32 protein-coding genes and 1 pseudogene are annotated in these 43,264 nt (G+C 70.4%); 26 read left to right on the top strand and 7 right to left on the bottom strand.

Annotated elements, in window-relative coordinates:
• The 4 genes and pseudogenes from A1QA_RS16705 to A1QA_RS0109520 all read left to right on the top strand — a co-directional run.
• A pseudogene (locus A1QA_RS16705) lies at positions 1 to 806 on the top strand (hypothetical protein); the annotation flags it as partial.
• Between the two features lie 53 nt (positions 807 to 859).
• Positions 860 to 1,618 carry a hypothetical protein gene (locus A1QA_RS0109530; RefSeq protein WP_017178682.1) on the top strand — a complete coding sequence of 253 codons (759 nt, stop codon included), beginning with the start codon at positions 860 to 862 and terminating at the stop codon, positions 1,616 to 1,618.
• Positions 1,619 to 1,721: 103 nt separating this feature from the next.
• The gene (aspS, locus tag A1QA_RS0109525) at positions 1,722 to 3,497 is read left to right on the top strand and encodes an aspartate--tRNA ligase (protein ID WP_017178681.1); all 1,776 of its coding nucleotides are present in this window, start codon (positions 1,722 to 1,724) and stop codon (positions 3,495 to 3,497) included.
• Positions 3,498 to 3,728: 231 nt separating this feature from the next.
• Entirely contained in the window at positions 3,729 to 5,969 is a 2,241-nt protein-coding gene (locus A1QA_RS0109520) for an FAD-dependent oxidoreductase (RefSeq protein ID WP_017178680.1), read from the top strand.
• Positions 5,970 to 6,082: 113 nt separating this feature from the next.
• On the opposite strand, the gene A1QA_RS0109515 is transcribed toward A1QA_RS0109520, so the two are convergent.
• Both A1QA_RS0109515 and A1QA_RS0109510 read right to left on the bottom strand, forming a co-directional pair.
• Positions 6,083 to 6,406 (bottom strand): hypothetical protein, encoded by a 324-nt coding sequence (locus A1QA_RS0109515; protein WP_017178679.1) that lies wholly within the window; start codon positions 6,404 to 6,406, stop codon positions 6,083 to 6,085.
• Entirely contained in the window at positions 6,390 to 6,704 is a 315-nt protein-coding gene (locus tag A1QA_RS0109510; protein ID WP_026048835.1) for an ArsR/SmtB family transcription factor, read from the bottom strand. The genes A1QA_RS0109515 and A1QA_RS0109510 overlap by 17 nt, the downstream gene beginning before the upstream one ends.
• Positions 6,705 to 6,820: 116 nt before the next feature.
• On the opposite strand from A1QA_RS0109510, the gene A1QA_RS0109505 reads away from it, so the two are divergent.
• On the top strand, positions 6,821 to 7,438 hold the full coding sequence (locus A1QA_RS0109505; RefSeq protein WP_026048834.1) for an L-threonylcarbamoyladenylate synthase: 618 nt from the start codon (positions 6,821 to 6,823) through the stop codon (positions 7,436 to 7,438).
• Here the strand turns inward: A1QA_RS0109505 and A1QA_RS14235 are convergent.
• Entirely contained in the window at positions 7,415 to 10,072 is a 2,658-nt protein-coding gene (locus A1QA_RS14235) for an MMPL family transporter (protein WP_017178676.1), read from the bottom strand. The genes A1QA_RS0109505 and A1QA_RS14235 overlap by 24 nt on opposite strands.
• A gap of 74 nt (positions 10,073 to 10,146) precedes the next feature.
• On the opposite strand from A1QA_RS14235, the gene A1QA_RS0109495 reads away from it, so the two are divergent.
• From A1QA_RS0109495 to nusB, 13 genes are all read left to right on the top strand, one after another.
• Entirely contained in the window at positions 10,147 to 11,532 is a 1,386-nt protein-coding gene (locus tag A1QA_RS0109495; protein ID WP_017178675.1) for a replication-associated recombination protein A, read from the top strand.
• Positions 11,532 to 12,317 (top strand): sulfite exporter TauE/SafE family protein, encoded by a 786-nt coding sequence (locus tag A1QA_RS0109490; RefSeq protein WP_017178674.1) that lies wholly within the window; start codon positions 11,532 to 11,534, stop codon positions 12,315 to 12,317. Before A1QA_RS0109495 ends, A1QA_RS0109490 begins: the two co-directional genes overlap by 1 nt.
• A 212-nt stretch (positions 12,318 to 12,529) precedes the next feature.
• Positions 12,530 to 13,153 carry a 30S ribosomal protein S4 gene (rpsD, locus tag A1QA_RS0109485; protein WP_017178673.1) on the top strand — a complete coding sequence of 208 codons (624 nt, stop codon included), beginning with the start codon at positions 12,530 to 12,532 and terminating at the stop codon, positions 13,151 to 13,153.
• A 239-nt stretch (positions 13,154 to 13,392) separates the two neighbouring features.
• Positions 13,393 to 16,107 (top strand): alanine--tRNA ligase, encoded by a 2,715-nt coding sequence (gene alaS / locus A1QA_RS0109480; protein ID WP_017178672.1) that lies wholly within the window; start codon positions 13,393 to 13,395, stop codon positions 16,105 to 16,107.
• Positions 16,108 to 16,120: 13 nt separating this feature from the next.
• Positions 16,121 to 16,597, top strand: coding sequence for a Holliday junction resolvase RuvX (gene ruvX / locus A1QA_RS0109475; protein ID WP_017178671.1), 477 nt, complete (start codon positions 16,121 to 16,123; stop codon positions 16,595 to 16,597).
• The gene (gene mltG / locus A1QA_RS0109470) at positions 16,594 to 17,820 is read left to right on the top strand and encodes an endolytic transglycosylase MltG (protein ID WP_017178670.1); all 1,227 of its coding nucleotides are present in this window, start codon (positions 16,594 to 16,596) and stop codon (positions 17,818 to 17,820) included. Before ruvX ends, mltG begins: the two co-directional genes overlap by 4 nt.
• 24 nt (positions 17,821 to 17,844) lie before the next feature.
• Positions 17,845 to 18,843, top strand: a complete 999-nt coding sequence (locus tag A1QA_RS0109465) for a shikimate dehydrogenase (protein ID WP_017178669.1) — start codon at positions 17,845 to 17,847, stop codon at positions 18,841 to 18,843.
• Between the two features lie 42 nt (positions 18,844 to 18,885).
• The gene (gene aroC / locus A1QA_RS0109460) at positions 18,886 to 20,112 is read left to right on the top strand and encodes a chorismate synthase (RefSeq protein ID WP_017178668.1); all 1,227 of its coding nucleotides are present in this window, start codon (positions 18,886 to 18,888) and stop codon (positions 20,110 to 20,112) included.
• Between the two features lie 66 nt (positions 20,113 to 20,178).
• Positions 20,179 to 22,041 (top strand): 3-dehydroquinate synthase, encoded by a 1,863-nt coding sequence (gene aroB / locus A1QA_RS0109455; protein WP_017178667.1) that lies wholly within the window; start codon positions 20,179 to 20,181, stop codon positions 22,039 to 22,041.
• Positions 22,038 to 22,586: a shikimate kinase gene (locus A1QA_RS0109450; RefSeq protein ID WP_017178666.1), complete on the top strand. Its 549-nt coding sequence runs from the start codon at positions 22,038 to 22,040 to the stop codon at positions 22,584 to 22,586. The genes aroB and A1QA_RS0109450 overlap by 4 nt, the downstream gene beginning before the upstream one ends.
• 10 nt (positions 22,587 to 22,596) lie before the next feature.
• Positions 22,597 to 23,277: an FMN-binding negative transcriptional regulator gene (locus A1QA_RS0109445; protein ID WP_017178665.1), complete on the top strand. Its 681-nt coding sequence runs from the start codon at positions 22,597 to 22,599 to the stop codon at positions 23,275 to 23,277.
• Positions 23,278 to 23,362: 85 nt separating this feature from the next.
• Positions 23,363 to 23,926 carry an elongation factor P gene (gene efp / locus A1QA_RS0109440; protein WP_017178664.1) on the top strand — a complete coding sequence of 188 codons (564 nt, stop codon included), beginning with the start codon at positions 23,363 to 23,365 and terminating at the stop codon, positions 23,924 to 23,926.
• 8 nt (positions 23,927 to 23,934) lie between these two features.
• On the top strand, positions 23,935 to 24,501 hold the full coding sequence (nusB, locus tag A1QA_RS0109435; RefSeq protein ID WP_017178663.1) for a transcription antitermination factor NusB: 567 nt from the start codon (positions 23,935 to 23,937) through the stop codon (positions 24,499 to 24,501).
• A gap of 192 nt (positions 24,502 to 24,693) precedes the next feature.
• Here nusB and A1QA_RS0109430 read toward each other — a convergent pair whose 3' ends face one another.
• From A1QA_RS0109430 to A1QA_RS0109415, 4 genes are all read right to left on the bottom strand, one after another.
• Positions 24,694 to 25,629: a sensor histidine kinase gene (locus tag A1QA_RS0109430; protein WP_017178662.1), complete on the bottom strand. Its 936-nt coding sequence runs from the start codon at positions 25,627 to 25,629 to the stop codon at positions 24,694 to 24,696.
• 118 nt (positions 25,630 to 25,747) lie between these two features.
• Positions 25,748 to 26,533: an ABC transporter gene (locus tag A1QA_RS0109425; protein WP_425265733.1), complete on the bottom strand. Its 786-nt coding sequence runs from the start codon at positions 26,531 to 26,533 to the stop codon at positions 25,748 to 25,750.
• Complete coding sequence (locus A1QA_RS14230; RefSeq protein ID WP_017178660.1) at positions 26,520 to 27,521, bottom strand: ABC transporter ATP-binding protein; 1,002 nt, start codon at positions 27,519 to 27,521, stop codon at positions 26,520 to 26,522. The genes A1QA_RS0109425 and A1QA_RS14230 overlap by 14 nt, the downstream gene beginning before the upstream one ends.
• 155 nt (positions 27,522 to 27,676) lie before the next feature.
• Entirely contained in the window at positions 27,677 to 28,348 is a 672-nt protein-coding gene (locus A1QA_RS0109415) for a response regulator transcription factor (RefSeq protein WP_017178659.1), read from the bottom strand.
• Positions 28,349 to 29,453: 1,105 nt separating this feature from the next.
• On the opposite strand from A1QA_RS0109415, the gene A1QA_RS0109410 reads away from it, so the two are divergent.
• From A1QA_RS0109410 to A1QA_RS16200, 8 genes are all read left to right on the top strand, one after another.
• Positions 29,454 to 30,395, top strand: a complete 942-nt coding sequence (locus A1QA_RS0109410) for an acyltransferase domain-containing protein (RefSeq protein ID WP_017178658.1) — start codon at positions 29,454 to 29,456, stop codon at positions 30,393 to 30,395.
• On the top strand, positions 30,358 to 31,590 hold the full coding sequence (locus tag A1QA_RS14225) for a beta-ketoacyl synthase N-terminal-like domain-containing protein (protein ID WP_017178657.1): 1,233 nt from the start codon (positions 30,358 to 30,360) through the stop codon (positions 31,588 to 31,590). The genes A1QA_RS0109410 and A1QA_RS14225 overlap by 38 nt, the downstream gene beginning before the upstream one ends.
• Positions 31,591 to 31,627: 37 nt before the next feature.
• On the top strand, positions 31,628 to 33,820 hold the full coding sequence (gene fabD, locus A1QA_RS0109400) for an ACP S-malonyltransferase (RefSeq protein ID WP_017178656.1): 2,193 nt from the start codon (positions 31,628 to 31,630) through the stop codon (positions 33,818 to 33,820).
• The gene (locus tag A1QA_RS14220) at positions 33,817 to 34,665 is read left to right on the top strand and encodes an enoyl-CoA hydratase/isomerase (protein ID WP_082181193.1); all 849 of its coding nucleotides are present in this window, start codon (positions 33,817 to 33,819) and stop codon (positions 34,663 to 34,665) included. The genes fabD and A1QA_RS14220 overlap by 4 nt, the downstream gene beginning before the upstream one ends.
• Positions 34,662 to 37,550, top strand: coding sequence for a beta-ketoacyl [acyl carrier protein] synthase domain-containing protein (locus A1QA_RS0109390; RefSeq protein WP_082181192.1), 2,889 nt, complete (start codon positions 34,662 to 34,664; stop codon positions 37,548 to 37,550). Before A1QA_RS14220 ends, A1QA_RS0109390 begins: the two co-directional genes overlap by 4 nt.
• Complete coding sequence (locus tag A1QA_RS0109385) at positions 37,550 to 38,425, top strand: ABC transporter ATP-binding protein (protein ID WP_017178653.1); 876 nt, start codon at positions 37,550 to 37,552, stop codon at positions 38,423 to 38,425. The genes A1QA_RS0109390 and A1QA_RS0109385 overlap by 1 nt, the downstream gene beginning before the upstream one ends.
• Positions 38,422 to 39,069: an ABC-2 transporter permease gene (locus A1QA_RS0109380; protein WP_017178652.1), complete on the top strand. Its 648-nt coding sequence runs from the start codon at positions 38,422 to 38,424 to the stop codon at positions 39,067 to 39,069. Before A1QA_RS0109385 ends, A1QA_RS0109380 begins: the two co-directional genes overlap by 4 nt.
• A gap of 152 nt (positions 39,070 to 39,221) precedes the next feature.
• Positions 39,222 to 43,264 (top strand): AMP-binding protein (locus tag A1QA_RS16200; RefSeq protein ID WP_167320653.1); only part of this gene is annotated, 4,043 nt, incomplete at its 3' end.

Here is a 43,264-nt window from a genome sequence, read left to right as displayed (position 1 = left end):
CCCCGGCTCCGAGCGCCGACCCCAACCCGGCGCCAACCACCCAGCCGGCTCCCCAGCCCGCGCCCCCGGCCCCGGACGCGCCGGCTCCTTCCCCGGAGGTGCCCGCGCCCGAGGTCCCCGCCCCGCAGGCCCCGGCTCCTGAGGCTCCTCCGGCCGACGCCGGGGCGCCCGCCGCCCCCGGCTCCTCTCCGGAGGCCCCGGCGGCCGAGCCCGTGGCTCCGCCCACGATCATCGCCACCCTGCCGGCGACCCCTGAGGAAGAGCCCGCCCCGGCGCAGCCCGAGGCCTCGCCGAGCGCGAGCCCGTCGGCGAAGTCCACGGAGCCCAAGCCCACGGATCCGCCCCGCAGCCCTGTGACCGACGGGAGCCAGCTCACCGCGGACAACGCCGGTTCCCTCTCCGGCGGCCGCCAGGGCGACCGCGTCAGCCTTGTCCTGCCGAAGGACAAGGCGAAGGAGGGCGACTGGGTCGCGGTCTTCCTCTACCCGAGCGGCGAGAGCGCCGGATGGGTCCAGGTCGACCACTCGAACTCCGTCCAGGTCGACATCTCCAACATCGACGCCGGATCCCACAAGCTCGCGATCGCCAGCCGCGACTCCGAGCTCCTGGGCTGGGTCCAGCTGGAGATCGCGCGCACCGACACGGTCAACACCGACCTCATGGACAAGGCGAACTCCACGCCCGTCAAGGAGGCCGTCCTCGGCGGCGATGATTGGATGCTCATCAGCGCCGCCGGAATTCTCACCGCGGGCGCGGCCGCCTACATGTTCCTGGCCCGTCCGCGCGCGAGGCGCCCGATCCAGTGAGGGCTGGGCGAATGCGGCGGCTTCGCCGGGGGAGCGCCGTCGCGATGGCGGCAATGCTCTCTCTCGGCGCGGCCACGGGTGTCGGTGTCACCACCACCCCGCCTGCGGCGGCCGCTGACGCTGCCGACGGGGAATCCACGACCGGGACTGCCTCGACCGTCAGCCCCTCGACGATCGCCTCGGGTGGCTCGCTGAGCTACACGCTCTCAGGCTTCCCGCCCGGGGCCACCGTCCAGGTGCTCATCGACGACGGCGCAGTCGGGCCCGAGCAGAGCCCGGCGGCGAGGACCGCCTCGCCGTCGGGCGGCGCGGTCGCCCAGTTCACCGTGCAGGCCGACGGCACCTACTCCGGCGCCTTCGAGCTCCCCGGATACGTCCCGTCGGGCACGCACTGGCTGCGATTCCGCGCTACCGGGGGGCCGGATGTGCCGACCTCCACGGTGCGCACCGCCGACTACACGAACAAGAGCCCGTTCTTCACCGTCGGCGCCGTCACTGTCATCGGCGGCGAGGCGCCCACAGCACCTGCCGCGACCGCCTCCCCTGGCGCGACCGACGGCCCGCAGGCGACGAGCAGCGCCACAGCGGCCCCGGAGACGACCGGGCCGGCCATCGCCGAGGCGGGCAGTGATCCTGGCGACTCCGGCGACACCTCCCCGGTGGAGGTCAAGGACGATTCCTTCCCCGTCGTGGGGGCCTGCGTCCTCGGCCTGTCCGTCCTCCTGGTCATCCTGGCCGCCACCGTGGGCACCAACCGCTGGATCCTGGCCAAGCAGCGCCGCCGCGGCGACTCGGCCACCCCTGAGTACTGAGGCCCCGCGCTCTGGGTAGGCTTGCGCCCGGCGCCCGCCCGTCTCGCGGTGCGCTCCGCCGGGCACCGGTCTCAGTGCCCCGAATGGGAAGGAACCCAGCTCCATGCTGCGAACCCACACCGCGGGCTCACTGCGCGCCTCCGACATCGGCACCACCGTCACCCTCACCGGATGGGTGGATCGCCGCCGGGACCACGGGGGCGTCGCCTTCATCGACCTGCGAGACGCCTCGGGCATCTCCCAGGTCGTCATCCGCGAGGAGATCGCCCACGACCTGCGCGCCGAGTACGTCCTCGCCGTCACCGGCGAGGTGAGCGCCCGCCCCGAGGGCAACGCCAACCCCAACCTGCCCACCGGCGAGATCGAGGTCGTCGTGACCGACGTCGAGGTCCTCAACGCCGCGGCGCCCCTGCCCTTCCAGGTCTCCGACCACGCGGAGGACGCGGGCCAGGTCGGCGAGGAGGCGCGCCTGAAGCACCGCTACCTCGACCTGCGGCGCACGCCCATGCAGCACGCCATCCGCCTGCGCGCCAAGGTCTCGGCCGCGGCGCGCCGCGTCCTGGACTCCCACGACTTCGTCGAGATCGAGACCCCCACCCTCACCCGCTCGACGCCCGAGGGCGCGCGCGACTTCCTCGTCCCCGCGCGCCTGGCCCCCGGCTCCTGGTACGCCCTGCCGCAGTCACCCCAGCTGTTCAAGCAGCTCCTCATGGTGGCCGGCATGGAGCGCTACTACCAGATCGCCCGCTGCTACCGCGATGAGGACTTCCGGGCGGACCGCCAGCCCGAGTTCACCCAGCTCGACGTCGAGATGAGCTTCGTGACGCAGGAGGACGTCATCGCCGTCGCCGAGGACGTCCTGCGGGAGGTCTGGGCCCTCATCGGCCACGACCTGGCCACCCCGATCCCGCACATGACCTATGCCGACGCCATGGAGAAGTACGGCACCGACAAGCCCGACCTGCGCTTCGGCTGCGAGCTCGTCGACCTGACCGAGTTTTTCAAGGACACCACCTTCCGCGTCTTCCAGAGCCCCTACGTGGGCGCCGTCGTCATGCCCGGGGGCGCCTCGCAGTCCCGCCGCACCTTCGACGCCTGGCAGGAGTGGGCCAAGCAGCGCGGCGCCAAGGGCCTCGCCTACGTCACCGTGGGCGAGGACGGCGAGCTCGGCGGCCCGGTCGCCAAGAACATCACCGACGCCGAGCGCGCGGGCCTCGCCCGGGCCGTGGGCGCCGCCCCCGGCGACTGCGTCTTCTTCGCCGCCGGCCCCATCGACTCCTCGCGCGCGCTCCTGGGCGCCGCCCGCCTCGAGATCGGCAAGCGCTGCGGGCTCATCGACGAGGACGCCTGGTCCTTCGTGTGGGTCGTCGACGCCCCGCTGTTCAAGCCGAGCGCGGAGGCCCGCGCCGAGGGCGACGTCGCGCTGGGGGCCTCGGCCTGGACGGCCGTCCACCACGCCTTCACCTCGCCCAAGCCCGAGTGCCTCGACACCTTCGACACCGACCCGGGCAGCGCCCTGGCCTACGCCTACGACATCGTGTGCAACGGCAACGAGATCGGTGGCGGCTCCATCCGTATCCACCGCCCCGACGTCCAGGAGCGCGTCTTCAAGGTCATGGGCATCGGTGAGGCCGAGGCCCACGAGAAGTTCGGCTTCCTCCTCGACGCCTTCAAGTTCGGCGCCCCGCCGCACGGCGGCATCGCCTTCGGCTGGGACCGCATTGTCTCCCTGCTGACCAAGGCGGAGTCGATCCGCGACGTCATCGCCTTCCCGAAGTCCGGCGGCGGCTACGACCCCCTGACCGAGGCCCCCGCCCCGATCACGGCCGAGCAGCGCAAGGAGGCCGGCGTCGACGCCGTCCCCGAGGACAAGGCCTGACGCGGATCCTCACGCGGGCATGAGTCTGGCGGGCAGCGCGAGAAGCGCTGCCCGCCAGACTCGTCTTGTCGCGCAGGGCTGTGCCTGCCACCGCTCAGGCGCCGTCGCCCCGATGGGTCCTGCCAGCATCACCTGCTGCGTCGCGAATGAGCGATCACTCGCCACGGCTACCCAGCCGCCCGATAGGGTGGTGAGTGACACGGGCAAACCCGGGAGGGGCGGCGAGCAGCCATGTACGACGTCATCGTCATCGGATCGGGAATCGGGGGACTGACCGCCGCCGGGATGCTCGCGCGCGTGGCGGGCAAGCGCGTGCTGGTCCTGGAGAAGCACACCGAGCCGGGCGGGCAGACCCATGGCTTCCGGCGCGACGGCGCCTCCTGGGATGTCGGCCTCCACTACGTCGGCGAGATGGGCCCAGGCGGGTCACTACGCCTCTACCTGGACTACCTCTCCGGCGGGAAGCTGGAATGGAACCCGCTCCCCGATCACTACGACCGCTTCGTCTATCCCGGCCTCGATTTCTCCGTCCCGTCAGGGGAGCGTCGCTACGAGAGCGCCCTCATCCGGGCCTTCTCCGATGAGGCCCGCGCCATCCACCGCTACTTCCGCGACATCCGGCGCGTGGGCCGATGGGTGGAACTTGGATTCGCCCGAGGGATGGTGCCCCGGCCCGCGGCCCCGCTGCTGCGAGCCGCCCAGAGGCTCACCGGGCGCCTGGCCACGCGCACCACCGGGGACTACCTCCGGCGGCGCTTCACCGACCCGCGCCTGCGCGCCCTCCTCGCCAGCCAGTGGGGCGACTACGGCCTGCCGCCATCGCGCAGCGCCTTCGCCATCCATGCCCTCATCGTCGGCCACTACCTCGAGGGCGCGTGGTTCCCGCGGGGAGGCAGCCCGCGCGTCGCCCGCACGATCGAGGAGGGTATCGAGCGGGCCGGCGGCGCGATCCGCGTCGCCCAGGAGGTCGTCGAGATCCTCGCCGAGGAGGGCTCCGCCGTCGGCGTGAGGGTCCGCGACCACAGGCGCCCCGGGGCGCCGGAGATCATCCACCGCGCGCCCGTCATCATCTCCGACGCCGGCGCGGAAGCGACGTTCAACCGCCTCCTGCCCACCGATGGCCCGATCGGCGAGGCCACGGCGCCCGCGCGCGAGCGCATCGGACGGATCGGGGAGGGGTGCTCCGCCGTCGCCACCTACCTGCGACTGCGCGAGGACCCCCGGGCCCTGGGCATCGACGGCGGGAACGTATGGGTCTTCCAGGACTTCGACCACGAGGCGATGGTGGACGAGGACGGCCTGCCGCGCTCCGCCTATCTCTCCTTCCCCTCGATCAAATCAGGCGAGGGGGCGCCGACCGCCGAGATCATCTCCTTCCTGCCGCCGTCGTTGTTCGCCGACTGGCGGGGCAGTGAGAAGGGCTCGCGCGGGCCGCGGTACGCCGGCCTCAAGCGGCGCATCGCCGAGCGCCAGCTCCTTCTGGCCGAATCCGCCGTCCCCGGTCTGAGCGGGCTCGTCGAGTCCTCGGAGTCCGGCACCCCGCTGACCTTCGAGCACTACACCGCGCACGCCGACGGCGTCTTCTACGGGCTTCCCGCCACGCCGGGGCGCTATCGATCCGCGCCACTGGGCCCGACCACCCCGATCCAAGGGCTCTACCTCAGCGGCCAGGACGCAGGGAGCCTCGGCATCGTCGGCGCGATGATGGGCGGGGTGGCGGCGGCCAGCCAGGTCCTGGGCCCCCGGGGATACCCCGCGATCCGCCAGGCCGTGGGAAGGGGCCCTGAGCCCGCCGACGGCGACTTCCCCCTGCCGCCCGGCAAGCATCATGCCGTGCTGGCCTCCAAGCGGCGGCTGGGCGAGAGCACCTGGGACGTGGTCCTGCGGATCGACGGCGATGCGGGGCCATGGGTCCCGGGACAGCACGCCCGCCTCCTCGTGGGCGATCACACCTGGCGGGACTATTCGATCGTCGGGATCGAAGACGGCCTCCTCCGGCTGCTCATCAGCACCCGCACGGGCGGGAGAGGATCCCGCTTCGTCGAGGAGGCGCCCCTCGGGGCGCGCACCCAGGTCGAGCTGCCCCTGGGCGGGTTCCGCCTGGCAGCGGGGGAGCGGCGCCGGGTCTTCGTCGCCACGGGGACCGGGCTTGCGCCGCTCGTGCCGATGATCCACCAGGCCGCGGGCGAGGGCTGCGAGTCCACCCTGCTCTTCGGCTGCCGCACCCGGGCGGAGGACCTCACCTCGTTGCTCGACGAGCCACTGCCAGCGCGCGTGACCCTCTGCCTCAGCCGGGAGGCGGCTGAGTTGGTCGAGGGGGCCGTGCATGGGCGGGTCACCGATGCGCTGGAGGCGATGCCTCGGGAGCCTGACGCCGGCTACTACCTCTGCGGCTCGGCGGCAATGGTGGGGCAGGCCCGGAGCCTGTTGGAGTCACAGGGGATCAGCCGCATCCACGTCGAGGAGTACTGAGCGCGCGGGAGGGGCAGCCGCAGGGAAAGCGTCTGGAATGAGTCGGGAATGAGCTGGCGGGCAGCGCGAGAAGCGCTGCCCGCCAGATCCATATGTGGTGCGGAGCCGGTCCCTCAGGCCGCGTGGGCGCAGGTGGGGCAGGAGCAGTCCTCGCAGGAGCACGAGGAGCAGGAGTCCGAGCAGTGCTCGCACTGGCAGGTGTTGTGGTTGCAGGTGGGGCAGGAGCAGTCCTCGCACTCGCACACGGCGCAGGCCTCCGAGCAGTGCTCGCACTGGCAGGTGGCGCACTCGTCGTAGTGGCCGCCGTCCTCGCGGTGGGCGTGGCCGTCATGGATGTAGTCGACGTGGTCCCCGTGGATGACGGCGAGGTGGCCGCAGTCGGGGCCGTGGGTGTGGTTGTGGGCCTCGGCCGGGCGGTGCTCAGTGGTGGCAGTCATGGTCATGCTCCTTGGTGTGCTTGATGGCGTCGAGAACGATGTGGGCGACATGCTCATCGATGATCGAGTAGCTCTGCCGCCGGCCGTCGCGCCGCGCCTCGACAAGATGCGCCTCGCGAAGGACTCGCAGGTGGTGGGAGACAAGGGGCTGGGACACCCCGGTGAGCTCGACGAGCTCGGTGACATCCGCGCTCCCCTGGGTGAGGCGGTGGATGATCGTTGCCCGGACGGGGTTGGCCAGTGCCTTGAACAGGCGGATGACCGGTGAGTCCTCTCCGAGCGCCACTACCTGCTGCATGAGTATGACTTTATATCAGTGGGCACGCATATGCAAGCCCACTTATGTGACGGCTGTTCAACTCCGTCTTCCCAGATCGGCCCCGGAGCGAGCGGGGGAGGAGCACAATGGTCCCCATGTCGCGCTACATCGAGTTGCACCCGGTCAACCCCCAGGCCCGTCTCGTCACCAAGGTCGTCGAGCGGCTCCGCTCCGGCGCCCTCGTCGCCTATCCGACCGACTCCGGCTACGCCCTTGCCTGCGCGCCCGGCAACAAGGAGGGCCTGGACCGGATCCGCGCCATCCGCCAGCTCGACGACAAGCACAACTTCACCTTCGTGTGCGCCGGCTTCGCCCAGGTCGGCCCTCTGGCGATCGTCGGGAACAATGCCTTCCGCCTCATCAAGCGCCTCACCCCGGGCCCCTGGACCTTCATCCTCAAGGGCACCAAGGAGGTGCCCCGGATGACCCTCAACGCCAAGAAGCACACCCTGGGCGTGCGCATCCCCGAGCACCCCGTGGCCCAGGCTCTCGTCGCGGAGTTCGGGGCCCCGATCCTCTCCTCCACCCTCATCCGCCCGGGAAGGACCGCCCCCGAGGCGCATGGCTGGGAGATCGAGGAGGACCTCGGGCACCTCATCGACGTCGTCATCGAGGGAGAGGTCGCCTCCATCGAGCCGACGACGGTCGTCGACCTCACCTCGGACGTCCCCGAGGTGGTGCGCCAGGGGTCAGGCGACCCCGACCTCATCTGACCCGGGCTCGGACTTCTCGTCCGGGCCCCGCCCGGCGGCGGCCTCGGCGGGAGTCCCCTGGGAGGGGGCCACGTCGGCGCTCGTTGCCCCGATCGTGGACTCGTCGGCGCTGCTGGGCCCGTCAGAACCGGTGGGCTCTCCGGCTCCAGCGGCGCCGCTGATGCCGTCGGCGGCGGGTTCCTCGGCCTCCGCCGCGCCGTCGACCTCCTCAGCCTCTTCGGAGCTGGCGGCATCCTCGACGTCGGCAGTCTGATCGGGCTTCTCGGTGCCCTCGGCCTCAGCAGGCTTATCGGCCTCTCCGGCCTCGCCAGCGCTGTCAGCCACGTCGGCATCCTCCGCCTGCTCGGCCTGCCCGACCGCGCTGACTCCAGCCCACCGCCGCAGGAATGACGGCGCCCACCAGCCGCGCGCTCCGAGCAGGCTCATCGCCGCGGGGAACAGGAGCAGGCGCACGATCGCCGCGTCGATGACGACCATGACCGCCAGGATGATGCTCACCTCCTTGATGACGATGAGCCTGCTGGTGGAGAAGCTCGCGAGGACCACCAGGAGGACCACTCCCGCCACGGTGAGGATCCTCCCCGTGCCCTGGAGACCCGCGGCGATGGCGGCGTCCCCGGCCTCGCCCCGCGCCCTGCGATCCCGTATCTGGGCCAGGACGATGCACTCACGGCTCATGGCCAGGCCGGCGCCCAGGGCGAGCGCCGTCGCGATCGCGTAGCCCTCCAGGCCGCCGATGGGCGTGACCCCGAGGGCTCCGGCCAGGTAGCCGTCCTGGAGGACGAGAGTCGCCGCCCCCAGGGAGGCCGCGAGTGAGAGGGCGGTCGTGATCAGCGTAAGCAGCGGGATCATGAGTGATCCAGTCATGATGAGCACGAGGGCCAGGGCGGTGCCCATGCCGATGACGATCATGCCGGGCAGCGCGCCGACGAGGGCCGAGCGGAAGTCCAGTTGCGTCGCCGCCTGTCCCGTCACCCAGGTGTCCGCCGGCGGGTTGAGCGCGCGGACCGCCGCGACGGCCCTCTCGGCGGAGGCTGACGACGCCGAGCCCTCCAGGCTGAGGTAGGCCACCGTGTATTGGCCCGCCTTGGTCTGCGTCACGCTGGACACACCGGGCGCGTGCGCCACCTGGTTGTCGATGAACGACGTCGCGGAGTCGCCGGTCGCCTGCATGATGAGGATGGCATCGGTCGCCGCGAGGTTCGGGTACTGCTCCTCCAGGACGCGCTGGTACACGCGCTGGTCCGCGTCCGGTGGGAGGAGGTCGCGATCGGAGACCAGCAGGCGCAGATGCGCGAGCGGCCACGCGAGCAGGGCCAGGAGGAGCAGGCAGGCCGCCAGCACCGGCCAGGGGCGCGCCTGGGCGCCGCGCGCGATCGCCGCGAAGGCCCCCTGGTCGCGGGTGGAGGCATCGGCGGGGTGGACGAGGGCGCGCAGCACCGGGACCCTGCCGAGCAGCGGCGGCCTGACCATGAAGCCGTTGAGCAGGACGAGCGTGGCGGGGATGAGGGTCATCGCGGACAGCGCGGCGAGCGCCACGACGACCGTCCCCGCGATCGCCGTCACCTTCAGGGAGGAGGTGCCCACCGCGGCCAGCGCCGCCAGCGGCAGCGCCACCGCGACGGTGGACAGGATCACCGTGCGCCCGGCGGTCAGCATCGTGCGCGCCATCGCATCGGCGATGATGGGATCGCGGCGACCGGTGCGGCGCCTCCGGCCGCGGACGGCGGGGGCGGCCGCGCGGGGATCAGCGCGCCCCAGGCCCAGTTCCTCGCGGAACCTGATGGTCATGAGCAGGGCGTCGTTGATCGACAGGCCCAGCCCGATCATCGCGACGATGGTGACCTCGAGCCCCTGCAGATCCGTCATGAGGCTCGCCACCCAGAGCACGCCCAGGCTCGAGACGATCGAGGCCAGGCCCCCGAGCAGCGGCATCCCGGCGACGAGGAACCCCCCGAAGACCACGACCATGGCGATGAGCGCCGCGAGCAGGGCCAGTGCCTCCCCGCGCGCGAGATCGGCCCCGGCCTGGTCATTGACCGCCGTCGAGACGAGGTCATCCGTGATGACGATGCCGCTGGCCCCCGGGGCGATCTGGCGCAGGTCGTTGGGCACGCGCTCCAGGCGGTCCGTGACCCGCTGGACGTCGCGCTGGAGCTGGCGGGCATAGGCGGTGTCGTCGGGCGAGGCGACCTCGCGACCGTTGGGGTTGACGGTGACGAACATGAGGAAGCCGCTGTGGTCCCGGGCGATGAACGCCTGGACCCCCTTGTTCGCCAGCGGGTCCGGGACGACGAAGGGATCTGCCACATTGACCTCGCCGACAAGGTCGTTGAGATCGGCGTGCGCGGGCGCCAGCGCCGAGGCGATCTCGCTGGCCTGGGTGTCGAGGTCGACGCCCGTCACCTGCAGGGTGACCGCCACGCCATCGCCCTGGAGCGCCGAGTAGACGGCCTGGCCGCGAGCGCTCTGCGAATCGCCGATGGAGGTCTTGGCGGAGCCGAGGCGGTCGAAGAGCCCGTTGATGCCGACACCGCCGAGCGCGGGAGTCAGAAAGACGAAGGCGATGACGACCCAGGTTCCGACGACGAACCAGGCGTCCTTGACGATGCGGCGGGCGAGCCAGGTGAGCATGGCGGTATTGTTCCATTGATAGAACCCCCTCGCGGGCCCGGCAGCGGGCGGTGGGATGAGGATAGGGTCACCCCGTGGACCTGTTCGACGTTGCCGGCACCGATGAGTCGGGGCTTCCCGACGACGCGCGCGCGCCCCTCGCCGTGCGCATGAGGCCGCGGGATCTGGGGGAGGTCCTGGGCCAGGGGCATCTGCTCGGTTCCGGCTCGCCGCTGCGCCGGCTCGTCGAGCCCGCGGGCCGCGCGGGCGGCGCGGGAGTGTCCAGCGTCATTCTCTGGGGGCCTCCCGGGACCGGGAAGACCACGCTGGCCTACCTCGTGGCGCGCGGCTCGGGCCGCCGCTTCGTCGAGCTCTCCGCCGTCACTGCGGGCGTCAAGGACGTGCGCGCCGTTGTCGCCGACGCCAGGAGGCGCCTGACGGCCTCGGGCGAGGAGACGGTCCTGTTCATCGACGAGGTCCACCGCTTCTCCAAGTCCCAGCAGGACGCCCTCCTGCCCAGCGTGGAGAACCGGTGGGTGACCCTTGTGGCCGCCACCACCGAGAACCCCTCATTCTCCGTGGTCTCGCCGCTGCTGTCCCGCTCCTTGCTGCTGACCCTCCACCCGCTGGGAGCCGACGACATCCGCGCCCTGGTGTCCAGGGCGGTCGCCGACGATCGGGGATTGGCGGGGGCGGTCGCGCTCGACGACGACGCCCGGGAGCAGATCGTGCGCATGGCGGGCTCGGACGCGCGCAAGTCCCTCACCGTCCTCGAGGCCGCGGCCGGGGCCGTCCTCGCCGCGGCGCCCACTGGCGCCAGCGCGCCCGCGGAGGGCGGGCCGCCCGTGGTGGGCCTGGCCGACGTCGAGCGCGCCGCCGATGTGGCCGCCGTGCGCTACGACCGCGCCGGGGACCAGCACTACGACGTCACCAGCGCGTTCATCAAGTCCATGCGCGGGTCGGACCCCGATGCCACCCTCCACTACCTGGCCCGCATGATCGCGGCGGGGGAGGACCCGCGCTTCATCGCCCGGCGCATCGCCATCCACGCCGCGGAGGACGTCGGCCTGGCCGACCCCGGGGTCCTGGCCACCGCCGCGGCCGCGCAGCAGGCGGTCGCCATGATCGGGATGCCCGAGGCGCGCATCATCCTGGCCGAGGCGGCGCTGGCCGTGGCCACGGCCCCGAAGTCCAACGCGGTCATCACCGCCATCGACGCCGCCATCGCGGACGTGCGCGCGGGCAAGGGCGGCGCAGTGCCCGCCCACCTGCGCGACGCGCACTACGCGGGGGCCAGCGGGCTCGGGCACGGCGAGGGCTACCGCTACCCCCACGACTTCCCGCACGGCGTCGTCGCCCAGGACTACCTGCCCGCCGACCTCGCCGGCGCCTCCTACTACCGCCCCACGCCCCACGGCTTCGAGGCCGAGATCGCCCGGCGCCTGGAGTCGATCCGATCCCTGACGCGCGGGAGCCGGTGATGGCCGCGCGCGCGGCCAGGAGCCGCCTCGTGCTCGCGGCCTCGGTGGGGCTCGGGGCCGGGGTGCTCTCGGGACTGTTCGGCGTCGGCGGGGGGATCATCCTCGTTCCCGCGTTGGTGGCGATCCTCGGCATGGATCAGCGCCACGCCGCGGCGACATCCCTCATGGCGATCATCCCGACCTCCATCGCGGGCGCCGCCACCTACTCGCTGCGGGGCGACGTGTCGGTCGCCGGGGCGGCGATCATCGTGATCGGCTCGCTCGTGGGGACGCAGATCGGCAGCAGGGTCCTCGCGGTCCTCCCGGCGCGGGCGCTGCCATGGGTGTTCGTGGCCTTCGCCGCCTGCGTGCTGGCGATGGAGCGCCTTCATGAGCCCATGAGGGACGCCGCACTGAGCATCGACCCCGCCCGCGATCCCGCCGCGGTGGCGTCCCTGGCGGGCATCGGGCTCGTCGCGGGGCTCCTCGCGGGCCTGGTCGGCGTCGGCGGGGGAGTGGTGGTCGTCCCGGGCCTCGAGATCGTCGCCGGCGCCGGGGACCTGCTCGCCCGCGGGACCTCCCTGCTCACCATGGTGCCCACCGCGCTGTCCGGCACCGCCGCCAACCGGCGCCGTGGGCTGGGCGATCCCCGGACGGGGGCGGTGGTGGGGCTCGCCTCCGTCGTCGGATCGCCGGTGGGGGCGGTGATCGCCCGCGCGCTCAGCCCGGAGACGGCATCGTGGCTCTTCTCGGCCTTCATCGTGGTCGCGGTCGTCTCCGTGCTGCGCAAAGCGGCGAGGCGCTGAGGATCTCATCACACGCGGGCAGCCTGGGCGGTGATCGCGCCCGGGCCTGCGCTAGAGTACCCGGGCTGCCCCGCGCGAGCCCGTGGATCATCCGATCCCCGAGCCGTGGCGAGCACCTGGGGTCCTGGCCCGATCACCTCGATCAGAGGCTGACCCCGCGCCGCGAGCACCCGCCCGCGGCGTGCGATCACTCCGACAGGAAGAACCTACAGATGAGCTCTTCGCGCTCCCGCCGCCAGGTGCGCCTCTCTCGCGCCCTCGGCATCCCGCTGACCCCCAAGGCCGTCCGCTACTTCGAGAAGCGCCCCTACGGCCCCGGCGAGCACGGCCGCGCCCGCCGCCGCACCGAGTCCGACTACGCCGTCCGCCTCAAGGAGAAGCAGCGCCTGCGCGCCCAGTACGGCATCCGCGAGGCCCAGCTCCAGCGCGTCTTCGAGGAGGCCCGCCGCGAGAAGGGCCTGACCGGTGAGTCGCTCGTCGAGCTGCTCGAGATGCGCCTGGACGCCCTCGTCCTGCGCTCCGGCATCGCCCGCACGATCGCCCAGGCCCGCCAGGCCGTCGTGCACCGCCACATCGTCGTCGACGGCAAGGTCGTCGACCGCCCCTCCTTCCGCGTGCGCCCCGGCCAGACCATCCAGGTCCGCAGCCGCTCCCAGGTTATGGTCCCCTTCCAGGCCGCCGCCGCCGGCATCCACCGCGATGTCCTCCCGGCCGTCCCGGACTACCTCAAGGTGGACCTCGAGAAGCTCTCCGCCACCCTGGTGCGCCGCCCCAAGCGCGACGAGGTCCCGGTGACCTGCGACGTGCAGATGGTCGTCGAGTACTACTCCCGCTGAGCCGATCGGGCCCCAGGGCCCGCCCAGTTCGGGATGCCCCGCGCCGGACTGCCGGTGCGGGGCATCCCGCGTTCCAGGGGTAGGCTCCCCCTGGGCCGAGCCCGGTCCTCCGAGCGTCCCATGGACATGGGGCCCAGGCCCTGGTCAGGCCGGGGCCACCGGAATCACCAGACCCACCCTTGTCCCCGCGGCCACCCGGCCGCGGGCGCCACCGATCACCACCGAGCACGAGGACACCCATGCGCACCTCCGAGATCCGCTCCCGCTGGCTCGACTTCTTCGCCTCCAAGGACCACGAGATCCGGCCGTCGGTGCCCCTCATCTCGCCCGACCCGTCCATCCTGTTCACCGTGGCGGGCATGGTCCCCTTCATCCCCTACATCCTGGGCACCGAGCCGGCGCCGTGGCCCCGGGCCGCCAGCGTGCAGAAGTGCATCCGCACCAACGACATCGACAACGTCGGCCGCACCACCCGTCACGGCACGTTCTTCCAGATGAACGGCAACTTCTCCTTCGGCGACTACTTCAAGGAGGGGGCGATCCAGTACGCCTGGGAGCTGCTGACCACGCCCACGAGCGCCGGCGGCTACGGGCTGGACGGCGACCGCCTGTGGATGACCATCTGGGAGAAGGACGAGGTCTCCTGGGACTACCTCACCAAGACCATCGGGGTCGACCCCGTCCACGTGCAGAAGCTGCCCTTCGCCGAGATCTCCTGGTCCACCGGCCAGCCCGGCCCCGCCGGCGCCTGCTGCGAGATCCACTACGACCGCGGCCCCGCCTACGGCCCCGACGGCGGCCCCGAGGCGGACACCGCCGGCGACCGCTTCCTGGAGATCTGGAACCTCGTCTTCGACGAGTTCGTGCGCGGCGAGGGCGAGGGCCACGACTTCGAGCTCATCGGCAAGCTCGACTCCACCGCCATCGACACCGGCGCCGGCCTGGAGCGCATCGCCTTCCTCCTCCAGGACAAGCCGAACATGTACGAGATCGACGAGGTCTACCCCGTCATCGCCGCCGCCGAGGCCATGAGCGGGCGCACCTACGGCCTGGGCGCCGCCGGGCCCCAGGCCGGCGCCGCCTACATGGACGACGTGCGCATGCGCGTCGTCGCCGACCACGTCCGCAGCGCCCTCATGCTCATCGGCGACGGCGTGCGCCCCGGCAATGACGGCCGCGGCTACGTCCTGCGCCGCCTCATCCGCCGCGCCGTGCGCTCCATGCGCCTGCTCGGCGTCGACGAGGCCTCCCTGCCCACCCTCCTGACGGCCTCCAAGGACGTCATGAAGCTGTCCTACCCCGAGCTCGAGGAGCGCTGGGGCACGATCGCCGACGTCGCCTACGGCGAGGAGGAGGCCTTCCGCCGCACCCTCAGCGCCGGCACCACCATTCTCGACACCGCCGTCGGGCGGGCCCGCGAGCAGGCCTCCACCGCCGGCGCGCGCCCCCTGGTGAGCGGGCAGGACGCCTTCGAGCTGCACGACACCTACGGCTTCCCCATCGACCTCACCCTGGAGATGGCCGCCGAGCAGGGCGTCGACGTCGACGAGGCCGCCTTCCGCTCCCTCATGGACGAGCAGAAGGAGCGCGCCCGCGCCGACGCCCGCGCCAAGAAGACCGGGCACATCGACGTCCGCCTCTTCCAGGACATCGAGCGCTCCATGGGCGGGGGATCGGAGTTCCTCGGCTACACCGAGGCCGCCGCCGAGGCCACCGTCACCGGGCTCCTCCTCGACGGGAGGCCCGAGCCCGTGGCCACCGCGCCCGCCCAGGTCGAGGTCGTCCTCGACCGCACCCCCTTCTACGCCGAGATGGGCGGTCAGCTCGCCGACCACGGCGTCATCCGCCTGGCCGGCGGCGGCATCGTCGAGGTCGGCGATGTCCAGGCCCCCATCCGCGGCCTGTCCGTCCACCGGGGCACCCTGACCGAGGGCACCATCGCCGTGGGGGAGCGGGCCTACGCCGAGATCGACACCGAGCGCCGCCTGGCCATCGCCCGCGCCCACACCTCCACCCACATGGTCTACGCCGGGCTGCGCCACACCGTGGCCCCGGACTCCGAGCAGGCCGGCTCGGAGAACTCGCCCTCGCGCCTGCGCTTCGACTTCTCCCACAACACGGCGCTGAGCACCGGCCAGGTCAACGACATCGAGGCCCTCGTCAACGAGAAGCTCGCCGAGGACCTGCCTGTGCGCACCGAGACCATGAGCCTTGAAGACGCCAAGGCCTCCGGCGCCATCGCCCTGTTCGGCGAGAAGTACGGCTCCGAGGTCCGGGTGGTCACCATCGGCGACAACTTCGACCGCGAGCTCTGCGGCGGCACCCACGTGCCCTCCACCGGGCACATCGGGCGCATCGCCATCGTGGGGGAGTCCTCCATCGGCTCGGGCGTGCGGCGCATCGACGCCCTCGTGGGGGACGGCGCATACGGCTTCCAGGCCAAGGAGCACGCCCTCGTCTCCCAGCTGTCCACCATGATCGGCGGGCGCCCCGAGGAGCTGCCCGAGCGCGTCGAGGCCCTCATGGGCCGCCTCAAGGACGCCGAGAAGCGCCTGGCCGCCGCCGAGCAGGCCGCCATGTCCGCCCGGGCCGCCGAGGTCATCTCCGCGGCGCGGCGCGTGGGCGCCTACCGCCTGGCCGCCGCCGACCTCGGCGCCGTGTCGAACGCGGACCTCCTGCGCTCCCTCGTCCTCGACGCGCGCGAGCGCCTCGGCGAGGCCGAGCCCACGGTGGTCGTGGCCGCAGGGGTGTCGGGCGAGCGCCCCGTCATCGTTGTGGCCACTAACGCCGCCGCCCGCGAGGCTGGCGCCCGGGCGGGCGACCTCGTCAAGGCGGCCGCCAAGGCTCTCGGCGGCGGAGGCGGCGGCAAGCCGGACCTCGCCCAGGGCGGTGGCCAGAACCCCGGGGCGATCCCCGAGGCGTTGACCGCCATCACCCAGGCCCTGGGCGCCTGAGCCCGGGGGAGCCATGCGCAGCGGTGTCCGCCTGGCGTTCGACGTCGGCAAGGCCAGGGTCGGGGTCGCCAGATGCGACGCCGAGGCGATCCTCGCTGTGCCGGTCGTCACGCTCACCCGGGATCGTTACGGAGGTGACATCGATGAGGCGGCCGATCTGGTCGCCGAGTATGGGGCTATTGAGGCTATTGTGGGACTGCCCGTCTCCCTGGGGGGCAAGCGGACCCCGTCCACGCGTGACGCGCGGGACTGGGCACGTGCTCTCGCGCGGGCCATCACCCCTGTGATGGTCCGGCTCGTCGACGAGCGGCTCTCCACGGTGTCGGCGCACCAGGCGCTCCACGCCAGTGGCCGCCATGAGAAGGATTTCCGGGGCGTCGTCGACCAGGCGGCCGCGGTGGTCATCCTCAACCAGGCCCTCGAGGCCGAGCGTTCCACGGGCTCGCCGATCGGTGAGCCCGTCACCCCGACCAGGAGAGACTCCAGATGAGCCAGGACGACCTCTTCGAGCAGATCGGCATCACCTCCGATGATCCGCTGCCTGCCGAGCCGCCGTCCCGCCGCAGCAAGGCCCGGCGCGAGAGGGCGCGCAAGAAGCGCCGCTTCCGCCGCCATGTGCTCACCGTTGTCATCCTCAGCCTCGTCGTCGCGGGCGCATTCGCGGGAGTGTACTGGGGCTACGGGGTGCTCCACGGTGTCCAGGAGCAGCAGGCCGCCGCGAGTGACTACTCGGGCGAGGGCGAGGGGTCAGTGACCGTCGAGATCCCCCAGGGCGCCACCGGCCAGATCATCGCCGACCTCTTGTACAAGAACGACGTCGTCGCCTCGCCGAAGGCCTTCATCGACGCCTTCAAGGCCAATGCCGAGTCCGGCAATATCCAGCCCGGCACCTACACGCTCAAGCAGAAGATGTCCGGCGCCTCCGCCGTCGCCGCCCTGCTCGACCCCGCCTCCCGCGCCGACCACTCCCTGACCATCCCCGAGGGATTCACCAAGGACCAGGTCAAGGACAAGATCGTGAGCGTCATGGGCGTCTCGGCCGCCGATGTCGAGGCCGCCTACAACGACCTGGCCGGAATCGGCCTGCCCGAGGCCGCGAACAAGAACGTCGAGGGCTGGCTCGCCCCGGGCACCTACGACCTCAAGGACGGCGAGACCGTCACCCAGGTGGTGGCCAGGATGGTCAGCGCCACGACGACCCGCCTGCAGAAGCTGAACTTCGCCCCCGCGGACTACGAGGCGGCGCTCATCAAGGCCTCGATCGTCGAGAGGGAGGCCGGCAGCCAGAAGAACTTCGGGAAGGTCGCCCGCGTTGTCGAGAACCGCCTGACCAAGGAGGACGCCGAGACCGGCGGCCGCCTCGAGATGGACTCCACCGTCCTCTATGGCCTCGGGCGCACCGGGGGCATCCCCTCCAAGGAGGAGCTCGCCGACGCCTCCAACGCGTACAACACCTACCAGAACAAGGGGCTGCCCCCCTCGCCGATCGGCAGCCCCGGCGAGGCCGCCCTCAAGGCCGTCGCGAACCCGGAGGCCGGTGACTGGCTCTACTTCGTCACAGTCGACCTCAACACGGGGGAGACGCTCTTCGCGACGACGAAGGCCGAGCAGGACGAGAACACGAAGAAGCTCACCGCCTTCTGCCAGGCCAACCCCAGCGTGTGCAACGGCAGCTCTGCAACCGCCGCCCCGACGCCGTCCTCGGCCGGCTGAGCGACCACGCGGGGAGAAGAACCGATGGCACGCGCCAGCACCGCCGCAGAGGGGCGGCCCGCGCCCGCTCACCGGGCGGCGGTCATCGGCGATCCCATCGCCCACTCGCTGTCCCCCCTGCTCCACCGCGCCGCCTATGAGGGCCTCGGCCTGGCCGACTGGTCCTACGAGGCGCTCCAGGTGGCGCCCGGGGAGCTCGCCGCCCTCGTCGGCTCCCTGCGCGCCGGCGCGCAGGAGGGGCCCGTCTGGGCGGGGCTGTCGGTCACCATGCCGCATAAGCAGGCGATCATGCCGATGCTCGACGTCATCGACCCGCTCGCCCAGGCCGTCGGCGTGGTCAACACCGTCGTCGCCCAGCGCTCCGGCACGGGGCCCGCGCTCCTGGCGGGCTTCAACACCGACGTCGCCGGGATCTCCGCCGCGCTGAGCGAGGCTCGCGGCTCCTCGGCCTCCAGCGCCCCCGGTGGCCCCGCTGCGGCACTGGCGGCCGACGGCGAGGCCCCCGCGCCCAGCGCGCTCGTCCTCGGCTCCGGAGCCACGGCCTGCTCGGCCCTCGCCGCCCTCCCCGAGCTCGGCGCCCGCAGCATCACGGTGGCTGCCCGCCGCCACGCGGGCCCCGGCCGCGCGCTCGTCGCCGCGCACCGCATGGGCCTGGAGATCCAGGCGCTCACCTGGAGGCCCGGCGATCCCGCCTCCGACTCCGCCGTCGCCGAGGCCGCCGCCAGCGCCGACCTCGTCGTGTCCACCCTTCCCGCCGGCGCGGCCGACACCCTCGCCGCCCCGATCACCCAGGCCCTCGCCCACCGTGGGGGCGCGCGGGACGGGGCCGTCCTCCTCGACGTCGTCTACGTGCCCTGGCCCACGGCCCTCGCCAGCGCCTGGAGCGCGGCGGGGGGCGCGATCGCGCCGGGCTGGCTCATGCTCCTGCACCAGGCCGTCGCCCAGGTCCGCCTCATGACCGGCCGCTCGCCGGAGGCCGGCGCCATGCGCGAGGCGCTCATCGGAGCGCTCGCCACTCGGTGAGAGGGCACTGGGCGCGGGCCCGGCCTGTGCGATGATCCCCCCATGCTGCGATGGATGACAGCCGGGGAGTCCCACGGCGAGGCGCTGACCGCGCTCATGGAAGGCGCGCCCGCGGGCGTCGCCATCACGAGTGAGCGGATCGGCTCCGCCCTGGCCCGGCGCCGGCTCGGCCACGGCCGCGGCGCCCGCCAGCGCTTCGAGCGCGACGAGCTCGCCATCATCGGCGGCATTCGCCACGGCCTGACCATCGGCAGCCCCATCGCCCTGCGGATCGGAAACTCCGAGTGGCCCAAATGGCGCACCGTCATGAGCGCCGACCCCGTCCCCGCCGAGGACCTGCTCGTCGACGCCGGCACGGGCGACGAGCGCGAGATCGCCCGCAACCGCCCCCTGACACGCCCGCGCCCCGGCCACGCCGACCTCCCCGGCGCCCTCAAGTACGACCTGCCCGACGCCCGCCCCGTCCTTGAGCGCGCCTCCGCGCGGGAGACCGCCGCCAGGGTGGCGCTGGGCGCCGTCGCCGAGGCCATCCTCGAGCAGGTCGCCAGCATCCGGCTCGTCAGCCACGTCGTGCGCATCGGCGAGGTCTCCCTGCCCGACGGCGCGCCGGCCCCCACGCCCGAGGACACCGAGCGCCTCGACGCCGATCCCGTGCGCTGCCTCGATGCCGCCACGAGCGCCGCTATGGTCGAGCGCATCGACGCCGCCCACAAGGACGGCGACACCCTCGGGGGAGTGGTCGAGGTGATCGCCACCGGCGTCCCGATCGGCCTGGGCACGCACACCGTTGCCCGCTCCCGCCTCGACGCCCGGCTCGCCGGGGAGCTCATGGGTATCCAGGCCGTCAAGGGCGTGGAGATCGGCGACGGCTTCGAGGTCGCGGGCCTGCGCGGCAGCCAGGCCCATGACGAGATCCTGGCCCTGGCCGACGGCGCCGTCACCCGCGCCTCCAACCGCGCCGGCGGCATCGAGGGCGGCATGAGCAACGGATCCCCGATCCGCGTGCGCGCCGCCTATAAGCCGATCTCCACCGTCCCTCGGGGGCTGCGCAGCGTGGACCTGGCCACCGGGGAGCCCGCCACCGGGCTCCACCAGCGCTCGGACACCACAGCTGTCGTCCCCGGCGCCGTTATCGCCCAGGCCGCCACCGCCCTCGTCCTCGCCCAGGCGCTCCTGGAGAAGACCGGCGGGGACTCCGTGGCCGAGTGCGCCCGGAACCTGCGCGCCTACACCGAGCGCGTCGCCGAGCGGACCCACTGGACCGCCTGAGTCCCGACCGAGCCACTGCGGGGCGCCTGGCGGCGCCACCGGACGACCACCCATGAGGAGACGCGCATGAGCCACCACGGCACGGAACAGGGCGCCACAAGGATCATCAGCACCGAGCACCTGCCGCTCGTCCTCGTCGGCCTGCCAGGAGCGGGCAAGACGACGGTGGCCCGCCTGCTCGCCGCCGCGCTGGGCATCCAGGTGACGGACACCGACGCCGAGATCCGGCGCCGGGCGCGCATGACGATCCCGGAGATCTTCGCCGCCGAGGGGGAGGAGCGCTTCCGCGATCGCGAGACCCGCACCCTCCAGGCGGTTCTCGACAGCGTCGGCGCGGCCCACGGGATCGTCGCCCTCGGGGGTGGCGCCGTCGTGCGGCCGAAGAACCGGGAGATCCTGAGCCGCCACACGGTCGTCTACCTGTCCGCCACTCCCGAGACCGCCGCCGCCCACGTGGGCAACGGCGCGGGCCGCCCCCTCTTCCACCCCGATGCCGACCCCAATTCGCCCCCCGGCGACGTCGATGAGGCCGTCCACGCGGAGGTCCTGGCCCGGGTCGAGGCCCTGGACGCGGCGCGCCGCTCCCTCTACGAGGAGGTCGCCACCATCACCGTGCCGACCGACGGCCTCAACCCCGCCCAGGTGACGGCCCTCGTCCTGGTCTCCCTCGGCGCCGACCCCGCCGACACGGCCCGCAGCCTGTCCCGCGTGGGCATCCGCTCGGCCCCGGGCGCCGGCCGCCCCTCCCAGGCGGGGGAGGACGGCGCCGAGCACGCCCATCGGGCGCCGAGCGTCGTCGAGGAGTCCGACGGAACGACGCGCGTCCACGTCGCGAGCGGCGACGGGTACGACGTCGTCATCGGCCGGGGGCTGCCCTCCCGCGTCACCCAGGCGGTCCTCACCGCCCCGGGGCGCGGCGCGGGCGGCGTCGGGATCATCCACCCCCGCGTCCTCTCCCAGGCGGCCGAGGACATCGCCGCCGGCCTCACCGCCGCGGGACTGCGCGTGGTCCCCATCGAGGTGCCCGACGGCGAGGCCTCCAAGCGCGCCGAGGTGCTCTCGCGCGTCTGGGAGGCCCTCGGCGAGGCGCGCATCGGCCGCGACGGCTGCCTCATCGGCGTCGGCGGGGGAGCGACCACCGATCTCGCGGGCTTCGCCGCGGCCACCTGGCTGCGCGGCATCCCCGTCGTCCAGATGCCGACCACGCTGCTGGCCATGGTCGACGCTGCCGTGGGCGGCAAGACCGGCATCGACACCGCCGCCGGGAAGAATCTCGTGGGCGCCTTCCACGCGCCCAGCGCCGTCATCGCCGACCTCGACACCCTGGCCAGCCTGCCGCTGGACGAGCTGCGGGCCGGGCTCGGCGAGGTCGTCAAATGCGGGTTCATCGCCGATGAGCAGATCCTCAGGCTCGTCGAGGCCGACCCCGCCGCCTGCCTGCGCGCGGACTCCCCGGTCCTGGCCGAGCTCGTTCGCCGGGCGGTCGTCGTCAAGGCCGCCGTTGTCGCCGAGGACCTCACCGAGGCCGGGCTGCGCGAGATCCTCAATTACGGGCACACCTACGCCCACGCCATCGAGAGGACCACCGACTACACATGGCGGCACGGCGAGGCCGTGGCCGCGGGATGCGTCTTCGCCGCGGAGATCGCCCACCAGCGTGGGCTGCTGAGCGCCAAGGGGCTGGCCCGCCACCGCGAGGCCCTGGCGGCGGTCGGCCTGCCGACCTCCTTCCCCGACGGCGCCGGGCGATGGGAGGACCTGCGCGCCGCGATGCGCTCGGACAAGAAGAACCGCGCCGGGAGGCTGCGCATGGTGCTCGTCGAGGACCGCTTCGGCCGCTCCCGGCCCGTCAGGGGCGTCGAGCCCACACCCGCAGAGCTCGACGCCGCCCACCGCGCGCTCACCGGAGCCCCGGAGGGAGTCGCATGAGCGGCGCCCCGGCCATTGTCCTCATCGGCCCGCCCGGCGCCGGCTGCACAAGTGTCGCCCAGGCGCTGGCAGGCAAGCGGGGCGCGCCCTGCGCCGACCTCGCCGCCGAGATCGCCGCCCGGCTCGGCACGCCGGAGGAGCTCGCCCTCGTGGCCACCCCGGAGGCGGACTACCGCCGTGCCGAGGAGGCCACCGCCCTCGAGCTCATCGAGGCCTCCCGCGCCAGCAGCAGCGTCCTCGCCCTGGGCTCGGGCTGCCTCGGATCGAAGCGGGTCCGCCACGCCCTCGCCTCGCTGCGCGAGCAGGGGGGCGCCGTCGTCGCCCTGACCGCCTCGGTGCGCCGACTGGCCACCCGCAACGGCCTCGACGCCCCGCGCTCGGTGGCCCTGGGCACCATCCACCACGAGTTCACCCAGATGCTGCGTGCGCGCGAGGCGCAGTGCCGTGGGGCGGCCAGCATCGTTGTCGACACCTCAGAGGCGGAGCCCGCCGGCGCCGCGGACGAGATCCTGACACTCCTCGACACGCCCACGGCGCGTCCCTAGCCTGAGCCGCATGTACGTCGCCCAGCACTTCGAGCTGCCCGAGGACTACACCCGCCGGCTCCTCGCCTCGCCGCGCAGGGGCAACCTCGTCACCGTCCACGACCACGGCCCCGAGGCCAGCCTCGTCCCCTTCTACTACGACGAGGCCGCCGGAGCCCTCATCACCCACCTGGTGAGGAACAACCCACAGGCCCGGCAGCCCCTGGCCCATCCCACAGGGCTCGTCATCCTCGACGAGGCGGACGCCTATGTCTCCCCGGGCATGTACGCCACCAACGACGTCTTGCCGAACGTCCCCACCTGGGACTACATCACACTCCACGTCAGCGGCCGGGTCCGGATCGACCCCAGCCCGGCCGCCGCCCTGGAGGCCTCCATCCGCCTCACCGAGGCCATGGGCGACGGCACCACGCTCGACGCCGTCGGCCAGGAGAAGCTCGAGCGGATGTCGAGGGCGATCGTCGCCGTGAGCGTTGAGGCGACGACGGTGCGCGGCAAGGCGAAGATGAGCCAGAACCGCCACCCCGACGACGTGAGCGGCCTCATCGCCGCCATGGAGGAGGCGGGGGAGGAGGTCCTCGCCCGCTACCTGCGGGAGGTCTCCCTGCCCTACGCCGAGGAGCGCTTCGCGACGATCTCACGCCTGCGCGGCGCGCGCCGGGCTGTCGCAGCCCGTGGCCTGGCACGGTAGACTCGCCGCGTCCTAGACGTGCCGGACCCCGCGGGCGAGCGGCCCAGAGAGCCCGGTCCCCGACTTGAAGTAGAGGAAACCACTCGTGGCAACGACGAACGACCTGAAGAACGGCCTGGTGCTCAACCTGGAGGGCCAGCTGTGGCAGGTGGTGGAGTTCCAGCACGTCAAGCCCGGCAAGGGCCCGGCCTTCGTGCGCACCAAGATCAAGAACGTCCTGTCCGGCAAGACCGTGGACAAGACCTTCAACGCCGGCCTCAAGATCGAGACCGCCACCGTCGACCGCCGTGACATGCAGTACCTGTACAAGGACGGCGACGACTACGTCTTCATGGACGTCAAGTCCTACGAGCAGACCAACGTGCCCTCCGACATCGTCGGCGACGCCGCCACCTTCCTCCTGGAGAACCAGGAGGTCATCGTCGCCTTCCACGACTCCGCCGTCCTCTTCGTCGAGATGCCGCCGTCCGTGGTGCTCACCATCTCCCACACCGAGCCGGGCCTCCAGGGCGACCGCTCCAACGCCGGCACCAAGCCCGCCACCGTGGAGACAGGCGCCGAGATCCAGGTCCCGCTGTTCCTCAACACCGGTGACAAGGTGAAGGTGGACACGCGCTCGGGCTCCTACATCTCCCGCGTCAACGACTGAGTCCGGCCGTGCCCGCTGACGACGCCGCCCAGGCGGCCGACCCGCTCCAGGAGGCGCCCGAGCCGAGCGCCGAGGCCCCCCAGGCCCCCCGCTCGTCGGGCGCCGCCTCGAAGCACGCCGTCACCGCCCGCACGAAGGCGCGGCGGCGCGCGATCGAGATCCTCTTCGAGGCCGACCAGAAGGGTCTCCTGCGGCCCTCGCGCGACGGGGACCACTTCCGCGCGGCCGACCGCCTGCGCGACCTCGCGCTCGAGCGGGCCGTCCACTCCGCCAACCACACCGAGGCGCCCGCCTACGCCCGCGAGATCCTCGCGGGCCTGGCGGAGCACCTCGCCGAGGTGGACGACGCCATCGAGGACTACGCCCAGGAGTGGACCCTCTCCCGCATGCCCGCCGTGGACCGCGCCATCGCGCGCGTCGCTGTGTGGGAGATCGTCTACAACGACGACGTCGACGCCCCCGTCGCCGTCGACGAGGCCATGACCCTGGCCCGCATCCTGTCCACCGACGACTCCCCGCGCTACCTCGGCGGCCTGCTCGGCCGCGTCGCCGACCTCGCCGACACCCTGCGCTGAGGCGTCAGACCGGATTAGGCGGTGTGGGGAGGCGAGCCGCAGGGCTGGCACCGGGTCTGGCGGGAGCACCGGAGGGCGCCCAGCGCCCGATGGTGCGAGGGACTGGCCTGCGGCTCGCCTCCCCACACCGCCCTGCTTCTCTTGCCACGCTGTTTCAGGCAGACGGCATGAGCGCCCGCACGGTCTTCCGCCTCACTCGCCAACCTTCTCCAGCGACCGCGGCGTACTGGGCAGGGCGAGGACCACCTCGAACATGTCCTCGACCAGGTCCGCGCTGACGCTACCGCCCATGCGCTCAGCCAGGGCTCTCACGATACCCATCCCGAGCCCGGTCCCAGCCGGGTCGCTTGACCAGCGCCGCTCGAAGACCTGTGTGACATCCAGATCCTCAGGGCGCAGCACCTCGTTACGCATCCGCAGCCACACCTGGCCGGCCATTGCCTGCTGTCCTGTGCCACCCTGCCCAGCCTCGACAAGCAGCTCGTGGCGCCCGTGCTGGATGACATTGCGCACCAGGTTGGTAAGGATCCGTCGCAGGGCCTCCGGATCGGTGTGGACGATCAGGGTGCCTGGCACACGGACCTCCACCGCGATCCCCGCGGCCTGCAGGCCGGCGACCGCACCCACAAGGCACTCTCCGACTTCCTCGGCGAGGTCCACGGGGACGCGGTGGACTGACGAGGCAGGCTGCTCGCCACTCAGCCAGGCGTAGTCGAAGAACTCGTCAACCAGCACCGCCAGCCTGTCCGCGTGGCGGCGCGCGGTGAGTAGCTGACCGCGCTGGACGTCATCGAGCTGGGTGCTTGCCAACAGCTGTTGGTAGCCCCGCACCGCCGTCAGGGGCGTGCGCAGGTCGTGGGAGAGGTCGGCGACGAAATCACGGTAGCGCTGCTCGTGACGCTCCACGGTTGCCATAGCCCGCTCGTTCTGCGCTATAACGTCGTTGACGTGGGCAACCAGCGTCTCCAGGGCCCGGTCCACCAGCTCCAGGTGGATCGGGGTGTGCGTGTCACCCTCACGACGCTGACGCAACTGCCTCGCGACAGCGCGTAACTGCCGATGAAGTAGCAGGCACCGCAGCACCGCGACTGCGGTGACGAGACTCAGCCCCACGGTGACTATGTCCACGCGCGCCTCCCGGAGTCCGCGTCCAAACCCGTTCTGAGCAAACCGCCGCGCGCCCTCCCCGGCTGCGCCCGCTCACACTAGCAGAGACGCACTCGAGAAGGGCGCGCGGCTCAGAGGGTCAGTTGATGTCCGCCTTCCGGAAGATCAGCCAGCTGACGACGACCCACAGCGCGATAAAGGCGAGGGCAATGCCTGTGGCCGCCATGATCTCTCCACTAGAGCTGTCCAGGGTCAGCGGCAGATCCGGGGACCAGGGCGTCGCCTTGAGCACCGACGTGCCGAAGTCGTTCTGCGTCGCCAGCCTCGCCAGCGAGTCCATGAGAAACCCACCCACAAATCCTGCGGCGGTTGTCACCAGGGGACGTCTGGTGGCGAAGGCGACAGGGAGGCAGAACCCCAGACGGGCGAATGACACGACTGTCGACACCACTAACAGGCCGATACTCGAAGTCACGTCGCCCACTGACCCCCCGTTGGAGGCCGCCACCTCCAGGGGAGTCGTGGCGATGAAGACGCTCACATCCCACCCCGCAACCAGACACATGAGTGATCCGACAACATAGGGGAGCAGGACTGCGCAGACGGCAATCAGCGCCATTACGGCCTTGACGCTGACCAGCACGGAACGGGACGCCGCCAGCAGCCGGTCGTGGACCGTGCGGTTCTCCAGGTCGGAGGCCACCACGACACCGACAAGCAGGCTTCCCAGCAGCGATAGCGCCATAGGGTCGGCGAAGCCGCTGACCGACCCTGAGACCGACGTATCGTAGGTGCCGTTGGCAATAAGATGCGCGGAGAGGTAGAAACCGGCGGCCATAGCGGCCGAGACCGCCAAGCATATCCACAGTACGCGCGACCGCAACAGAACGTAGATATCGGCACGCAGCAGGTTAGACACGGTCATTCTCCTTCTTCTCACTCACGTCCGCGGGCTGTGCCGTGTGGTCGACGACCGACAGGAAGTACTCCTCAAGGCTCTGTCCCTCCTCGACCACGGTGGTCGGAACAAGGTCCTGGGCGACGAGACCGCGCACCAGCTCCTCCCGGTTGTCGGGCGGGTCAAGAAGGCGGACGCTGCCGTCCGACATGACACGCATCCGCTCGACACCCATGGTCTCCAGGGCGCGAACCATCCCGGGCACGTTCGAGCCGCGCAGTGTCAGATACCGGGAGCAATGCTCCTCGAGCTCAGCGTGGCTGAGCGACTCACACAGACGCCCGTTGTCGACGATGAGGTAGTCGGTGGCGGTCTGGTACATCTCGGGCAAGTTGTGGCTGGAGACAAGGATAGTCGTCCCCCGCTCACGGCAGAGGTTGACCAGGAGGTTTCTCACCTCCACCACGCCAACCGGGTCAAGTCCATTCACCGGCTCGTCAAGAATAAGCAACTCGGGACTAGCGACCAGGGCCACAGCGATACCCAGTCGCTGGCGCATCCCCAGGGAGAACTCGCCGACCTGCTTCGTCCCCACGTCGGCCAGCCCGACAAGCTCCAGCAACTGACCTTCCACATCCGCGGACGGAACACCTCGTATAATACGGTGCAGCCGCAGGTTGGCCCGGGCGCTCATACCGTACTGGAGGCCAGGGGCCTCAATGAGGCAGCCCAAACGCCGCAGTTGCTCCTGGCGCACTCCCTGGCCGCGTCGTGGGGAGCGGCCGAAGAGCTCAATATCACCAGATGTCGGAGTGACAAGCCCACAGATCATGCGCATCACGGTGGTCTTTCCCGCCCCGTTGCGACCGATGAGCCCGTAGATGCGGCCGCGCTCCAGGGAAAGGTCGAGAGCGTCAACAGCCACCTTGTCACCATACCTCTTGGTCAACGACCGGGAGCGTACGACAAAATCACCCTTTCTCCGCGGCGCCACCGCTGGGGACGAGAGCCTCATAATCCTCCTTCACCGCAAGCTTCTGTTCAGCAGCATCCCGGGGTGCGGAATGCGGCGCCAGCATATGAGGGAAAAGTTGAGAAACGGTCGAGGCGGACCAGGCCAACGGTTGAGATATGGTCGAGGCTGACATCCCTGGCCCACGCGCGGGCCCGTCAGGCGGCGCTCATGCGGTACCCCAGCCCCCACACGGTCTCGATGTAGTCGGTCCCAGGGTCAAGCGCGCGGATCTTGGCCCGCAACCGGCTCACATGGGTCTTCAGAGAGCTCGAGGCCGCGCCGGCGCCCTCGAGCAGGCGGACAAGGGACACCGTGGACACCACCCGGCGCTCGGCTGACATCAGCGCCTCAAGGACGGTGAACTCCGCAGGCGTCAGAGCCAGCTCCTGATCACCGACCAGGACACGATGGGCGGGCACGTCAAGGACCAGGGCACCGCTGCGCAGCGCGGGGACCTCTTGCGCCGGGCGGGCCCGGCGCAGTAGCGCGGTCACCCGCGCGGTCAGCTCATCGAGATCGAACGGCTTGGTGAGGTAGTCATCGGCGCCCAGGCGCAACAAATCGACCTTGGCCCACACCGCGTCCTTGGCCGAGACCACGATGACGGGGATGTCACGGGTGTCGGGACGCTCGCGCAGACGCGCCAGCAGACCGTCGCCCGAGAGGCGCGGCAGCATCAGGTCAAGGAGCACGACGTCTACTCCACCAGCACCGATCCGCTCCAGCGCGGAGGCCGCCTCGCCAGTCCGCTCGACAGCGAACCCCTGCGAGGAGAGGTGGTCGGACATCAGCCGGGCCAGGTCGACGTCGTCCTCGACGACAAGCACGCGCGCCCCGCCAAACCTGCCCCAGGAAGACGCCCCCACATAAATGACCGTAGCACACCGGCGAGGTGCATGAGGCCATGACATTGGTGACGCGGGCGTGGACTCCGGCGGCGGGTGGTTGGTCATAACAGGCGGTGTGGATGTGAGTGCGGTCCACGCGCCTGCCGGCGCCGCGCTTGGAGTCCTTCGCCTGGGCGGCGACGTGGGCGATGGGGCGGCCGGCCTCGATGCGCATCACGAGCCTGTGGCTGCCCTCGGGGTCAGCGGCGCGTGACGGTGTGTCATGGGCGGCGGGTCCTCTCCTGGACGGACTGGGCGACTTGAGCATCACCGATCCTGACGGCCAGGCCCCGCCCCCTCTACGCCCTCTTGGCGTCGGCGCATCACGACCCACAACCATTAGCCGGAACCAGATAAACAAGCCTCCACAAACCCGGGGATTGACAGACTTCTGCGAAAAGCGCCGATCTGGCCGATTCCCAGGCATCGCGGGACCGCCCTATCGATGAATCTTGGTCGATAAGCTCACGTTTCCGCGATAGCCGTCCTCATTCCCTGACCGCAACTGCCTCCGCGAGCGCGAACCCCGCGGGAATTGCCGCCAAACTACGGATCCCACCCCCCTTGACGTGCGATGTTGGGGCTGTTAACGTTGCTCGGGTCTTGCACTAGGGCGATCGAGCATGGTCGCCTCGGTGCTGGCGCGTTCCCTGTACACCTCTCAAGGAGTAAGGGCTATGACGTCCACCCGTGAGGTTTGTTCCTCCCTGTCTGCTGTCCATTTGCTCAAGATTCAAGAAGGCTTAAATATAAGCGTCTGCCACGTGGCTGCCACCCAGGCGGCAGACTGCCTTGATTCTGCTAGCGCTCATCCTGTTCGGGGTCAGGGGCCGAATGCTCGGGCTGTCACGGACGCCGCCTTCCAAAGCGGTGCTTCCCTCCTTGCCCGTTGTCGTGCCGACCACGTTGACCTTCCTGACCGCATGGCATGTGACTATGGCTGCGCCGTTGGTGGAGGGGGGACGGGTATCCGGAGCCTGGTGCCACGCGTCGCATCTGCGCTGGTGCGCTCAGACTGGCCTGCTCGACTCCCGGTGGGCGCGCCATGTCGGTGACCTTCCTTGTAGGCGGACAGGGCGGTCAGTACTTCGGGATGGGGACTCGGCTGTATGACAGCTCCCCGGACTTCGCTGCCAGGTGCGACCTGGCTGACTCGGTGACCCGCTCTCAGTACGGCTTGAGTGTGCTCGACTACATCTACGACCCATCCAGGCGCGTCGAGGACCCGTGCGACGATCTCCTGCTCTCCTCTGCGGCCCTGCTGGCGACGCAGACGGGGCTTGCCGCGGCGCTGGGGCGGCATGGCGTCGTTCCGTCCGCTGTTGTGGGCAGCTCGTTGGGGGAGTTCATCGCCCTCGTGGTCGCGGGAAGACTGACGTTCGACTCGGCGCTGGCCTATGTGCTCGAGTTCGCTGCTGACGCGACTCGTCGGATGCCTCTGGGCTGGATGGCCGCGCTCCTGGGCGACGGGCAGAAGTCTCTGCCCGCCTTCGCGCGCAGCCTTCGGGTCGATCTGGTGTCGTTCACCTGCGATCGCCACGTGGTCATTGCCGGACGCAACGGGCAGTGGCGCGAAGTGCGAGACCGCGCGGTGGAGGAGGAGCTGACCCTTACGGTGCTGCCGGTGCCGCACGCCTTCCACACTCCAGATGTCGCGTGCCTGGCGCCTCGTCTCCAGCCGGTGAGGCTGGAGCCTCCTGGTGACGTCAGCGTGCTGCGCTGCGCTACCGCCCAGAAGGTCGAGGCCCACCTGCCGGATCCTTATGCGACGCTGCGCCTGCCGATGCGTCTCGTCGACACGGTCATGTCGCTACCGAGCCGGGAGCGCCGTCTCGTGATCGACCTCTCTCCGGGCGGTGGGTTGGCCGCAGCGCTGCGCCTGGCGGACCGCAGTCTGACGACGCGCGCGGTCATGACCCCGTTTCACCAAGAGATCGAGGAGGTGGAACGTGTCGCGCAGCTGGCGGCCCGGGCGCACCATGCCTGAACGGCTCGTGCCCGTTGTGGTGACGGGGGTGGGCGTGCAGGCCGCGCAGGCCTGTGGCGCTGCCGAGTTCGAGGCACTGCTGTGGCGTGGACAGGCCATTCCCGTTCCGGGGGACGGCTCCTCATGCGTCGCGCGGATCGAGCAGGAACCGGCTGACCGGCTCGCAGTGCTGCAGGCGCGTGGCGCGGTGCCTGAAGGTACCGTCCTGCCCCGTCGGGCCGGAGCGGCGCTGCACTGGGCGGTCCTTGCGGCCTGGGAGGCGCTGGCGGCTGCTGGTGGTCGCCAGGTGCGCCCTGACCGCCTCGGAGTGTTCCTGGCGGGGGAAAGGACCACGGCCGAGGTCGTCGAGGAGATGCGCAGCGCCTTCGCGCGGAGGCCGGAGGCGGTGCGCCCCAGCGTGGTGCAGAGGCTGTGGGCCACGGATGTCATGGCCGGAGTGGCCGAGGCGTGCGATGCCCGGGGGGAGTGCCTTGTTGTCGGAGGAGCATCGGCTGCGGGCAACTGCGCTCTTGTCGCGGCGGCGCGTGCGATCACTGCCGGCGCGTGCGACATGGCTGTGGTCGTGGGGACGCTCGACGGCCTCCTCCCGGCCCTTGTCCAAGGTTTCGCCAATGTCGGGGTGCTGAGTGGCCCGGACCGACCGGGCCTGCCGCTGGATCGTTCACGTCACGGATTCGTGCTGGCAGAGGCCAGCGCGGCCGTGGTCCTGGAGTCCGCGGACCACGCGACTCGACGTGGCCAGCCCGTCCACGCACGGCTGGCTGGTCTCGGGATCCGTAACGATGCGCGGAGAGGCACCCTCCCAGCCCTCGATGGGGAGGTCGGCGCGATGCGGAGCGCTCTGGCCGCAGCGGGTGTGGCGCCGCAAGAGGTCGACGTCGTCAACATGCACGCGACGGGTACTTCTCAGGGCGACGAGGTCGAGTGGGCGGCGGTGCAGCAGGTCTTCGGCGAGGGGCCGTGGTTGCAGGCCACCAAGGCCCTTGTCGGACACTCGCTCGGCACCGCGTCCCTGGTGGAGGCTGTCGCCTCGGTGCTGCAGATCTCCGCTCAGCGGGTGCACGCCTCTCCCGTTGAGGATCCCCTGGGGCCGCGCGTCGCGACGCTGCCGCAGCCCGGACCAGTGCGTCACATCGTCTCCAACGCCTTCGCCTTCGGGGGACTCAGCACCTCGTTGGTCTTCAGTCGTGTCTAGCCGTTCTGATAGCTCTGATAATGAGGAGTCTTCTTCTATGATCGCCTACTTGTTCCCGGGTCAGGGTTCCCAGCATGTCGGGATGGGGGCTGACCTGTTCCGTCGGTACCCGGAGCAGGTCGCTGCTGCTGACGACATCCTGGGATACTCCTTGGAGAGGCTGTGCGTCGAGGATCCTGAAGGGCAGCTCTCCAGCACCGAGTTCACCCAGCCCGCCCTTTACACGGTCGACGCGCTGTCGTGGCTGCGGTGTCGCGATGAGGGCAAGACCGTCCCTGACTTCGTCGCCGGTCATAGCCTCGGCGAGTTCGCGGCGCTTTTCGCCGCTGAGGTGTTCGACTTCGAGACTGGTCTGCGCATGGTGCAGCGACGTGGAGCGCTTATGGCCCAGGCTCGTGGCGGTGGTATGGCCGCAGTGCTTGGCCTTGACGAGACCGCTGTGCGGGAGGTGATGAAGGAGGAGGCTCTTGACACTATCGACCTGGCGAACATCAACTCGCCCAGGCAGTGCGTGGTGGCGGGCATGGCGGACGATGTCGAGCGCGCCCGCGAGGTGTTTGAGCGGCACGGTGCCCGCTACGTTCCGCTCAATGTGAGTGGCGCCTTCCACTCCCGATACATGGAGGCCGCCCGGGCGGATTTCGCTGATTACATCTCAGGAATGACGTTCAACCCGCCGAGGTTTTCCGTGGTGGCCAATGTGACAGCCCGTCCGCACGTGCCCGGTGAAATCGCGGAAACGCTTGCGCGCCAGATCTCCAGCCCCGTGCGGTGGAGCGAGTCGATGCGCTACCTGATGGGCCGCGGTGTGACGACATTCACTGAGGTGGGGCCAGGATCTGTTCTGACCGGACTGCAGCGCTCCATCGAGCGTGACGCGGTGCCGCTGGTGGAGAAGGGTGACTCGGCTCCGGGCTCGCAGCCTGGGGAACCGGGGCAGGATGGAGCGGCGTCGTCGGAGCCATCCGAGTCCCTGCCAATGGTGTGCGGCAGTATGCACCGCGGAGTCAGCGGTCCGGAGCTTGTCGCCGCGGCTGCGGCCGAGGGTGTCCTGGCCGTGCTCGGGACAGAGGGTCTCAGCCTCCAGGAGGTTGAGGAGCGTGTTGTGAGGACGGCCGCTCTGGCGGGGCAGCGGGACTGGGCGCTCGCTGTCTCCCATTCCTGGCGTGACCCGGACCGCGAAGCCGCGCTGGTCGACGTCGCGCTCCGTCACCGAGTGCCCTGGCTGGAGGCCTCGGGCTACGTGAGCGTGTCCCCCTCCCTCGTCCGTTTCCGCCTGAGCGGCGCGACCCGGGGCAAGGATGGGGTGGTGCTACCGCACCAGATCCTGTGCAAGACCTCGCGTCCGGAAGTGGCCAGGAGCTTCTGCGCGCCTGCTCCTGCTGACATGGTCTCCCGGCTGGTGGGCAGTGGTCGGCTGACTGAGACGGAGGGCCGGCTCGCGGCCGACGTCGCGACAGCGAGCTGGCTGTGCGCGGAGTCGCAGGGCGGCTGGGTGACTGACCACGCTCCCGCGATGGCGGTCCTCCCCACTTTCATCAGGCTTCGTGACGAGGCCCTTGCCCGGGGGCTGGCGCACCCTTTGCCGGTGGGGCTGTCAGGAGGGCTGGGCGCCCCCGAGGCAGTGGCGGCGGCGCTGGTCATGGGCGCGGAGTTCGTCATGACTGGCTCTATCAACCAGTGCACGGTTGAGGCTGCCACCAGTGACCATGTCAAGGACATGCTTGCCGCCTGTGAGATCCAGGACACCACTGACGCGCCGTCGGCTGTTGCCTTCGAACTGGGCACGCGGATGCAGGTGATGCGTCGAGGTGTGCTGTTCGCGGCACGTGCCCAGCGCCTGCGCGACATCTACGAGCGCTTCACGTCCTGGGACGAGGTGGACGAGCGGACGCGCGACCAGGTCGAGCGACGTGTTCTGGGTGAGAGCTTCGCCGACGCCCGGGCCCGCGCCGAGTCCGCCGGAGCGCTCGAGGCTGGTGAGAAGGACGGACGGATGGTGATGGCCGCAGTCTTCCGGGCGCACCTCGACCGTTGCGCTGTCCTGGCGATTGAGGGTGACCCCGATCGTCAGGTGGACTACCTCGTCCCATCCGGGCCGGCCATGGGCGCCTTCAACTCGTGGGTCAAGGGCACCGATCTCGAAGACTGGCGCCGGCGCCAGGTGGGGCGGATCAACCGGGATCTGTACGAAGCGGCCGCAGCGCTGGTCGCGGAGCGTCGCGCATGACGTCGGCAACCAGTCTTGAGGATCGTGACGGAGTGACCTGGCTCACTCTTCACCGGCCTGAGCGCGACAACACGCTGGATGGCGTGATGCTCGACGGCATCGAGGAGGGCCTCGCTCAAGCGAGGAGGGAGACCGGTGTCCTGGTGCTGCGCGGTCTTCCGGAGGTCTTCTGCACCGGTGCCGACCTCTCGCTGGTCGCTGGCCCGAACAGCGAGTATGACCATGCCCCTGAGAGGGTGTATCAGCTCTGGACCGAAATGATCGAGAGTGACGTGATCATTGTCTGTCACGTCCGCGGTCGTGCGAGCGCGGGAGGCGTTGGCCTCGCTGCGGCAGCGGACATCGTCGTGGCCGACATGACTGCGGCATTCGCGCTCCCGGAGATGCTCTTCGGCCTCATGCCAGCAATGGTGCTGCCGTTTCTCGCCCGCCGGGTGGGGTGGCACCGTGCCCACTTCATGACTCTCTCGACGCGTGCTATCGATGTGGAAACAGCTGCCGCCTGGGGCCTGGTGGACGTGTATGACGCGCGCAGTGAGGTTGCCCTGGGACGGCTTCTCGCGAGGCTTCGTCGCGTCCCGCGTGACGCGGTGACCGCCTATAAGACCTATGCCGCCCAGGCCGCCGAGGTGGAGTCCTACCGGGAGCTGGCTGTCGCTGCGAACAGGTCCCGGTTCGCCGACTCTCGGGTACGGGCGCGTATCAGCGCGTTCACCTCCCGCGGCCTCATGCCGTGGGAGGTGGAGGATGCGGGAGCAGGTCCTTGCTCGCGCACGGAGAGGGAGCGTGACCTGGCGGACAGGCCGGGTTCCGGCGCGATGGGGACGATCGGGGGCCAGGCATGACCCATAACCCCAAAACGGCGGGGGCTGTGCGCGCCGCGCTCGGGGAGGTGCTGAGGCCGTGGCTGCACGGGCGCGAGCAGATCGGCTCCCTCGGCGAGCTCGCGCTCAGCTCCGTCGACTACATCCAGGTCGCGCGCAGTATCAGTGATCGTCTCGGTCTCGAGGTCTCCGCGGGAAAGCTTTTCATGCACCCGGTGCTTGACGATCTCTCAGAAGTCCTTGCCGGGCTGCTGGGGGAGCCTCCTGCCGAGCGCGCCGACGCCGCCGGCGGCGTAGACGAGCAGCGCGGGGCAGACGACGCTCGTGAGGTCGCGGTGATGGGCATGGCCTGCCAGCTACCGCCAGACATGCAGAGCCCTGAGGAGTTCTGGCAGGCTCTGGTGGAGCAGCGCGACTGCGTCTCGACAATCGAGGCTGTCAGGCCCTGGCTCGTCGAGCAGCATCTTCGTGACCACGACGACGTCGCCGACCTGCCAATGAGAGCCGGGATCACCCAGCGCATGGATGAGTTCGATGCGGCCTTCTTCGGTATAGCCCCGTTTGAAGCCCAGTCGATGGATCCGCAGCAGCGCCGCCTGATCGAGGTGGTCTGGCACGCTCTGGAGGACGCCGGGCTGCGGCCGTCGTCATTGCGCGGCAGCAGTGTCGGCGTCTATGTCGGGGCGCACCTCGTCGACTACAACGATGTCTCCTCCCATGTTCCGGGCTCGGCCGACACCTACGCTGGCCATCTTGACTCGGGCCTGCACCCGGCAATGCTGGCTAACCGTATCTCGCGCCTCTACGACTTCCACGGACCTAGCATGGTTGTCAACACAGCCTGCTCGGGATCGAGCGTCGCCCTGCACCTCGCTGTCCGCGCGCTGCGCGCGAGGGAGGTGGACACCGCCGTCGTGGCGGGAGTCAACTACATAGGCTCGGCCAAGGAGCTCATGTGCAACAACCTGGCGGGCATGCAGTCCAAGGGCGGTCAGTGCAGGACCTTCGATGCTGCCGCCGACGGCTACGTTCGCTCGGAGGGCGTGACAGCCCTGGTGCTGCGACGCCTGTCTGACACCAACGGCTCGCGTGTGCGCGCCGTCATCCTGGGGACTTCATCGAACCACGACGGCAGGACCGGATCGCTGCGGGCGCCGGACCCGAGGGCGCAGGCAGCCCTTGTGCGTCGTGCCCTTGCTGATGCTGGCGTCACCCCCGACGAGGTGGGGATGGTCGAGTGCCACGGCACTGGCACACCCCTGGGCGACCCGATCGAGGTTGAGGCGCTGGTGGACGCCTTGCGTCACTCTGGGCGCAGGGACGAGCCCGTCCTGCTGACCTCGGCCAAGACGGTGGTGGGCCACCTGGAGTCAGCAGCTGGCCTGGTGGGAGTGATGAAAGCGGTGATGTGCCTGGAGCATGAGACGGTCACTGGGCTGGGGCACTTTCGGGCCATCAACCCCCAGCTGGACCTGGGCGGGGGAGTCGTAGGCCTCGCGGAGAGGAACTCGCCTTGGCCGCAGGCTCCAGGCCGCCGGCGCGTCGCCTGCGTCAGCTCCTTCGGTTTCGGCGGCACCAACGCCCATACCGTTGTCACCACGGCGCCCAGGCCTGATCAACCGCGTACCACGATCGTCGGGGAGGTGCCGCTTCTCCTGTCAGCGCGCTCCAGGAGGGCGCTTGAGGAGCGGGCCAGGCAGCTGTACGGGCTGCTTGAGGGCATGGACCGCTCCGAGCTGGAGCGCCAGGCCTTGGCCCTCATGGCCGCCGAGCCGATGGAGCACCGCCTGGCACTCGGCGCGGGTGGCGCGGCGGGCGCCCGAGAGCGCATCGGCGCCTTTCTGCGGGGAGCCAGTGACGGCATCTTCGTCGGAAGGGCCCCTCGCTCAGATTCCGTCATCCGCCCCTCCGAGGAAGAGGAGGCGCATACGGCGCTGGCCCGTCTTCCCGGCGCGACGGACGACCTTCTGCGGGACTGGGTCGAGGGCCGGACCACGCCGTGGTCAGCGGTGGACTCTGCCAGTTCGCCGTTGCCCGCCTACCCGTTCGAGCGCCAGCGTCACCGGCTTGAGGCATCAGCCGTGAGAGCGACGGCTCCTCAACGCCTGCACGCGCTCGTGCTGCGCAACTCCAGTGACCTCACTGAGCAGAGCTTTGAGTCCGCGTGGGACGCGCGGATGCCTGTGGTGCGTTGGCACACGCTGCGTCGCGCGGCCTGCGTGCCTGCCGCGGCGTGGTTGGAGGTCGCCCGTTTCTGCTACGCCGCCTCTGTGCGTGGCGCGGGCTCCGGTCTGATGCTCGAGGACGTCGCCTGGGGCGAGCCGATGATGCTGTCCCGTGACGCGATCAGGAGCACTCGCACTGTCCTGAGCAGCGCGGACCAGGAACGCGTGGATCTTGACGTGCTCGATGGCCAGGATGGCGGAGTGCTGTTCCAGGCCTCAGCGAGGCCCCTGCGGGACGATCGGCCTCCCGTGCTCGGAGCGCCGATAAGCGCGGAGGGGAGCGCAACGGCTCTGGACAAGGAGCTCGATGCGCTCGGCGCGGTCCGCGGTGGGGGCTACGACTGCGTTACTGGCCTTGGGGAGATGCCCGAGCACCGCACGGCTCGGTTCGTGACGCAGCCGGACTTCTACGGGCGCGGCCGCAACGTCTCCTGCGACGTCTATGTGTCTACCCGGGCCATCGACCTCGCGTGGCTGGCCCTGCCGCACCACGCGGACCTGGAGCCCCTTCCCACTGCCGCGCGCCGTATCGGTGTCCGGGGCCCTGTTCCCGCTGAAGGCGTCATCCGTGCCCGGGTATCTGAAGATGGGGTGGATGTGGTGCTGAGCGGTGTCTCGGGGCAGGTGGCGGTCTGGTTTCAGGGGATCGTGTTCCGCTTGGCGCGAGGAAAGGAGAAGTGATGTCCCGTCCGATTCTTGAGGTCAGGGGACTGACCAAGAGGTATCCAGGTTTTGCGCTGGAGGATGTCAGCCTGTCGGTGGGTGCTGGCCGTGTGATGGGCTTTATTGGCCGTAACGGGGCCGGTAAGACCACGACGCTGAAGGCTGTTCTGCGCTTTATCCGCCCTGATGGCGGTGAGGTGCGCTTCTTCGGCGAGGACTTCCGGGGACGTGAGCACGAGGTCATGAGGCGCGTGTCGTTCTCGATGGGCGAGGTGGCCTTCTACCCCCGAAGGCGGCTGAGAACGATCACCGACGTCTACAGGCGGTTCTTTCCCCTCTGGGACGAGCGGGTCTACCGGGACTGCCTGGAGCGCTTCGAGTTGGTGGAGGACAAGAAGATCGAGGCGCTGTCGGCTGGTATGAGGGTCAAGTACGGGATCGCGCTGGCGCTGTCGCGTCGTGCTGAGTTGCTGCTGCTCGACGAGCCGACCAGCGGGCTGGACCCGCTCTCGCGTGACGACCTGCTGCGCGAACTGCGCGAGCTTGTCGACGACACGGGTGTCGGCCTGCTGTTCTCCACCCACCAGATGGGTGACCTGGAGCAGATCGCTGACGATGTCACCTACCTGTCCCGGGGGCGGGTACGCGCCAGCGGGACTCTGGAGGATTTCGCGGCTCACTACCGCATGGTCTCAGGTCCTGCTGAGACGGTGCCATCTGGGCTGGGATCCGTGCTGATCGGTGCCAGCCGGAGCCAGGGGCGCGTGACGGGTCTGGTCGAGGCCTCGCGGCTGGGTGAGGCCGCGGTGGCTGGGATCCGTGGGCTGGAGGTCACGCCGGCCAGCCTCAACGACATCATTGTCCATCTTGAGCGTCAGGAGAAGCAGTCATGACCCCGATGGTGCGCAAGAGCCTGCGGCTGGTGAATATTCCGGTGACATGGTTTTTCCTGGCGCTGGTGCTGCTGCTCATGGTTCCGCAGTACCCCTATGTGATGGTGTTCCTGTACCAGGTGCTGGGACTGTACTTCGTGTTCCAGGGCGTGCGGGAGAACCATGACGTGTATTTCTCCCTGCTGCTGCCTGTGCGCAAGCGTGATATCGCCCGCAGCTACATGGAGTTGGCCTGGATAGTCGAGATCGCCCAGGTGGTGGCCTGTATACCGGTCATCCTTGTCCGCTACCAGATCTCGCCAGAGCGCAACCCGGTGGGGGTGCAGGCCAATATCGCGCTGCTGGGCGTGGGGCTGGTGGTGTTCGGGGTGTTCAATTCGGTGTTCTTCCCCATGTTCCTCAGGACGGGCTCGCGCCTGGGCGTGCCGGTGGCACTGGCGTCCCTGGCCGCCTCGCTGGTCGGGACCGCTGCCGAGGTCGGCGCGCACCTGGGAGGCGCGCCTGGTGAGGCCCTCAACGCCACCGGGAGCCAGCACCTGGGCCACCAGCTGGTGGTCCTGGGGGCGGGTGCCGTCTTCTTCGTCCTGGTCAACGCCGTCGCCCTGCGCGTATCCGCCACACGCTTCGAGCGCGCCGACCTGTGAGGCAGCCGTGGCACAGCGGCCATGTGTCTATTCACTCAGAGAGGGCAATAGTCATGAACGATTCTGCAGACACCACTGCGCAGCAGCCGTGGGCCACGATGTGCAGGGACCACGGAGACCGCTTGACCTGGTCGTTCAGCGACGGAGACTCTGTGCTGGAGACGCTGACCGGCTCCGAGGCGGCTCGCTGGGCGACGGCGCTCGCCGGCTGGTTCCAGGAGCGCACATCGCCGGGTGACCGCGTGCTTATCGGCCTGCCCTATGGCAGCACTTTCATCGCTGCCCTGCTCGCCGCCGAGTACGCGGGTCTGGTCGCGGTGCCCCTCTCGCCTGAGATGCTCGACCACTCCGAGGCGCTCTCGCCAGCCGCTGCCTACATCGTGTCTGACGCCGAACCAACCGTGGTACTGACCAGTTCCGCCTACGTCAGCCGGTTCCAGGGCATGGCCGAGCACATTGTGGATGCCGCTGCGCTTCCCCGGCAGGACGATGCCCAGGAGACACCTCCCCGGGAAGTTGGCTGGGACGAGGTCGCGATCCTGCTGTACACCTCAGGGTCGACCGGGGCTCCCAAAGGTGTCCAGCACACCCGGCGCAGCATCCTCTCCGAGATGCGTGTCTGCACCTCTCTGTGGCAGGTGGACGAGGGGTCGAGCGTGGTGAGCTGGCTTCCGCTGTCTCACAGTTTCGGCATGAGCGTGGGCTTCCTCGGCCCCCTGCTGGCAGGGTGCCCGGTGCTCCTCATGCCCAGCGCGGCCTTCATCGAGGCCCCGGACAGGTGGTTGCGCCTGCTCGCCACCAGGCACGCCACTCACACGGCAGCGCCCAACTTCGCGCTTGACCACGCCATCCGCCACGGTGCTGCGCAGTTGGACGACGATGTCTCCCTGGCCTCGGTGCGGACTGTCCTGACTGCTGGGGAGTGCGTCCGGCGTGACACGGTAGAGCAGTTCCACGCCACCTTCGCGCCCTGGGGGCTGCGACGCGACGTGCTGAGCGTGCACTACGGGTCAACCGAGATGTGCGGCGTCACGTGCTCCAGGCTTGAGGCCCCTGTCGAGTTCATCAGCCTGGATCGTGCGTCGCTGCGACGTGGGTGCGCTGAGTTCCGGGAGCCGGGGGCGGAGGGCACGCGTGACGTGCCCTCGTGCGGCGCCCCGCGAGGGCACGTCCGCCTCGAGGTCCGCGATGCCCAGGGACACGATCTCGGTGAGGATCGTGTGGGTGAGCTCCACGTCCTGTCCGGGAGCGCCTCCTCCGGCTACTGGCGCAACCCGGAGTTGACCGGACGCCAGTTCACCAGCTCTGAGGAGGGGCGCTGGTACCGCACTGGCGACCTCGCTGTCATTCATGATCAGCAGCTTTTCATCGTCGGTCGCGAGAGCGACGTCATCATCATCAACGCCATGAACTATGATCCGGCGGACTTGGAGCTGTCGCTGCGTGAGGGTGCCGACCTGCCACAGGGGCTGGATACCTGCGTCATCTCCTGTGATATCGACGATCGTGAGCGCGTCGTCGTCGTCCAGGAGATCCCCGACAGCATGGGCAAGAGACAGCGAGCCGGGCTGAGGGAGCGCAGCGTCGTCGCCCTCTCACAGTCGCACGGACTGTCTGTCCACGAGGTCGTCCTCGTCCCGCCCGGGACGCTGCGCGGCGATGGCATTGGCAAGCTCAGCCGCAAGGCCGTGGCCAGGCGCTACCTGGAAGGGGAGCTGGGCAGCGACCGGGCCCGTGGCGCCTCCTCTGGCGTGGAGTCCCACGCACAGGCCCCCTCCTTCACCTGGCCGCAGGATCTTGGGCTCGTCCAGGAACGGTGGGTCGTCGATTCCGGGCGCCGCAGCCCTCGGCTCGGCGACGTGCTGCTCGTCGGGGCGGAGCCGGAGACGGTGCCCGCGTGGCGTGAGGCTTGCGCCCCGTTCGCGGGTCGTGTCATCGTCGCCTCCGACGACCAGGCCGATGTGGTGTCTCGCGAGGCGACCTCCCAGCACGTGAGCACTGTGCTTGACCTGCGCGGGACACACGGGCCGTGGGACGCCGAGACAATGGCGGCGTCGTGGCGGATGCTGGCCGCGCTGGCCCAGCAGGCAGGGGACCCGCCAGCGGTGTTCCTGGTCTCCTCGGCGGTGACGCCGCAGGCGCGCGCGTACTGTGAGGCCCTGGTCGGCTTCGAGCGCTCTGTGGGCAGGGTGGTGCCGGACTGGCAGGTTCACCCAGTTGTCATCGATGAAGAGGTCCTGGCCGGCTCGGCGTGGCGCTCTCAGGTGGCAGCGGCGCTCGACCCCGCCGCTGGAGCCACGATGCTCAGCGGCGAAGGGCTGATGACGCTCGCCGGGGAGCGCATGAGTCCTGATAGCGCCGAGCCTCTGCCATCTCCTGAGGGCTCCTGGCTTGTCCTCGGGGTCACGGGTGGGATCGGCTCCTCGATCGCCAGGTGGCTGCAGCAGGCTGGCGCCAGTATCGTCGGCGCTGGCCGCCGCAGCCTGGATGATGCTGAGGAGTCCCTCCACGCGGCTGGTCTTGAGGGGATCGACTACCGCGGCGTGGATCTGGGCGTGCCGACCGACCTCTCTGCTCTGGTCGCCTCGGTAGCGGCCGAGAGGAGCCTGCAGGGTGTTGTGTGGGCTGCCGGCCCCGGTCCACTGCCCTCAATGCCCGAGGCTGACCCGCGTGAGGTCGACATGTCGCTGCGCCTGCGGCTCGACTCCGCAGCGGCCCTGGCCCGTGCGGCCGCCGAGGCTGGTGCCAACCACGTCCTGTGGTGCTCCTCCACCGCCGCCCACCTGGGTGACTTCGGCAGTTGCGAGTACGCGGTCGGCAACCGCTACTTGGCCGCGCTGGCGGCCAACGGGCTCGGCACAAGCATCGCCTGGCCGCTGTGGGCCGAGATCGGTGTCGGGCAGGAAGACACGGATAAATCATCCTTCATGCTGGCAGCGACGGGGCAGTCCCCGCTGCCTCCCCACGAGGCTGTGGGCGTGCTGGGCCAGGTGGCTGGTTCCTCCGGCCGGAGCATGGCGGTGGTCAAGGGGGACGTCGACCGGGTCCTGGCCGCCCTGCCCACGCCCCGTCAGGGGAGCGGGGGCGCGAGGAAGACTTCTGGGAACGGGCCCGCCTCGCCAGAGGAGGGGAGCCGCCAGCGCGGGGTGGGGGAGATCGAGCGCGCCCTGGCGGACATGCTCCACGAGCTCCTGCGCCTGCCGGTAGCGGAGGTGGCGCTGGACGTGTCCATGCATGACATGGGGCTTGACTCCATCTCACTCGTCGAGCTGTCCGGCATGATCACCGAGCAGCTGGGTGCCACCGTGGCTCCCGACGTGTTCTTCAGCCACCCGACCGTCAAGGCGCTTGCTGAGCACCTGGTGCAGCGCGTAGTCAGCTCTGGCCCTGGCACGGACGAGAGCCCCGGTGGTCCTGTCGCCGCACCAGCCCTGAGGCGGCGCAGCACCGGGCGTGCCGCGGGCGCGCCTCTGCCGCCAGTGACGAGCGCTCCTGGCGCTGACAGCGACGAGGCTGAGCCGTCGCCCCAGCAGTTCGGGCCCGAGGCTCCAGCCTCCTCCGCGCCGCGCTCGCAGCAGCCCAGTGTGGATCGGCGTGTGGTTGGTGCTGGTGTGGTTGTGTCGGGGATGGCGGGTGTGTTCCCGGGTGCGGCTGGTGTGGATGAGCTGTGGTCGTTGGTGCGGGAGGGGCGTGTTGCGCTGGGTCCGGTGCCTGTGGAGCGTGGTCCGTGGTGGGGGCGTGCTCGTGGTGCTGTGGGTGGGTGGCTGGAGTCGGTGGGTCGTTTTGACCCGTTGTTCTTCGAGATCGCTCCGCGTGAGGCTGAGGTGATGGATCCGCGTCAGCGGCTGCTGCTGCAGGAGATGTGGCACGCGATGGAGGACGCGGGGGTGGGGCCTTCGGTTGTCTCGGGGGAGCGGGTCGGGGTCTTCGTGGGCGCCGAGTCCGGCGAGTTCGCCGATGTCGTCGGGGAGAACGACAACGTGACATCGAACCACAGCGCCATGCTCGCGGGGCGGCTGTCCTATTTCCTGAACCTGAAAGGGCCAGCGCTGGTTGTCGACACGGCGTGCTCGTCGGGTCTGGTCGCCTTCCACCAGGCGGTGGGCAGTATTGAGCGTGGGGAGTGCGACGTCGCCGTCGTCGCGAGCGCCAATGTGATGACCACTGGCAAGGGGCTCAACGGACTCAACCGCGC

This window comes from Actinomyces timonensis DSM 23838, assembly GCF_000295095.1.
Classification (GTDB): Bacteria; Actinomycetota; Actinomycetes; order Actinomycetales; family Actinomycetaceae; genus Actinomyces; species Actinomyces timonensis.
Note: the sequence above shows the minus strand (reverse complement) of the source record. Positions and strands in the feature narration are given on the sequence as shown.

Excerpts from the sequence above, each read along its gene's own strand:
- A1QA_RS0109390 (WP_082181192.1), top strand. The coding sequence starts at position 34,662 with ATGACCCATAACCCCAAAACGGCGGGGGCTGTGCGCGCCGCGCTCGGG.
- aroC (WP_017178668.1), top strand. The coding sequence starts at position 18,886 with ATGCTGCGATGGATGACAGCCGGGGAGTCCCACGGCGAGGCGCTGACC.
- A1QA_RS0109520 (WP_017178680.1), top strand. The coding sequence starts at position 3,729 with ATGTACGACGTCATCGTCATCGGATCGGGAATCGGGGGACTGACCGCC.
- rpsD (WP_017178673.1), top strand. The coding sequence starts at position 12,530 with ATGAGCTCTTCGCGCTCCCGCCGCCAGGTGCGCCTCTCTCGCGCCCTC.
- aspS (WP_017178681.1), top strand. The coding sequence starts at position 1,722 with ATGCTGCGAACCCACACCGCGGGCTCACTGCGCGCCTCCGACATCGGC.
- A1QA_RS0109510 (WP_026048835.1), bottom strand. The coding sequence starts at position 6,704 with ATGCAGCAGGTAGTGGCGCTCGGAGAGGACTCACCGGTCATCCGCCTG.
- A1QA_RS0109515 (WP_017178679.1), bottom strand. The coding sequence starts at position 6,406 with ATGACTGCCACCACTGAGCACCGCCCGGCCGAGGCCCACAACCACACC.
- A1QA_RS0109425 (WP_425265733.1), bottom strand. The coding sequence starts at position 26,533 with ATGACCGTGTCTAACCTGCTGCGTGCCGATATCTACGTTCTGTTGCGG.
- alaS (WP_017178672.1), top strand. The coding sequence starts at position 13,393 with ATGCGCACCTCCGAGATCCGCTCCCGCTGGCTCGACTTCTTCGCCTCC.
- A1QA_RS0109450 (WP_017178666.1), top strand. The coding sequence starts at position 22,038 with ATGAGCGGCGCCCCGGCCATTGTCCTCATCGGCCCGCCCGGCGCCGGC.
- aroB (WP_017178667.1), top strand. The coding sequence starts at position 20,179 with ATGAGCCACCACGGCACGGAACAGGGCGCCACAAGGATCATCAGCACC.
- ruvX (WP_017178671.1), top strand. The coding sequence starts at position 16,121 with ATGCGCAGCGGTGTCCGCCTGGCGTTCGACGTCGGCAAGGCCAGGGTC.
- A1QA_RS0109490 (WP_017178674.1), top strand. The coding sequence starts at position 11,532 with ATGGCCGCGCGCGCGGCCAGGAGCCGCCTCGTGCTCGCGGCCTCGGTG.
- fabD (WP_017178656.1), top strand. The coding sequence starts at position 31,628 with ATGATCGCCTACTTGTTCCCGGGTCAGGGTTCCCAGCATGTCGGGATG.
- A1QA_RS14230 (WP_017178660.1), bottom strand. The coding sequence starts at position 27,521 with ATGAGGCTCTCGTCCCCAGCGGTGGCGCCGCGGAGAAAGGGTGATTTT.
- A1QA_RS0109530 (WP_017178682.1), top strand. The coding sequence starts at position 860 with ATGCTCTCTCTCGGCGCGGCCACGGGTGTCGGTGTCACCACCACCCCG.
- A1QA_RS0109385 (WP_017178653.1), top strand. The coding sequence starts at position 37,550 with ATGTCCCGTCCGATTCTTGAGGTCAGGGGACTGACCAAGAGGTATCCA.
- A1QA_RS14220 (WP_082181193.1), top strand. The coding sequence starts at position 33,817 with ATGACGTCGGCAACCAGTCTTGAGGATCGTGACGGAGTGACCTGGCTC.
- A1QA_RS0109410 (WP_017178658.1), top strand. The coding sequence starts at position 29,454 with ATGTCGGTGACCTTCCTTGTAGGCGGACAGGGCGGTCAGTACTTCGGG.
- mltG (WP_017178670.1), top strand. The coding sequence starts at position 16,594 with ATGAGCCAGGACGACCTCTTCGAGCAGATCGGCATCACCTCCGATGAT.
- A1QA_RS0109505 (WP_026048834.1), top strand. The coding sequence starts at position 6,821 with ATGTCGCGCTACATCGAGTTGCACCCGGTCAACCCCCAGGCCCGTCTC.
- A1QA_RS0109465 (WP_017178669.1), top strand. The coding sequence starts at position 17,845 with ATGGCACGCGCCAGCACCGCCGCAGAGGGGCGGCCCGCGCCCGCTCAC.
- A1QA_RS0109380 (WP_017178652.1), top strand. The coding sequence starts at position 38,422 with ATGACCCCGATGGTGCGCAAGAGCCTGCGGCTGGTGAATATTCCGGTG.
- A1QA_RS0109445 (WP_017178665.1), top strand. The coding sequence starts at position 22,597 with ATGTACGTCGCCCAGCACTTCGAGCTGCCCGAGGACTACACCCGCCGG.
- A1QA_RS14235 (WP_017178676.1), bottom strand. The coding sequence starts at position 10,072 with ATGCTCACCTGGCTCGCCCGCCGCATCGTCAAGGACGCCTGGTTCGTC.